Consider the following 57,671-nt stretch of genomic DNA (forward strand, 5'->3'; position numbering starts at 1 on the left):
CCGGTCGGCCAGCGCCAGGGCGGCCGCTGTCTCGTCGACGTTGAACACCCCGACGAGGTGCCGCGCCGGGGTGGGCACCCGGCTGCGCAACCGGACGGGCGCCCCGCCGGCGGCCAACTCGTCCGCCATCGCCAGCAGGTCCTCGGACGGGTCGGCGTCGGCCAGCGTCACGTCCGCGAAGCCCGCGTCGAACAGCGCGGCGGCCAGCGGCACCGCGCGGTCGGCCGGTCCGACCACCGTCACCGTGCTCGCCCGGACGGCGGCCAGCGCCGAACCCGCATCGGCCGAGAAGTGCCGCAGGTATTCCAGCTGCTGCCCGAAGGCCGCCTCCCACTCGGGCGGGACCGCGCCGTCGGCCGGTTCCCGGCGGACCACCCGCCGCTGTTCCAGCGTGTCCAGCAGGTGCCGCACGTACGCCGCCTGGGCGCTGTTGAGCCGCGCCACCAGGTCGTCGACCACCACGCCGGCGTCCAGCAGCGGCGCGAGGCGCTCCACCCACCCTGCGACCGCCCGGCCGCGCAGGGTGAAGGAGCTGTCGGTGGTGCGGATCCAGATGCCGTCCTCCACCGGCACGTAGTACGCGTCGGCCCGCAGGCGCAGTAGTGACCGGCTCAACGGATCGCCTCCAGGGGTGCGGATGCCTCGTCCTGCGTGATGCGGCCCGCCGCGCGGGCCGCGACCGGGTTGATGCTCGACTCCAGGTACAGGCCGCGCCGGTACGCGCCGAAGGCCACCATGAGCAGCGCCGTCCAGCCCGCGTCGCGCAGGCCGAGCGGCTCGTCCAGTTCGCCGCTGGCGAAGCCCAGCACCGGGTGCCCGGTGGCGCCGGACGCGGCGGCGGCCGAAACCATCCGCAGCGCCATGAGCCCGGCGACGTGGTGCTGCACCCGGTAGGCCAGCGGGTCGCCCGCCTCCCGGTGGGGCGAGGCCGCGCCGACGAGCAGGACGATCGCGGGTGCCTGGGCCAGGTTCATGTACCGGCCGAACATGCTGTGCAGCACGCGCGCGCCGAAGTCGCCGTCGGCCAGCGTTCGCAGCGACCGCCGTTCGTGGTCGACCAGGTGGGCGCCGGCCGGCAGGCCGGTCACGTTGCGGGCGAGCAGCACGCACCGCACCTGGTCGAGCGCGGCTCCGCCGCCGGGCAGGTCGCTGTCCAGCGGCGCGCAGGCTTGGTCGAGCCACCGCGCCAGGTCCGCGCCGGCCAGCGGCGTGGGCCGTAGCTGCTCGGCCAGGGCCGTGCGTGCCCAGGAGGCGGCGACCGGCACCGCCTGCGTCCCCTGCGCCGGCAGCGGGTGGACCGCGCCGCCGGTGAGGGCGTCGGGCAGCGCGAGTGGCGGCAGGTGCACCGGGCCGGTACGCCCGCCCCGCTCCTGGCATGCCGCGTGCATGCGGGCCGCGCCGGTGGTCCGGGGCGGACGCTTGGCGGCGCCGGTCCACCGGGCGGGCCGGGGGGTGGGGGCGGAGAGCGCGACCGGTGCGGGCATCGCGGGCACCGGCTGGTGGGGGTCGACGTCGATCACCGCGACGACCGCCTCGTCCGTCGGGTCGAGGCCGAGGTGGGCCAGAACGTCCCGCTCGTCGGTGCTGAACGTCACCCGGCAGGACCAGCCCCACCGCCGGGCGACCGACTCGAACTGGCCGATGACGGCGCCGGAGTCCAGGGCACCGATCCGGAACGAGAAGTCGCTGTACTTGTATTAGTTCTTCCACAATGGTTTGGTCAGGACCATCTGCATGGCGTTCGGGTGGCGGTACCTGCTTTATCGGGCATGGCCCACAGCGCGTGCCGGGTGGCGTCGTAGTGGTACGTCCCGGCGGGCAGCTGCGGTGACGGGCCGGTCAGGACGTAGCACTCGGCGGGGAAGGTCACGCCGCCGGACGGCACGGGCCGGCGGAGCTGGAAGTGCGGGTCCCGGTGCACCGCCCTTGGCTCCTCCGGGCTGCTCTTGGCGATGCCCCAGGGGTGCCAGCGCACCCCGGTCAGCCCGTAGCAGGCTTGCAGGTAGCCGCCGATCCAGGTGGTCGGGGAGCCGGAGGCCAGCGCCTTCGCCTCCTCGGGCCCGCCGGTGCCCAGCGCGTACGGCAGCGGCGCGAGCGAGACTCTCGGCAGGTCCGGATACCAGCGGAACGGGCTCGGGATGGCCGCCCAGTCGATGCTCCAGCCGGCCGGGTAGACCTCGTCGAACGTGCCGCGCAGCCGCCGGGTGAACCGTTCGACCTCGGCGGGCCCGAACGGCGCAGGCGCACTCATCGCGCCGCCTCGGACTCCGGCTGCACCGACCGGATGATCTCCACCGCGTCGAGGCCGAACTCCTCCTCGAAGCTGCGGGCGACGAGGTGGAACAGGGTGTACCGGTCGGCCAGGGTGAACCCGAGGCGGTAGAGGTGCCAATGGGTGTATCCCTGGGCCAGCCGCGAGGCCAAAAACCGTCGGTCCTCGCGGATCATGCCCTGGAAGTAGGGGTTGTCGGCGATCGCGCGGTGGATGCCGGCGACCGCCGGCGTCGGCGCGTCGGCCAGCCAGGGCACCTCCGGCCGGCGGTAGAGGCCGTCCGGCGACGGGGCGAGCTTGACCAACTCTCCGTTGCGCGGGTTGGCGTACAGGAACAGCCGGCCCTCGTCGAAACCCTGCTGGATGCGCGGCAGGTACGAGCGCAGGACGTGGGTCCACTCCCCGGCGAACTCCGGCAGGCCGGACAGGTCTCCCTCCGGCTCCTGCAGGGCCTCCACCAGTTCCCGGGCCCGGGCCCGCAGGCGGTCGCGGTTCATCTCGTAGCGCCGGTTCTGCTTGGCCCGCACCGCCTCCGGGTCGCGGATGAGCAGCAGGTATCCCTCGTAGGTGGCGAGGTAGGAGAGGTACCCGGCGCGGAAGCCGAGTTCACCGAGCCGCCCCGGCAGGCGCGGCCCGAGCAGCGCGCCGGTGCAGACCAGGAGGTCGAACGCGTGCGCCATCCGCAGCGCTCGGTCGCCCCGGGTGAGGCGCAACGACCGGACCGCCAGCGGCGTCGTCTCCGCCCAGAAGGACTCCAGCATGTCCAGGCCGCCCGGCCCGCCCAGCCAGTCGTGCTCGTAGTTGTACGGCCGGTCGACGAACATCTCGTTGGGGGCCGCCGCGCCGACGGCCTGGGTGGCGATGTGGGCCTTGAGCCGCTCCACCACCGAACGGGTGGAGCACCAGATGCGCAACCGCAGGTACGGGGTGCCCCGGTGGTTCTCGCGCAGGTAGAACCACCGCTCGGTCTCGCCGAGCTCCATCGAGTGGTCCAGCAGCGGCGCGGCCACGTCCAGCAGGATGTCCTCCTGCACCGACCAGGGAACGTTGACCGTGAGCTGGAAGCTGTTGTTAGACATGGCTACTCCTGCTTGTCGACATGGTGGCGTCCGCCGTGTCCGGCATGGCGGTGCCGGCCAGATCCAGTGCGGCGCGGTGGCCCAGGTACGCGACGAAGCACTCGCCCTGGGGCCGTACGTTCATCCGGTTGTTGGTGGTGTGCAGGTACTGGCAGACGAGCGCGGCGAGCGCGACGAACGGAGGGGCCTCCGGCGCCACCTCGCCGGGCCACACCTGTCGGGCCGCCACCAACGGCCGGAGGGCGGCGAGGGCGTCACCGAGCAGGCGCTCCCACGCCTGGCCGAGCCCGCCGCCGACCGGATCGCCACGGTCGACCGACCGCAGCAGTCTCCGGTAGGTGTCCGCCTGGTGCCGGTACTGTCCGTCCCAGGCGGCGAAGAGGCGGTCGGGGTCGGGCACGTACGGCGCCCAGCGTTCGCGGTAGTGACGCAGGAACACGGTGCGTGCCGCCGCGTCGAGGCCGAGCGCGCGGGCGGAGAGCAGGAGCAGTTGCAGGGAGATGCCCAGCCGTGCGCGGTCGACGGGAACGGTGCGGATCACCTCGGCGGTCAGCCGGGAGCTGCCGTCGAACACCTGCTCCGCGATGGCGACGCCGCGCGGGCCGCCGTATTTGGCCAACTCCGGTTCGTAGTCGATCCACCGCAGCGAGTTCGGTGGCTCCGGCTCGGTCACCTGCCCGATCTCGTCGGTGCCGTGCTCCAGGCGGCTCAGGTGTCGCAGCGAGTCGCGCACCCTCTCCGGCTCCAGCCCCGCGGGCCCGGGATGTTCCCGCAGGTAGGCGGTGACCGTGCGTTCGACGTCGGCGCGGACCGCGTCCGCATCCGCCTCGGCGACGCGCAGCCGCACCCGTACGTGCGGGCCACGTTCCCAGTGCCGCAGGAAGAACGCCTGCCGGGCAAGCCCGCGTGCGCGCAGCCCGTCGATCATCGGCAGCAGCAGGCCGGCGAGCAGCGGGTCGGGATCGTCGTGGTAGAACACGTGGCAGGACAGCCAGCGCGTGGCGTCGTCAGTCATCGTCGCCTCCCACGGTCTCCAGCAGGTACTCGCGCACCCGCGCGTCCGGCCCGCCCCGGCCGACCTCGGCGCCCGGCAGCGGAAGGCACTCCTGCAGCGTCAGGTCGTCGTCGACGCGGCTCAGCGTGCGCTGCCAGGCCCGCACGCTCGTCACGCTGGTGAAGTCCACGAGCGCGGGCTTGCGGGCCGCGGAGGACGGGAACTGCACGAGCGAGCGCGCGTTGCGCCGGCGCTGTTCCGCCTCGAGCGGGACGAGCGGATCCGACAGCGTGAACTGACGGGAGAAGACCAGGTCCGGCAGGCCAAGGTCGTGCTGCCAGCGGCGGATCTCCCGGTAGCCGGCGAGGCCGTCCTGCCCGGCGACGGCGGGCAGGCTCGCGGGCGGCAGCTTCCAGGTCCGTCGGGCCACCACGACGCTGCCGACACGCACCCGGGGGTACGCCCGCACGCCACGGTCCGCTCCGGTCGACGGCTGCCGCTGGTCGACGCGATCCCACCAGCCGAGGTTGGCCAGCGATCCGGTCGAGAAGAAGGAGAGGAAGCGGTAGAACTGCGGGGCGAGCTCGTTGAGCAGGAAGTTGAGTGGGACCAGCCGCAGCGGCGGGCCGTCCCGGCCCACGGTGAGTTCCAGCCGTCCCCCGTGGACCCGCGCCCAGCAGTCCTCCAACGAGATGCCCGCGCCCGGCCAGCCGCCCGGGGTGCCGCAGGGGTAGCGCAGGTAGCGCGGCAGCAGGGCCGGGTGGATGTTCGCGTTGATGCCGAGCACGGCGGACAGGTCGACGGACCGGATCGGCGCGGTGTCGGGCTCGGCCAACTCGCGGCGTACCGTCTCGGTGAAGCGTGCCGCCGCCGCGTCGGCCGCCTCGAAGGAGTAACAGAACCGGGAGATGGTGCGGCCGTAGCCGATCGCCGAGGAGTTCAGCACCAGGCGCTCCGCGCCGTCCTCGCCGGCGTAGCGCTGCACCTGCCAGCTCACCCGCGCCCAGCGCGACACCCAGTCGGGCTGGTCGGCCAGTGCCCGTAGGCGCGCCGGGTCGAGGACGACCTCGGCGTCGCCCGGCGTGCCGGGGTCGACCATGCCGAGGACCTGGTCCTGGAGCTGGCGCAGGGCCACCGGGATCGGCGCGTGCAGGTCGACCAGGCGGGCGATCAGCGCGTTGCGCGCCCTGGGCACGGACAGGGCCGAGTAGAGCGTGAGCAGGCGGTGCGGCCCGGGGCCGAACATCGCCTCGACGACCTGCGCCACGGTGGCCCGGGTGTGGGCGTGGTCGTCGAACCACGGTACGACCCGGTGCAGCGCGGCGAGGGTGTCGAGGTGCGACTCCCACCGAGCTCGGGGCTCGGCCAACGGCCGGGGGTCGACCGCGTCCTCGTACATCAGGGTGCGGGCGAACTCCAGGGGCGGCAGGTCCACCCCGCACAGCCCGGCCAGCGCCGCGATCCGGGCGCGCAGCTCGGCCAGCAGGTCGCCGCGCTGCCGCGGGTCCGCCCCGGCGAAGGCGGTCTCCGCGTCGAGCAGGGCGCGGACCGCGTCGCGCAGCTGTTCGGGGCAGTCCCCGGGGAGCAGACGGAGCAGGGCGCGCAGCGGGTCGCCGTCCTGTTCGCCGAGGCCGAGGTCGGCGGCGAGGACGCCGGCCTGCTGGAGGCCGACGACGTCCGCCTCGCCGCCGCCAGTCGAGGCGCACCGGCGAATCAGCTCGGCCCGGGTCACCGGGTCGTCCGCGGGCAGCCGGAGCACCTCGGCGAGGGTTTCGGTGCGGGGCAGGCGGACGATGCGCTCGGTGAGCGCGGACTCGGCGGTGCCGTCGCGGCCACGGACGAGGAACGACACGGTGTCGGCGGACGCGGACACGACTGGTGCCCGCCGGAGCGTGGCGTGCTCGCGGAGCGCGGGATGGTCGGCGAGCGTACGTTCCACCCAGTTGACCAGCTGGCGGGGCAGGCGGCACACGGAGCGGACCTGGTCCGGCTCCGGCTCCGGCGCAACGTCCGACTGGAGCAGTACCGGCCGGGTGTGGGTGAGCTGACCGAAGGGCGACGGCTTGAGGATGCTGCGGGTGACGAGGTTGACGAGGGTCGCCTCGGTGGTCCGGGCCCGCTTGTCGCGCCCGGCACCGGTCGCGACGTCGTCGGCGAACCGGTCGATGTTGTGCAGCAGGCTGTCGGCCGTGAGCTGGGCGCCGGCGCGCAGGGGTGCCTGCCGGGCCAGGTCGGCCAGCGCCTGCTGCTCGGTCGACCAGCTGGTGTCGTACTCGGTCGGCAACAGCGCGGACAGCGACTCCCGCCGGGCGGCGAGGGCGGCCAGCGCCGGTGCGCCGGGCACGGCGTGCTCGACGAGCACCGCGAGGTCGTCGGCCTCGACGGGTGCGCCGCGGTGCAGGCGTCGGCGGGTGCGCAGCACCTCCGCCCGGAGTTTCCGGTCGGGCAGCTCCGGCACCAGCGAGGTGGCCGCCTCGGCCACCCGGGGCGCGTGACGCGACCAGTCCCGGTCCAGTACGGCCAGTTCGGTCAGCAGGTCCGCGAGTTTCGGTGAGCGGAGATCTTCCAGGGCGGACGCCGGCAGGGCGGACACCCGGACGACGCCGTATCCGGCGAGCCTGGTCTCGGATGAAGGCGACACTCAGCTCTCCCCGTCGTGTTGCGCGGCGCGCCGCTCGTGGAAGGTGGTCCGCCGCGTGGTGATGCGGGCGTCGAAGTCGTCGACGAGCGTGGCGAAGAGCCGCGGGCTGTCCTTGGGCACCAGGTGCCCGGCTGCCGGCAGCACCGCCACGTCCGCTGCGGCGGCCACCGGCTGTACCGCGATCCGCTCGGCCTCCAGCAGCGCCCCGTTGGCGAGCAGGACCGGGACGTCGAGGTGCCCCAGGTGGTCCCTGTCGGGCAGGCGGAGCCGGCCGCTGGACAGCTCTTCGAGGGTGAGGGTGAGCAGGTGAGGCCACTGGGGACCGTGCAGCTTCTCGAAGTGGCGGCCGGTGTCCGGGCTGCGCTCGGCCAACCGGATGAAGCCGGAGAGCCACCGTCGCAGCGTGGCGTCCTGGGCGGTGAAGGAATAGCCGGACACGACCACTCCCCGGATCCGGTCGCCCAGTTCGGCTGCTGCTCGCAGCGCGACGGCGGAGCCGAGGTACGAGACACCGACCAGCAGGGACGGCTCGCTGCCCAGTGCGGCTGCGGCCACGACCCGCTCGACGGCGGTGTGGCTGAGCTTCTCCGGCACGGGGTCGTCGGCTCCGTGGCCGGGCAGTTCCACGGCGGTGACGGACCGGTCGGCCCACAGCGGCAGGCAGGGGCCGTAGTGGAGGTCAGCGGTCCCCAGCAGGCCGGGTACCAGGATGAGCGGAGAAGCCATCCTGTCGTCGCCCCCTTCTTCGACAGGCATGCGGGCACGCGGCACGCGCCCGGGTGCTGCGCGTGTCATCTGATCGTGGACAAATTTTTATGATGAAAGTGAATTGCTGAAAGGGTAATTGGCAATGAGCGGATCGCCCCCCGCGGAAAACGGGGCGGCCAAGCCGTGACCTGGCTGCGGGAGTCTTCCGCGGGGAGCAACCACGCGTTGTGCCAGTTCGGTCTAGACCAGGCGCCGAAGCGTCAGGAGCTACAGCTGCAGGTGCAGATGCAGGTGGTGCAGGAAGACGACGACGTCATCGTCTCGGTGAGGTCGGCGGTGTCCAGGACGGTCTCGTCCAGGTAGTCACCGATCTCGAACGTGTCGATGTCCAGGCCGGTGAGGCCGTCGACGCCGACAGTGGTCGCGTTCGCGTCCATGCGTTCCTCCTTTCGTTGCTCGATGCGCTTTCTGTGAATTGCCCTCCACCCGCACAGTGCGGTATCCGGATGAGTGGGAGGCATTGACATAAGACCATATTGCCCAAGGTCATGCAAGAAAGGAGAAGGTAGGGATTTCACTGTTGCGACGTCGTCAGCGTGCGTGGTAGCTTGAGCCGTAGCCACACGGTAGATGCAACTATGTCGATCATCATGCACGGGGGAACGTAGGCTATGGTGAGTGATGCTGTCCTCCAGTTGTCAGACCTCGTTTATCCTTTTGAACGGCAAGAGCTGGGGTCACCTTCACCGATCTATGACTGGCTGCGGGAGCATCACCCCCTGGCCCGCGTCCGCACCGCCTACGGGACCGATGCCTGGCTGGTCAGTGGGCATAAGGAAGTCAGGGCCGTGCTGGTCGACGAGCGCTTCAGCGCCGGGACGCCGACCACCGCCGGCATCGAGGCAGCCGAGCCGGAGGACGATCCGGCAAAGGCGTTGTTCAATCTCGACCCGCCCGATCACACCAGGCTGAGGCGCGTTTCCGCTCCCTTCTTCACGGTTTCCCAAGTAAAGTCACTCAGGCCGAGGTTGGAACGAATCGCCGACGGGCTTGTCGATGCGATGGTGGATTCTGGTGCCCCTGCCGACCTCGTTCAGGCTTATGTCCATCCACTCGTCTCCGGCACACTCTGGGAAGTCTTGGAGGTGTCGGAGGATCTGCTTCCGGCGTTTCGTGCGTGGGCCGACGAGCTTCGGGAGATCAGAGAACCATCGTGGGATCCGGACCCGGCCACAAATCCCGTCCTCATCAACCGGATCAAGTTGCGGCGTACGATGCAGGCACTTATCGCGGAACGGCGGAGAAATCCGGGCGACGACATAGTCAGCAAATTCCTGGCGGCCCGGGAGCGCGGCGAAATAGTTGACGAACCAGAGCTGATAGTTCAACTGACCGGAATGGTTCTAGGTGGAATCGAACCCACGTTCAACATGATGGGTCTCGCGCTACTCACCACACTTTCAGAACCCGGTCTGTTGCGCCGGATGCGGGACGACCCCGACACCATCGGGGCGGCGGTGGAGGAGATGCTGCGCTACCACGCGCCGACCGACATCGGTTTCGTGCGGGTCGCGAAAACCGACGTCGAGATATTCGACGCCCACATCAAGAAGGGCGACGTGCTGATCGTCGCCCTGGCCTCGGCGAACCGGGACGCCACCGTCATACCCGACGCCCACCGGCTGGACGTCACCCGCACGGAGAACCCGCACGTGGCGTTCGGGTACGGCCGGCACCACTGCCTCGGCGCGCACCTGGCCCGCCTGGAGATCGGAACGGCCCTGGCCGTGCTCGCCCGCCGACTGCCGGGCCTGCGCCTGGCCGTGCCGTTCGAGTCGGTGCCCCGCAGGCTTGCGCTGGCCCAGTTCGGCCCCGAGGAGTTGACCGTCACATGGTGAGCGGCGCGGCGATGGCGGCGGAGCCCGGACGGGACGGCGCGACCACCGCCGTCAAGTACCAGGTGGCCGAGGCGTACGACCGGGTGGCCGACGCGTTCGCGGACGACCCGTTGACCACGCCGGTGGCCCGCCGGCTGATCGACTTCGTGGGCCTGACCGCCGGGCAGCGCGTCCTCGACATCGGCTGCGGCCGTGGCGCGGTGCTGTTGCAGGCAGCCGCCGTCGTGGGCCCCACCGGCCGGGCGGTCGGTGTCGACCTCGCCCCCAGGATGGTGGAGCACACGGCCCGGGACGTCGCCGCGCGGGGACTGGCCCACGTCGAGGTGCGGCTGGCGGACGGCGAACACCTGGACGAGTCGCCCCGCAGCTACGACGTGGTGCTCGCCAGCATGGTCATGCACGCCATGGACGACCCGGCCGGAGCGCTGCGGGCCTACCGGACGCTGCTGCGTCCCGGCGGGCGGGTCGGCATCGCCGAGTTCGCTGGCGCGGACGAGAGATGGGCCGCCGCGATGTCGGTACTCGCCCAGTTCATCGATCCGCAGGCGTTGCCCCGGCAGACCGCGATGCCAGCGGGTGCCGTGCTGCTGTCGTCGACGCAGGGGGTCCTCGACGCGCTCGGTGAGGCCGGGTTCGGCGAGGCGGAGGTGGTCGAGGTCACCCAGGAGGTGCCGTTCGACAGCCCACGGCAGTGGTGGGAGTGGACCGAACGGCACGGCGTCGCCTCGTTCGTCGCGCTCATCCCCGACGCGCGACGCGTGGCGGCGGAGGACGCGGTCTCCCGCGAACTGGACGCCCTGCGGGACGCCGACGGCCGGCTGGTCTACCGGCTGCCGATCCGCCTGGCCCGGGCCACCGCCCCGATCGCAGGCACGACCACATGAGCCGGTCAGGGATGGTCATCGGCGCGACCGGCCAGCTCGGCGTCGCCGTCGTGGCCCGCCTCGTCGCGGCGGGGTACGACGTGACGGCGGTGAGCCGCGGCACCCGCCCCGCGCCCTGGCCCGACTCCGACCGGGTGCGCGTCGTGCACGCCGACCGGGACGACGACGCGAGCCTGCGCCGCGCGGTGGGGGGCGGCTGTGACCTCGTGGTGGACTGCGTCGGCGCGACGCCCGACCACGCGCGGCAGTGGCGCGATCTCGCGGGTGAGGTGGGGTCGGTGGCGGTCGTCTCGACGGCCGCCGTCTACGCCGACGCCGTGGGCCGCACCCTGGAGACGGCGGCGGCCGGGCGGGCCCCCGATTTCGACGGGCCACGTAGGGAGACCGACCGCACCGTCGAGCCGGGTACCGGTTCGTACGCCGCCGTGCGGCGGGCGTTCGAACTCGCCATGATCGATATCGACGACCTGGATGTGACGGTGCTCCGGCCCGGCGCGCTGTACGGCGTCGGCGGCGTGTTCCTGCGCGAGTGGTACCTCGTGCGGCGGGTGCTCGACGGGCGGTCCCGGGTGATCCTCGCGCACCGGGGAACCAACCGCTGGCACGGCACGGCGACGGAGAACCTCGCTGCCCTGGCGGTGCACTGCGCTGCCCTGCCCGGCCGTCGGGTGCTCAACGCCGCCGACGCGCAGGCCCCGACCGTCCTGGACATCACCCGCCTGGTCGGTGAGCGCCTCGGCCACCACTTCGAGGTGGTGCCGCTGGACGGCGGCCCGGCCGCCGGGGTGGGCAACAGCCCCTGGTCGTCGTCGCGCTCGGGGCTCGTCCTCGACCTCTCCGCCGCCAGCGCTCTCGGCTTCACCCCACCGGTCGACCACCGGACCGCGATCGCGGACGCCGCCGCGTCGCTGTACGAGCGGGCCAAGGCGGGCGCCCCGGAACTGCGACCACTGCTGGACGGCGACCCGTTCGGGCACCACGACTACGCCGCCGAGGACGCGTGGCTCGCCGGCCACCCGACCGGCCAGCCGGAGTCGGCCCGATGAGGGTGCTCGTGTACGCGTACGGCACGCGCGGCGACGTGCAGCCCTACCTGGCGCTGGCCTACGCCCTCCACCGGGAGGGACACCAGGCCGTGCTGGCCGCTCCCGCCCGGTTCCGGTCCCTCGCCGAGCAGTACGGGGTGGGCTTCGCCCCACGCGACGACGAGTGGCTGGGCATCCTCAACGACCCGGACGTGCGCCGGATCCTGGAGCGCGGTGGTTTCCGGGGCGGTCTGGACAGCTCCCGCCGCAAGCAGGTGCAGCAGCGGCTGCGCACCGAGTTCTCCCGCCTGTTGCCGAAGATCCTCGACGACACCTGGGCGGCGGCCGGCGGCGGCGCCGACCTCGTCGTGCACTCCCAGGAGTTCGTGGACCAGGGGCAGCAGGTCGCTGAGGCGCTCGGGGTGCCGGCCGTGCTCGCGCTGCTGCACCCGTACGTCGTCCCGTCGTGGCAGTACCCGAGCGCGCTGTTCCGGTTCGACGCGAAACTGCCCGGCGTAGTCAAGCGGCTGAGCTACGTTCCGCTGCGGTTCCTGCGCCTGGAAACCGCCACCGTGCAGCGCTGGCGCAGCGAGCGGCTCGGCCTCCCCCCGCGGCGCGGACAGTACGACATGCTGCGCCAGCCCGACGGGAGCCGAACGACCGTGCTGCACGGGTTCAGCCGCCACCTGGTCGCGCCCGCGAGCGACTGGCCGAGCGGCGTGCACACGACCGGCTTCTGGCTGCTGCCCAGCGAGGGCCGGTGGAGTCCCCCGGACCCGCTGGTGCGGTTCCTCGACTCGGGGCCGCCGCCGGTGTTCGTCGGTTTCGGCAGCCTCAGCGGCGACGACCCGCGCCGGATGGGCGAGATCGTCGTGGCGGCCGTCCGGAACCTCGGTGTCCGGGCCGTGGTCAGCGGCGGGTGGGACAGCATCCGGATCGACGTGCCCCCCGACGACGTCTTCGTCCTCGACCAGGCGCCGTTCGACTGGCTGTTGCCCCGGCTGCGGCTCGCGGTGCACGCCGGCTCGGCCGGCGTCGCGAACGAGGCCCTCGCGGCCGGCATCCCGCACGTGTCCTGCCCGATGCACCGCGAGCAGGAGCTGTGGGGCGACCAGCTGCACCGGCTCGGGCTCGCGCCGCCGCCGATCCGGCAGCGCGACCTGACTGCGGACAACCTCACCGCGGCGATGCGTACGGCGCTGCGCGACGTCGACATGGCCGAGCGGGCCCGCCAGGTCCGCGAACAGGTCCGGGCCGAGGACGGGGCGCGTGCCGCGGTGCGGATTCTCGAACACGTCCACGCGGAACGGTCCGTTCGCCGGTGAGCGGTGACCTGCGCGTCGGAGTCCGTCCGACCCGTCAGTGGGCCTCCCGGCCGCCGCTGCCCCGGGCCCGGGGCATTCCGAAGGAGAGCGCGAATGAGTAATGGCCTGGTGGTCCTGGTCAACCCGAACCTGGTGCACCCGCCGATCGCGCCGTACGCGCTGGATGTGCTCACCACCTCGCTGGAGGCGGCGGGTTTCGAGGTGGCGGTGCTGGACCTCACGTTCCACCGGGACGACGTCGCGTCGGTGCTGCGCGGGTACCTCACCGAGCACCGGCCGCTCCTCGTCGGCGTCACGATCCGCAACACCGACACGGTGTACGCCCTGGAACGGCGGCCACCGTTCCTCGTCGGGCACCGGGAGATCATCGAGGAGATCCGGCGGCTGACGGACGCACCGCTGGTGGTGGGCGGGGTCGGCTTCTCCACGATGCCGCACGCGCTCGTCGACTACTTCAACGTCGAGTACGGCGTGCGGGGCCCCGGCGAGGTCGTCATCTGCGAACTGGCCGCGGCGCTGCGCGCCGGCCGGCCCCCGTCAAGCGTGCCGGGCCTGCTGGTCAACGAGGGCGGCGGCCGGGTGGTCCGGACGCCGGCGCCGGCCGGGACCCCCGACGGCGGCAGCATGGTCTGGCAGGTGAACCGGGTGTCGCCGTACGTGCGCCGCTCCGGCGTGCCCCTGCGGGTGGACAACCTCGCCTACTACCGCAGCGGCGGCCTGGGCAGCATCCTGACCAAGAACGGCTGCCCCTACCGGTGCGCGCACTGCGTGGAACCGAACGCCAAGGGCACTAGCTTCGCGGGCCGGGACACTGCCGCCGTGGTCGACGAGATGGAGATGCTGCTCGCCCAGGGCATCCACGATCTGCACACCACGGACAGCGAGTTCAACCTCAACATCGCCGGCAGCAAGAACCTGCTCCGCGAGATCGTCCGCCGCAAGGACGCCGACCACGGCAGCCCGTTGCACCAACTGCGGTTGTGGGTCTACTGCCAGCCCGCGCCCTTCGACGAGGAGTTCGCCGAACTGCTGGCCGCGGCGGGCTGCGCTGGGATCAACGTCGGGGCCGACCACGTGCGCCACGACCTGCTCGACAGCTGGAAGGTCACCGCCGGGGGGCGGCGCTACTACCGGCACGAGGACACCGAGCGGCTGGTGAAGCTCTGCCACAAGAACGACATGTTGACGATGGTGGAGGCCCTGTTCGGGATGCCGGGCGAGACGCCGCGCACCATGCGGGAGTGCGTGGACGAGTTCCTCGGGCTCGACGCGACCGTGACCGGGTTCAGCCTCGGCCTCCGGCTGTTTCCGTACATCCCGCTCGGAGCTTCGGTCGCCGCCCAGTCGGCGGGCGTGCGCACCGTGCCGGGGGTGCGCGCGAACACCGGCTCGGGGCCCATCCTCCTCAAGCCCCTGGCCGAGTGCCGGGACGCGGTGGAGTACGAACGGCAGTTCGTGTTCGACCCGGCGGGCGAGTTCCGGCTGCTGTGCTACCTGTCGCCCGACCTGCCGGGGGGCGACGGGCCGCAGGCGGGCTGGGAGGAGGCCCTCGAACTGCTCTGGAGCATGGTGCCGGCGGCGGAGCTGCACCGAGTCATGCTGCCCACCATCGCTGGGATCAGCGAACACGACAACAACTACGCCGACAACCCGTTCCTGCTCGACCTCGTCCGGCAGGGCTACACGGGTGCCTTCTGGGCGCACTGGCGCGACCGCGCGGAGATCATGCGGGCCGGCGGGGCCGGGGTCCTGGTGAGCGCCGGTGGGGAAGGGGTCGGTGACGATGCCTGGTGAGGCCGTCCCCGGCACCTCGGTAGCGGTCGTCACCGGAGCGGGGCGGGGGATCGGGCGGGCGATCGCGCTCGGACTCGCCGGCCGGGGCGTGTCCGTCGGTCTCCTGGGGCGCGACCTCGCGCGGCTGGAGGCCGTCGCCCAGGCGTGCGCGGCGCACGGGTCCGCCGCCGCCGTCGCCGTGGCGGACGTCCGCGACGCGCGGGCCGTCCGCGATGCCGTGGCCGCCGTCGAGGGGCAACTCGGCCCGATCGACCTGCTGGTGAACAACGCGGGTGCCATCGACCGCGCCGAGGCGCACCTGTGGGAGGCCGATCCGGACGACTGGTGGTGGGTCTTCGACGTCAACTTTCGGGGCTCGGTCAACCTGTGCCAGGCCGTGCTTCCGGCGATGGTGGCCCGCCGCCACGGCCGGATCGTCAACCTCAACTCCATGGCGGCAATCCGGCAGGACCACCGCTACACCGCCTACCGCGCCGCCAAGGCGGCACTGCTGGCCCTCACCGGAACGCTCTGCGGTCCACTCGCCGAGCAGGGAGTGACGGTGCTGGAGCTGAGCCCGGGCGCGGTCGAGACGGACATGACCCGCGGCATGGCGATGTTCGCCGGGCGAACCGACTGGACCAGCGTCGACCTCGTCGTCGACGCGATCGTCCGTGCGTCCAGGGGCGAGCTGGACGGGCTGTCGGGCATGTTCCTGCACGTCCCGGTCGACGATCTGACCGAACTGGCCCACCACGCCGACGACCTGCGCCGCACCGGCGCGCGGACCCTGCGGCTGAGCCCGGCCGGACCGTCGGATCCGCTCGCGCCGCTGCTGGGACGACGACCTTCCGGAGTACGGAGATGACGGTGCCGGCCTTCCTACGCGCTGACCTGTCCGCTAGCCCGCAGGCCCGGCCGGCGGAACCGGCCCCCGTCCGGCTGGCGCACAACGAGCTGCCCTTCCCACCCCTGCCGTCCGTGGTGGCCGCACTACGGCAGGCGCTGACGGACGCCCACCGGTACCCGGACCCGGCCGCCACCCGGCTCGGCCGCCGCCTCGGCGAGCTGCTCGGGGTCCCGGAGTCCGACGTGGTGGTCGGCCCCGGGTCCGCGGTGCTCCTCCAGCACCTGGTGCAGGCGACCTGCACGCCCGCCGATGCCGTCCTGTTCGGCTGGCCGTCGTTCGAGGCGTACCCGTTCGTCGCCGACGTGCTGGGCGTCGGCCGGCGGGCTGTGGCGCTCGACGCCACCGGCGGTCACGACCTGGACCGGATGCTCGACGCCGTCACACCGGCGACCCGGCTTCTGATCATCTGCAATCCGAACAACCCGACCGGCGCCGTGGTGGCGCGGCAGCGGATCGCGGAGCTGGTGGACGCCGTGCCCGACCACGTGCTCGTGGTCCTCGACGAGGCGTACCGGGAGTTCAGCCCGGCGGTGGACGGGGTGGCCGTGTTGCGCGCCGCCCGTCGCGCCAACGTGGCCGTACTGCGGACGTTCTCCAAGGCGTACGGACTGGCGGGCCTGCGGGTCGGGTACTGCATCGCCCCGGGCCCCGTCGCCGCCGCGCTGCGGAAGGTCACCCTGCCCTTCACCGTCACCGCAGCGGCCCAGCTCGCCGCCCTGGCGAGCCTGGACGCCGGTGACGAACTCGCCGGGCGGGTCCGCGAGGTGGTGACGGAGCGCGAACGCGTACGCGCGGCCCTGGAGTCGATGGGCCGGCCCTGCCCACCGTCGCACGGGAACTTCCTGTGGCTGCCCTCGGTGCCGGACGCGGACGCCTTCGCGGCCCACTGCGCCTCGGCCGGGGTCCACGTCCGGGCGGTGCCCGGCGAGGGGGTGCGGGTGACCGTCGGCGGCGTCGGGGACAACGAGGCGTTCCTGCGCGCCGCGGCGTCGTTCCCCGGCGGGTGGCACCGGTCGGGCGCGGCGTCCGACCGTACGGCGTGGAGGGAAGACTGATGCTCGGGGTGAGCGGCACCGCCCGCTGGATAACGCACGCGCGCGCCGCGGAGACCCTGCGGGCCGACCGCCTCTTCGCCGACCCGCTCGCGATCGCGCTGCTCGAGCGGATGGAACCGGAGGTCCTGACGCAGCTCCGGGAGAACCCGACACCACGTTTCGACGTGCTCGCCGTGCGGACCAGGTTCTTCGACGAGTATCTGCGCCGCGCGTCCCCTCAGCCGGGCCGACGGCAGGTGGTCATCCTGGCCGCCGGCTTCGACACCCGCGCCTTCCGGCTGGACTGGCCGCCCGACACGACGGTGTACGAGGTGGACCTTCCCGAGGTGGTCGCCCTGAAGGAGCCGTTCCTTGCCGAGCACGCCCCCCCGGAGCGGCCGTGTCACCGGGTGGCGATCCCCGCCGACCTCACCCGCGACTGGGCCGACCGGTTGTGCGGGGCCGGGTTCGACCCTGGGCGCCCCACCGTCTGGCTGGTGGAGGGGCTGCTGTACTACCTGACCGACGCCGAGGCGGAGACGCTGATCCGGCAGATCCACGCGTTGTCCGCAGCCGACAGCACGCTGGCGCTGGAGCACGTGAACCCGGACACCTACCGCGCGCCGTGGCTGAAGGACTGGCTGCGCGAGATGGGGGAGGGCGGCCGGCCGTGGCAGTCGGGGGTCGCCGACCCGGAGGAGTGGCTGTGCGCGCTCGGCTGGGACGCGCGGGTGCGCGAGCCGAGCGACCTCGCCATCGCGCGCCGGCGCTGGGTTCCGCGCACCCCGCCACGCACCGTGCCGGGAGTGATGCGGACCTGGCTGGTCGTCGCCGGCCGGCGTCCGGCTCCCGCCGCGCGGGAAACCGCCACCACCACCCGGAAGGAGTCGCGGTGAAGTTGCACTGCCCCCCGTCCCAGAACCGGTTCGTGGAGCTCGCCGACCGGCTGGCTGCCACGTTCCGTGAGCGCGCCCGACAGTACGACCAGAGCGGGGCGTTCCCGTTCGAGAACTTCGCCGACCTCCGCGAGAGCGGGTACCTCGGGCTGACGGTTCCCGAGGAGCTGGGTGGCCTGGGCGGGGACCTCACCGACATGGTGTTGGCGCAGGAGCGGCTCGCCGCCGGCTGCGGATCCACCGCGCTCACCGTGAACATGCACCTGTCGATGGTCGGTCAGCTGGCCCGGTCGTGGCGGACGACCGGGGAGGAGCGCGCCGAGAAGATGCTCCGGCAGGCGGCCAACGGGTCGGTCGTGCTGGCCGGCGCCACCGCCGAGCCGGGGCACGCGCTGGTGCGGTCCACCGGCAGCCGGGCCCGGCGCGTCGACGGCGGCTACGTCGTCACCGGCCACAAGACCTTCGGCACGGGGTGCGCCGTCATGACGCACATGACCTCGATGGCCGTCTACGAGGAGCATCCGGACGGCCCGCATGTGCTGATCTTCCGCCTCCCGGTGGACACCCCCGGTATCAAGATCAAATCGGGTACGTGGAACACCTCCGGGCTCCGGGCCACCCGCAGCGAGAACATCGAGCTTTGCGAGGTGACCGTGCCGGACGAGGCGGTCTCCCTCAGCTTCCCCGTCGGCCGGCTCGACGGCACCCTCCTGCAGACGCTCTGGGGCTGGGCGATGCCCTCCTTCGCGGCGGTGTACCTGGGCATCGCCGTCGGCGCGTACGAGCAGTGCGTGCGGGACCTGGCCCGGCGCGGCTGGCAGGACCGGGCCTTCGCGCAGGCGACGGTCGCCGAGTGCGAGGCGCTGATCGAGAGCGCCCGCGCCCTCGTGGCGCGCACGGCGGCCGAGGTGATGGGCAACAGCCTGTGGACGTCGATGAGCGTGCAGCAGGGCATGAGCCGGGTCGTGCTGGCCAAGACGGTGGGGACCAACAACGCGGTCGCCGTCGTCGACCGGGTGATCCAGTTGGTCGGCTCGCCTGCGTTGCAGGCCGGCTCGGTGTACGACCGGGCGCAGCGCGACGTGCGCGCGGGCACCATGCACCCGTACAGCAACAGCGATGCGTGCGACCTGGTCGCGGCCACCGTCTTCGGCCGTGCGGTCGCGCCCGAGAACCCTCCGGCGCGGGACCTGCTGGCGACGGCGGACACCCGGCGTCCGGCAGGCGCGAACTCACGGTGAGGAAGGACGGCGACGATGGACAGGGATGACGCGCTGCGTCTCGTGGACGATTTCGTGGGGGCGTACAACGATGGCGACCTGAGCCGCCTGGACCGCTGCATGGCGGCCGGCTATCGCCACCCCAACCCGGCGGCGGCGCAGGGCCGCGACGGGATGAAGCAGGCGGTGGCGCGCTGGCGCTCGGCGGTGGACGACCTGCGGCTGTCGGTCGAGGACGTGATCGTCGAGGGCGACAAGATCGTCGTCAGGATGACGTTCTCCGGCCGCCAGGTCGGCGCGATCCTCGACATCCCGCCCTCGGGTCGGGAGTTCTCGATCGGGCTGATCGACATCTTCGTCGTGGAGAACGGCCTGCTCGCCGGGCACTGGGACGAGATGGACCGGCTCGGGCTCTACCGCCAACTCGGCGCGCCGGTGCCGGCCGCGACCTGAGGAACGAGCGCGCCGCCGGGGAGGCGAGCGAAACCTGATCTGCGGGCGCCGGGCTCAGGCCCCGGAACGCGCCAGCAACAAGGGCTCTGGCCTGGTGGTTTCCACCGGGCCGGGGCCCTTCTTCTGTCTCCGCGGCCCGGCCAGGCATCGATGGTCGTCGGAGTCCCGATCCTCGTGACCGATCCCTCGTGGCCGAGTCCCGGGCGGGCCTATCGCTTCCGCGACCATTCGTGTCCATGCAGGACGGCTGACAGAAACAGTTGTCGACGGTACGCTGTGGACGCCCGAAATCCGGGCCAGCTATCTACCGGAATCGTCCTGCCGACTTTTGCTGTCTGCGCGGCGGAGCGATGCTGGCGACGCTTGCCGAAACCCGATGTCTGTTATTCCTGCGTCACCGTGGGTGCTTGTTCCTGCGTCACCGTGGGTGTTGCTTTCGTTGGGCTGAGTAATCGTCTACGCATTGTTGTCAGCAGATCACGTTGAATGAGAGGGCACTGATGCATCGGCCCAAAATGTCTAGATGGCGTCTGTTTTCTGCCGTCGTCCTCGGCGTCCTGCCCGTCCTTGCCGGCGTTCCGTCCACGGCGGCCAGCCCGGGGGCGGCCGGATTGTTGCCGCGGCCGTCGACGACGTTCCAGCACGAGTTGCTGGGAAAGGCTGTTCCGGACGAGTGCTTCAACGGCATCGGGATGCCCTACCCGGCTGGCCCGCCGTGTGCGCAGGGTCAGGCCAAGGTCAACCAGGCATACGTGTGGTCGCTCGCCCAGGCGAACAATCGACTCTGGTTCGGCACCGGAGCAAATGTCAACTGCATCGTGACGGGATCGACTCTCTCTCTGCCCGAGCCGCGACTGAACGATGACTATGCGTGTGAGTTCGCGAACAGTCAGATCGTGGTACAGAATCCGACCATGCCGACGAACGTGGGCGATCACCGTCATCCCCGGGTGTACGTCTACGACCTGTCCTCCAAAGTGCAGACGGAGAAGACGGACGTCATCGTGCACGCGTCGGCCGCCGACGCCTCTCGGCTGAAGAAGACGCTTGGGCTGCGGGCCGGCGGAACGCACCAGGGAGTCGTCCTGCTCGCCGGGCCGGCTCTCGGGCAGACGGTCAACATGTTCGCATTCGACACGGTCACCGGCGATTACCTCGGCTCGGCGAACTTCACCAAGTACGGCAATATCCGCCATTTCCTGGTGGCCGGCGACGTCCTCTATGCGGGCGTCGGGGTCGGTGCCAACGGCCGGGACGGCGGGTACATGCTGCGGTGGGCCGGGGACCGCACGAATCCGTTCAACTTCGTCGAGGTCGGCCAACTGCCGGCCCAGATCGCCGACCTGACGGAGCACGACGGTCGGGTCTTCGTCAGCACCTGGTCGGCGGCGAACGGCGGCTCCTCCGCCGGACGCTCGGCGGCCGGCGGAACCGGCGCGGGCTGGGGCCGTCCCCGTGTCACGCCGACCGACGAGGCCAACCCCGGCATCGCCGGCGTCTGGATGAGCCCGCCGCTGACCGACGGTGCGCCGGGTCTGACGGAGGAGGACACCGCGCTGTGGAAGCAGGTCTGGAGCGCGGCGTCCTACGAGCCGGATCCGGTCATCGCCGGCACGTACGGCCTTGGCGCGCTCGCCTCCTACCAGGGCTACCTCTACTGGGGGACGATGCACGTCCCGATGAAGTCGACGAGCGTGTTGGCCGACTTGTACCCGCCGGCCGACGAGACCGCGGCGCGGGCGATGCTGGAGAAGTCCCAGCGCGCCGTGAGCATCTTCCGGGGCAAGCGGTTCGACACCCCCCAGAAGCGGGTGGAACTGCTCTACGGGGAGGCGAGACTGCCGGCGTACGACCCGGCGGCGAACGACGGCGCGGGCGCCTGGAAGTGGACCTCCACCGGCTACCGTCCGCGCCACGGTCACATCGGGTTCGGCAACATCTACACCAACTACACCTGGACCATGGCCGTCGCCGGCGGGCGGTTGTTCGTCGGCACGATGGACTGGAGCTACCTCGCCAAGGACCTGCTGCCCGAGGCCGCGAGGCAGATGGGCTTCGCCAACGCGGCGCGGGGGCTGAGCGATGACCTGGACCCGATCGAGATCGACCCGGAGCTCTTCGGTGGCGATCTGTACATGTTCGAGTCGAACCTGCGGCCCGCCACCGCGGTTGACACGAAGGGGCTGGGCAACTACCTCAACTACGGCTTCCGGACCATGGTCGCGGACGGTTCGACCCTGTACCTCGGGATGGCCAATCCGATGAACCTGCGCACCGACCCGACCGACGACGTGCCGGAGGGCGGCTGGGAGCTGATCAAGCTGACGCCCGTCGGGGGCTGAGCGAACTCGTGGGGCTGCTCCGGCGGGTCGGGCAGCCCCACGAGTACCCTCGTCGTCTCCTCCTGGGCCGCCGCCGGCCAGCCGGTGCTCTTTCCGCCGCGGGTGCCCGAAGTGACGGTGTCAGAAGAGGGTCAGGGGCTCGACCGGCACCGGCTCCGGCAGCGGCTCGATCCCGGGCACGCGTGCCCGTACCTCGTCGTGGAAGCGGCGGGCGAGCGCGGGCGCGTCGGCGTTGTCCGGGGTGTGGACGAACATGGTGGGCGAGCGGCCCTCGCGCAGCCAGCCGGCGACGACGTCGACCCAGTGCCGCCAGCCCTCGACGGTCCGCGCGGGGTCGTCGCGGCCCAGGTACCGGACGATCGGCCGGTCGGTCAGCGCGCGGGTCCGCAGCGGCACGCGCGGCTTCCTGGTCCATGCCTCCCGTTCCGCGTCGCTGGTCGGCGGGCTGGCGAAGAACGCGGTGGTGTCGAACGGGATCCACTCGGCGGCGGCGACGGCGAGCGCCTTCTCCAGGAGCCGAGCCTCCCCGGCGTCGGCGAAGAACGCGGGGTGGCGGACCTCCACGGCGTACCGGTGGGAGGCGGGGAGCCGGCGCAGGAAGCGGGCCAGCGTGGGGACGTCGGCGGGGGCGAACGATCCCGGCAACTGGATCCAGAGGGCGTGGGCCCGGAGCCCGAGCGGCTCGATCGCGTCCAGGAAGGCCCCGAGCGCCCCGTCGACGTCGGCGAGGCGTCGTTCGTGCGTGATGAGCTTCGGCAGCTTGAGCACGAACCGGAAGTCGCGGCCCGTCTGCCGCGCCCACGACGCCACGGTGTCCCGGGTGGGGGTCGCGTAGAACGTCGTGTTCCCCTCGACCGCGTCGCACCAGCCCGCGTAGTGCCGCAGGCGCTCGTCGGCGGGCAGCGGGTGCGCGAGGAAGCGCCCCTGCCACGACCGGTGCGCCCACATCGCGCATCCCACATGCAGCCGCATGAACCGATCCTCCCGCCACCGACGAACCAACGGCGCACCGCCCCGGTCACGCTATCCGGGCGTGGCGGCCCGGGCTGACGCGCGGGGCGCGAGGTGTTCGCGGTTCCGGGAGGGGCGGCAACTGGCCCAGGCCGCGCTCGTGGTGGCGGGACGGAAACCCGATCGTCAACCAAGGGTTGACGATTGAATGCGCGTCAACCTATGGTTGACGCATGACGACACCTGTTCAGCTGCCCAGTTCGGTCCGGCTCGACGACCTCATCACGGCGATCAAGAAGGCCCGCCCCGACGCGCTCGATCAGCTCGCCGACGCGGTCGTCGTCGCCGACCACCTCGGCGACGTCGCCGACCACCTGATCGGCCACTTCGTCGACCAGGCCCGCCGCTCCGGCGCGTCCTGGACGGAAATCGGCCGCAGCATGGGGGTCAGCAAACAGGCCGCCCAGAAGCGCTCCGCCGCCAAGGCGGAGACCGCCGCCACGCTCGACCCGAGCGCCGGGTTCGGCCGGTTCACCCCCCGCGCCCGCACCGTGGTGCTGGCCTCGCAGGAGGAGGCGCGGGCGGCCGGCAATGCCGAGATCACCCCGGGGCACCTCGCGCTCGGGCTGCTCGCCGAACCGGAGGGGCTGGGGGCCGCGTCGATCGTGGCTCGGGGCATCCCCCTGGAGCGGGTGCGGGAGGCCGTCACCGGGACCCTGCCGGCGAAGGTCGACCAGGTTCCGGACCTGATTCCCTTCGACGCGCGAGCCAAGAAGGTCCTGGAGTTGACGTTCCGGGAGGCGTTGCGGATGGGGCACGACCACGTCGGTACGGAGCACATCCTGCTCGCCCTGCTCGAGGAGGAGGGCGGTGACGGCGTGCTCGGCGGGCTCGGCCTGGAGAAGGGTGCCGTGGAGTCCGCAGTGGAGGCTGCGCTGGCCGGGATCGTCCGGAACGGGGCCTGAGCCGCGCCGGGGCACGCGCCCCGGGGGTGCGTGCCCCGGCGTACGGGCGTCGATCAGTCGGCGGCGGGGAAGCCGTAGCGGGCCGCATGTTCCGGGTCGGTCGGGTCGACCTGCCGGATGCCGGCGTCGGCGAGCCGCTTGTTCACCTCGTCGAGCCGTTCGCGGACCAGCCGGGCCTCCTCCTCGGTGACCCGACCCCGGTGCGGCCTGCCGGCGTGCTCGATGGTGCCGTAGTCGACCTTCTCGGCGCCCCGGCGGGCCTTCGGCGGGCGGACCCGCTCGGCGGTCTTCAGCAACTGGGCCATCGGCACGTCGGTGGCCATCGCGTCGAACTCGCTGGCGGTCAGCACCACCCTGCGGGGCTCGCCGCTGCCGTGCCGGTCGTGGATCTCGACCACCGCGACGTCCAGCGCCGCGTCGTCGATGCTCTCCACCTCTGTCGCGGTGGCGTCCAGCTGCACGGGCCCGGCGACCAGATCGGGGTGCTCCAGCACCACGACGCGGACCACCTCGTCGTCCGGCCGCAGAACGGTGCCGCTGAAGTCGGAGACGTGGATCGTCTTCTTGCCCATGCGCGGAGCTTCTCCTGTCGATGACCGGTTGTCGGACCAGAAGAAATTACCCGACAGGTGTGCGAAAAGTCGGGCTGGACCGGGCGGGTGTGTCGCCGCCCTGGCGGCTGGCCGTCGCCGATGGCGGCCGACCGTCGTGCCCGGCGGGCGTGAGCCGGGCCGCCCAGGCGCTGCCTACGATCACGGGGTGAACCCCCCGGCCGACACCCCGCCGCCCCGGACCGAGAGCGAGGCGCTCGCCGTACAGGACCGGCTGCGACCGCTCGCGGACCTGACCGGGCCGGGACCCGCCGAGCCCGCGACGGTGGCCGGCCTCGACGTCGCGTACGCCGAGAGCGGTGACCGGCTCGCAGCGGCCGTCACGGTGCTGGAAGCCCGGACGCTGGCCGTGGTGGACCAGGCGGTCAGCGTGGGCCGGCCCGCGTTCCCCTACGTTCCCGGGCTGTTCGCCTTCCGGGAACTGCCCGCCCTGCTGGCGGCGCTGGACCGGCTGACCGTCCGCCCGGAGCTGCTGGTCTGCGACGGGCACGGGCTGGCCCATCCGCGCCGGTTCGGGCTCGCCTGCCACCTGGGCGTGGTGACCGGCCTGCCGGCGATCGGGGTCGGCAAGACACCGCTGGTCGGCCGGTGGGAGCCGCCGGCCGTGGCGCGTGGCGCCTGGTCCCCGCTGCACGACGGCGGGGAGGTGGTGGGCCGGGTGCTGCGGACCCGGGACGGGGTGAAACCGGTCTTCGTCAGCGTCGGTCACCGGATGGGGCTGGAGAACGCGTCCGACCGGGTGCTCGCGCTGACCCCGCGCCACCGGCTGCCGGAGACCACCCGCACCGCCGACCGGCTCTGCCGCGATGCGCTCGCGGGCCGGGTGGGCAGGTGAGCCAACAATGGCGCCGCATGGGTCGACGCGGCGCCGGGGCCCGCAAGATCACACCGGGTCCGTTCGGGTACGCAGCGCCTCGAAGTAGGGCTTCATCGCCGGGTAGTAGTCGTCGAAGCTCGGCGTGGGCAGGCCGTTCCGTGCCGCCGCCAGCATGTCCAGGTAGTACTCCCAACCCGGCCCCAGTTCGCCGACCCCGTCGGCGGTGTCGAGGTGGTGCACGAGCCGGAGCTCGGTCCGACCGTCGGTGTGCGACAGCAACAGCTCGATCCGCCAGTCGCCGGACTCGTCGGTCGCCGACACAGCCAGCCGTCGGGGTGGGTCGCACGCATCGATCCGCATGTCGAACCACGGTGCCTGGTCCTCGTGGGCCATCTGCACCTTGATCACGCGGCCGGGGGCTGCGTCGCCTTCCCATGGCCCGAACCATCGGGCGGTGCGGTCGGATTCGGTCACGCTGGCCCACACGTCCTCGACAGGTGCCCGGAACGTGCGGCTGACGACGAGATCGTTGCCGTCGGGGGTCGGAAAGAGCCGGCCGGTGGGTGGTCTCGTCATGCTGTCTTCTCCTGTCGGTGATCCGTCCTGCCCCGCTGGCGGCGCTCGCGACGGGTGCGATGGACCTCGGTTTCGAGTGCGTCGAGACGACGCTCCCAGCTGGTGGCAGTGAACTGGTCGAGCCACTCGATCAGCCCGGCGAACCGCGACGCGTCGAGCTCGTAGAGGCGGCGGCGGCCGACGAGCGTGTCGCGCACCAGCCCGCTCTCCCGGAGCACCCGCAGGTGCCGGCTGACGGCGGGCCGGCTGATTGCGAACCGCTCGGCGATCTGCCCCGCGGCGAGCCGCTTGTCGCGCAGCATCACCAGGATGTCGCGCCGCACCGGGTCGGCGATCGCCGCTGCCACGTCGTCCACCGGATAAGCGTAACCACCATGTTACGCGTCCGGCAAGACGAGAATCGCCGCCCTCCGGCGGCGCAGACGGCTCGGCTGGGCGGCCGGAGGGCGGCTCGGCTAGGTCGCGGAGCTGGGCTCGGTGAGAAGGGGGACCCTCTCTACCGCAGGCGTTGACAAGGGCCCTTTTTCCGCGGCCGAGCCGGGTCCGGGGGCCGGTAGTAACCTGACCCGCGGACCCGGCAGGGAGAGACGGCAGGTGATCATGGCGCTACGTCGGCACGCGACACGGCTCGCGGCGGTCTGCGTGATGCTGGGCGGCCTGGTGGCCGCCGGGGCGTCGCCGGCCCTGGCCGAGGGCGATTCGGTGCGGGTGGGCTCCACCGACAGCTTCCGGCCGGGCGGCTCACCGGGGGCGGTCAACGTCGAGGTGCGCAAGCGCACCGGGGGCTGCGTGGTGCTGCGCACCGGGCTGGGCCTGAGCCTCGCCGGCCTCGCCGCCAGCCAGGTCACCGTGCAGGTGAACCTGGGGGGCCACTGGTCGCCGGTGCCGGTCTCCGGCGGCGGGGGAGCGGTAGCCACGGGCCGGGCCGCCCCGACGGACCCGACCCTGTGCAAGGGCAAGAGCGTCACGATGCGCTACCGGCTGACCTTCGCGGCGGGGACCCCGGGCGGCCGGTTGACGGTGGTCGGCGAGGCGGTCGACGGGCGCGGCCGGGCCATCGGCCGGGACGCCGTCGCGGCCCGGGTGGTCGGGGCGCCGAGCCCGAGCCCGTCGCCCAGCCCGACCCGCAGCCCGTCGCCGTCGCCGTCGCCGAGTCCGAGCGCGAGCCCGACGGCCGAGCCCACGACCGACGCGACGACCGCCGAGGAACCGACCCTGGCCGCCGTCGCCGGCCCCGCCGGCGGGGCCGGCACCGTGGACGCGGCCGAGGAGGGCTCTGGCGGGCTGTCCTGGATCATGCTCTTCGGTGTCGGCCTGGTCGTGGTGGGCGTCGGCCTGATCGTGCTGCTGGTGCGCCGGTCGCGGGCCGACCGCGAGCCGGCCGACGACCTGGTTGTTTCTTCCACCGTCCCGCTGCCGCGCAACCCCGGCGGCACCACGTACCGGTCCGGGACCCCCGCCCCGTCCCAGGCGGCCGGCGGCGCGCCAATCCAGGCGCCGCCCACCCCCGGGGTGTACGGCCGACCGTCCGGGCCTCCGTCCGGGGCGGTGTACGGCTCCCACCCCGACGCGCCGGCCACCCACGGCGGCGGTGCGACGTACCCGGCCGGTGGCGGCGCGCCGGGCCAGGGCGGCGGACCGGCCGTCCCGGGGCCGGCGCCGATCTCGGGCGCGGGCGGGCATCCCGGACCACCCGCCGGCCCGGGTGAGCCGCCCGCGCCCGCCGGCGGGGGTGACGCGACGACGATCGTGCCGCGCCTGCCCGGCTGAGGCCGGCCACGTCCCGCCGCTCCGATACGCTCAGGGCGTTGACGACCTGCGGCCAAGGAGCGAAGCGCGTGTCTGATCTGTCCCGGATCGTGAAGGCGTACGACGTCCGTGGGACGGTGCCGGACCAGTGGGACGAACGGGTCGCCGAGGCCCTGGGCGTCGCCTTCGGTCAGGTGCTCGACGCCGCCGGTGAGCCCGGCGACGCGGTCGTGATAGCGCACGACATGCGGGCCAGCGGGCCGGGCCTGGCGGAGGCGTTCGCCGCCGGTGCGCAGGCCGAGGGCCGCTCGGTGATCGAGCTGGGGCTCGCCTCCACCGACATGCTCTACTACGCCTCCGGCACCCTCGGGCTGCCCGGGGCGATGTTCACCGCCAGCCACAACCCGGCGCAGTACAACGGCATCAAGATGTGCCGGTCCGGCGCCCGCCCGATCGGCCAGGACAGCGGCCTGGCCGAGATCCGGGACCGGGCGCAGGCGCTGCTCGACTCCGGTGCCGCCCGCCCGGCCGGCGCGCCGACGCGGCCGACCGAGCGGCGCGACCTGCGCCCGGAGTACGCCGCCCACCTGCGCAAGCTGGTCGACCTGTCCGGCATCCGGCCGCTGAAGGTCGTGGTCGACGCCGGGAACGGGATGGGCGGCTGGACGGTGCCCAGCGTGCTCGGCGACGCCGTGCTGCCCGCGCTGCCGCTGGAGATCGTGCCGCTGTACTTCGAACTCGACGGCACCTTCCCCAACCACGAGGCCAACCCCCTGGACCCGGCGAACCTGGTCGACCTCCAGCGGGCCGTCCGCGAGCACGGTGCCGACCTGGGGCTGGCGTTCGACGGCGACGCCGACCGCTGCTTCGTGGTCGACGAGCGCGGCGAGCCGGTCTCCCCTTCGGCGATCACCGCCCTGGTGGCGGTCCGCGAGCTGGCCAAGCACCCCGGCTCCACCGTGATCCACAACCCGATCACCTCCCGTGCGGTGCCGGAGATCATCCGCGAGCACGGCGGCGAGCCGGTGGTCACCCGGGTCGGCCACTCCTTCATCAAGGCCGAGATGGCCCGCACCAACGCGGTCTTCGGCGGCGAGCACTCCGCCCACTACTACTTCCGGGACTTCTGGTTCGCCGACACCGGCATGCTGGCCGCCATGCACGCCCTCGCGGCGCTCGGCGGGCAGGGGCTGCCGCTGTCCGAGCTGGCCCGCGAGTACGAGCGCTACGTCGCCTCGGGCGAGATCAACTCCACGGTGGCCGACCAGGCGGCGAGCATCGCGCAGGTGCGGGCCGCGTATCCGCAGGCGGCGGTCGACGAGTTGGACGGGCTGACCCTGAGCTTTCCCGACGGCGCCTGGTTCAACCTGCGTGCCAGCAACACGGAGCCGCTGCTGCGGCTCAACGTCGAGGCGCCGACCGAGGAGCGGATGATCTCCCTCCGCGACGAGGTGCTCGACCGGGTTCGCCGATAAGATCCCCTGCGCCGGCCGGCACCGCCGTCCGCCGCCTACGCACCCGTGGAAGGAGCCGCACCATGGCCCTGGACCCGCAGTTGCTCGAGATCCTCGCCTGTCCGGACACACATCACGCCCCGCTCGACTACGACGCCGGCGCGCAGACGCTGACCTGCACCGAGTGCGGGCGGATCTTCGAGGTGCGCGACGACGTGCCGGTGCTGCTGCTCGACGAGGCGCGCGGCGGACCCGCGCAGCGATCGTGATGGAGGGGACGGCCGGGGTCAGCGGGCACCGGCACGCCGACGAGTCCCTGCTCGACGACCCGGACGCCCTCGCCGCGCACGACCCGGGCGGCATGCTGCGGTTCATGGCCTCGGCCGGGGCACAGGTGCGGGAGTCCGCCGCCCTGGCGGCCGAGGCCAATCTGACCGTGCTCGCCGACGAGGGCCGCCCTCGGGCAGTCGTCATCGCTGGCATCGGCACCGCCGGGCGTACCGGGGACGTGCTTGCCACGGTCGCCGGGCCGCGCTGCCCGGTCCCGGTCATCCCGCACCGCAGCGCCGGTGTGCCCGGCTGGGTGGGCGCGGCCGACGTGGTGATCGCGGTCAGCGCCTCCGGCCGCAGCCCCGAGGCGCTCGGCGCGGCCGAGGCCGCCCACCGTCGGGGGGCCCGGCTGGTCGCCGTCGGCGCGCCCGACTCGCAGTTGCAGTCGGTGGCCGAGCGGGCCCGGGCGCCGTTCATCCCGGTGCCCCGTCGCGCCCCGGCCCGGGCCAGCCTATGGGCGCTCACCGTGCCGGTTCTGCTCGCCGCCCGTACGCTCGGGCTCGTGAAGGTCAACGAGGCGGATCTCGCGGAGACGGCGGCGCGGCTCGACGTGGACGCCGACCGCTGCCGTCCCACGGCCGAGTCGTTCGTCAACCCGGCGAAGTCGCTGGCCCTGGGGCTGGCCGGCTCGGTGCCGATCGTCTGGGGTTCGTCGCCGCTGGCCACCGTCGCGGCCCGCCGCTTCGGCGACACGCTGTCGGCAAACGCCCGCTACCCCGTGGTCAGCGGGGCGCTCGGCGAGGCCGGCCGGGGTCGTGTCGGCCTGCTCGACGGCGTGTTCGGTGGGCTGGCCGAGGGGGAGCGGGACATCTTCGCCGACCCGGGCGAGCCCAACGAGGACGGCACCCGCCTGCGGCTGGTGCTGCTGCGTGACGGCGGGCTCAACGCCGAGGACGACACCGACGAGCCGCTGGCGGTCGAGGAGCGCCGGGCCGATGCCGTGCAGACCCTCGCCGAGCGGCGCGGGGTCCGCTGCGACGTGGTGACCGCCGAGGGGGGGTCCGCGCTGGAGCGGCTAGCCTCGCTGGTGGCTGTGCCGGACTTCGCCTCCGTCTATCTCGCCCTGGCGCACGGGCTGGACCCGATGGCGGTTCCGGCCATCACCGAGATGAAGGAGCTGGCGAACCAGTGAGCACGTGTGGCACCGGACAGGGAACGGCGTGAGCGCGAGGAGTGAGCTGGGGTTGCGAGCCCCGCAGTCGCGATCTGAGGTGGCGGCGTGAGCGCGAGGAGTGAGCTGGGGTTGCGAGCCCCGCAGTCGCGATCTGAGGCAGGGCGATGAGCGCCAACGGTGGTACGAAGGCGATCGTCGCGGCCCTGCTGGCCAACGTCGGCATCGCGGTCACGAAGTTCATCGCGTTCCTGTTGACGGGCTCCTCGTCGATGCTCGCCGAGTCGATCCACTCGGTGGCCGACTCCGGCAACCAGGGCCTGCTGCTGCTCGGCGGGCGGCGCGCCAGGCGCGAGGCCACCCCGCAGCACCCCTTCGGGTACGGCCGGGAGCGCTACGTCTACGCGTTCATCGTGGCCATTGTGCTGTTCAGCGTCGGCGGCCTGTTCGCGCTCTACGAGGCGTGGCACAAGGCTGCCGATCCGCACCCGATCGAGAGCTGGCACTGGGTGCCGGTCGTCGTGCTGGTGGCGGCGATCGCGATGGAGAGCTTCTCGTTCCGCACCGCGATCGTGGAGTCCAACCTCGTCCGGGGCAACCAGTCCTGGCTGCGGTTCATCCGCCGGGCCAAGGCTCCCGAGCTGCCGGTGGTGCTGCTGGAGGACCTCGGCGCGCTGGTCGGTCTGGTCCTCGCCCTCTTCGGCGTCGGGATGACGCTGATCACCGGCAACGGCATGTGGGACGCGGCCGGCACGGCGATGATCGGGGTCCTGCTGGTGGCCATCGCGATCATTCTGGCGATCGAGACCAAGAGCCTGTTGCTCGGTGAGGGTGCCGAGGCGACCGACGTGGCGACCATCGAGCGGGCCGTCACCGACGGCCCGGAGGTGGAGCGGATCATCCATATGAAGACGCTCTACCTGGGCCCGGAGGAGCTGCTGGTGGCCGCGAAGATCGCGGTGCGGGCGTGCGAGAGCGCCGAGGAACTGGCCCGGGGGATCGACGCCGTCGAGGCACGGATCCGCGCGGCCGTCCCGGTCGCCCGGGTGATCTACCTGGAGCCGGACATCTGGTCCGACGCGGCGGAGCGGGCCGGCATCGGGACCGCCGGGCACACCGCCGTCGTCCACCCGGAGGCGGCGGTGACCAGCGCGGACGAGTCGCACGCCGGAAACTGACCGTGGAGCCGCTGCACGGCCCGATCCGGGACTACGCCTGGGGCTCCCGCTCGGCGATCGCCGGGTTGCAGGGGCGGCCGGTGCCCAGCGCGGGCCCGGAGGCCGAGCTGTGGCTGGGCGCCCACCCGGGTGCCCCGGCGACCGTGCGGCGTGACGGCGAGCCGGTGAGCCTGCTCGACGTGCTGGCCGCCGAGCCGGGGCGTTGGCTTGGCGAGCGGTCGGTGCGCCGGTTCGGCCCCCGGCTGCCGTTCCTGCTGAAGGTGCTCGCCGCCGACGCTCCGCTGAGTTTGCAGGCGCATCCTGACGCGGAGCAGGCCCTCGCCGGGTACGCCGCCGACGCGGCGCGCCCGGCGGGGGAGCGCAACTACGCCGACCCGTACCACAAGCCGGAGCTGCTGGTCGCGCTCACGCCGTTCGCGGCGCTGTGCGGCTTCCGCGACCCGGCGACGTCGGCGCGGGCGCTGGCCGCCTTCGGTGTGCCGGTGTTGGAGCCGGTGGTGGCGGCGCTGCACGAGGGAACGGCGGGGCTGCGGGAGGCCGTCCGGCTGCTGCTGAGCTGGCCGGCGGCCCAGCGGGCGGGGCTGGTGGGGGCCGTGTTGGCGGCGGAGGCCGCCGGGCCGGACGCGGCGCTGGCGCGGGCGCTGGCCGCGCACTATCCCGGCGATCCGGGAGTGCTGGTGGCGTTGCTGCTGCACCACGTCCGGCTTGCGCCGGGGGAGGCGATCTGGATGCCGGCCGGCAATCTGCACGCCTACCTGCGCGGCACCGGCGTGGAGATCATGGCGGCCAGCGACAACGTGCTGCGCGGCGGCCTGACCCCGAAGCGGGTGGACGTCGACGAGTTGCTGCGGGTGCTGCGCTTCGAGGTGCTGGGCGACCCGGTGGTGACGCCCAAGCGGGTGTCGCCGGGGGTGGTGCGCTGGCCGGTGCCGGTGGACGATTTCGCGCTGCACCGGGCGGTCCTCGCCGGGACGCCGGTGCGGCTCGCGGTGCCGGGGCCCCGGGTGGTGCTCTGCCGCGCCGGGAAATTCTCGGCCGACGACGGGACGGGCGCGGTCACTCTCGCCCCTGGGCAGGCGGCGATCGGCCCCGCCGACGCCGGGCCGCTCGTTCTCGACGGCGAGGGCGAGGCGTACGTGGCCACCAGCGGGCTGCGCTGAGCGGATCCGGTCGGAAGGCCGCCGTGGCGGCGTCCCGGTGCTCCGGCTTCCCATGCCGCGAGCTGAGCCGATCATCGGCGATTCATCGAGAATCGTTAATTCTTTGTGAGGTTTCCGGACTCGGCGAATGGTGTCGGGACGGTGGACCCGGCGCGCGGAGGTGGGCGGCTGGAGGTTCGGCCTGCCGGCGCAAATCGGGAATTTCCGGAATGGCTTGACCCTGCGCTGGCTGAGTGTAACTCTGTAAGTGCGCAGCGTCACCGCGACGAAGGTTCGGCGGCGCGCGGGGAACCAAACCGGGGGGATGCACGGGGCGGCCGGGCCGTGGGCGGACAGTCCGCCCACGACCGACCGCCCCGTGCGCTGTCCGTCTCTGCGCGTAAGGTGGGGGGTCGCGCAGCACTTCGTTCGTTCGACAGGAGCTTCCATGACCAGCACCCTCCCGGCGGCCCCCAGTGGCACGCCGTCCGAGGTCCGGCCGAGCACCCTCGCCGAAGGCGACTACAAGGTGGCGGATCTGTCGCTCGCCGAGTTCGGGCGCAAGGAGATCCAGCTCGCCGAGCACGAGATGCCCGGTCTGATGGCGATCCGCCGCGAGTTCGCGCAGGCGCAGCCCCTCGCCGGAGCGCGGGTCACCGGCTCGCTGCACATGACGATCCAGACCGCCGTGCTGATCGAAACCCTGGTCGCGCTCGGCGCGCAGGTCCGCTGGGCCTCGTGCAACATCTTCTCCACCCAGGACCACGCCGCCGCCGCGGTCGTCGTCGGCCCGGACGGCACCCCCGACGCGCCGGCCGGCGTCCCGGTCTACGCCTGGAAGGGCGAGAGCCTCCAGGAGTACTGGTGGTGCACCGAGCGGGTGCTGGACTGGCCCGACGGCCAGGGCCCCAACATGATCCTCGACGACGGCGGCGACGCCACCCTGCTCGTCCACAAGGGCGTCGAGTTCGAGAAGTCCGGCGTCGTGCCGCCGGTCGAGTCGGCCGACTCCGAGGAGTACGCGGTCATCCTGGAGGTGCTGCACCGCTCCCTCGCCTCCGACGGCCAGCGCTGGACCCGGATCGCCGCCGGCATCAAGGGCGTGACCGAGGAGACCACCACCGGCGTGCACCGGCTCTACGAGATGCACCGCGCCGGCACGCTGCTCTTCCCGGCCATCAACGTCAACGACTCGGTGACCAAGAGCAAGTTCGACAACAAGTACGGCTGCCGCCACTCGCTGATCGACGGCATCAACCGAGCCACCGACGTGCTGATCGGCGGCAAGATGGCCGTCGTGCTCGGCTACGGCGACGTGGGCAAGGGCTGCGCCGAGTCGCTGCGCGGCCAGGGCGCCCGGGTCGTGGTGACCGAGGTCGACCCGATCTGCGCCCTCCAGGCCGCGATGGACGGCTACCAGGTCTCCACCCTGGACGACGTGGTCGAGCAGGCCGACATCTTCATCACCGCCACCGGCTGCTTCGACGTCATCACCAACGAGCACATGGCCCGGATGAAGCACCAGGCCATCGTGGGCAACATCGGTCACTTCGACAACGAGATCGACATGGCCGGCCTGGCCAAGCGCTCCGACGTCGAGCGGGTCAACATCAAGCCGCAGGTCGACCTGTGGCGCTTCGCCGACGGGCACGCGATCATCGTGCTCTCCGAGGGTCGTCTGCTGAACCTCGGCAACGCCACCGGCCACCCGAGCTTCGTGATGTCGAACTCGTTCGCCAACCAGACGATCGCCCAGATCGAGCTGTTCACCAAGACCGACGAGTACCCGATCGGCGTCTACGTGCTGCCCAAGCACCTCGACGAGAAGGTGGCCCGGCTGCACCTGGACGCGCTCGGCGCGAAGCTGAGCACCCTGACCGAGGAGCAGGCCGCCTACCTGGGGATCCCCCAGGAGGGCCCGTTCAAGCCGGAGCACTACCGGTACTGAGCCGGCACGAAAGGGACCGGGTCGGCCGCGTGGCGGCGGGCCCGGTCCCTTTGCGTACGCCGGTGGCGAGCCGGTCGGGTGGCCCGGATCGGCCGGGCGAGGTGGCGAAGAACAACTTGACGGGGCCCGGGGGGCGGGAGGAAGGTATGGCTGCCCTAAGTTAACCGAGGCAATCCGATCGACTACGGAGCATGGATGTTCGCCACCTACCTGATCGGCCTGCGGGAGGGCCTGGAAGCGACCCTCGTTGTCAGCATTCTGGTCGCCTTCCTGGTGAAGTCGCAGCGCCGGGACCGGCTGCCGCAGGTGTGGGGCGGCGTCGGGCTCGCGGTGGCGCTGTCGGTGCTCGTCGGGTGGCTGATCGAGTACACCTCGACCTCGCTGCTGGCCCGCTCCGAGGACCGGGAACTGTTCGAGGCGGTCACCTCCGTGGCGGCCGTCGCCTTCGTCACCTGGATGATCTTCTGGATGCGCCGGGCGGCCCGGACAATCGCCGGTGAGCTGCGCGGCCGGCTCACCGAGGCGCTCGCGGTCGGCTCCCTCGCGGTAGCCGGGATGGCCTTCCTCGCGGTGATCCGGGAGGGGCTGGAGACTGCCCTCATCTTCTACTCCGCCGCCCAGGGCGCGGCCGGCGACAGCGGGCCGCTGCTGGCCCTGCTCGCCGGCATCGCCAGCGCCGTGGCGATCGGCGTGGGCCTCTACTTCAGCGCCCTGAGGATCAACCTGTCGACGTTCTTCACCTGGACCGGCGCCCTGCTGATCCTGGTCGCCGCCGGCATTCTCAAGTACGGCGTGCACGACTTCCAGGAGGCCGGCGTCCTGCCCGGCCTGAACAACCTGGCCTTCGACATCAGCGCGACCCTCGACCCGAGCACCTGGTACGCCGCCCTGCTCGCCGGGATGTTCAACGTCACCCCCGCCCCGAGCGTGCTGGAGATGGTCGCCTGGGTCGCGTACGCGGTGCCGGTGCTGGTGCTGTTCCTGCGCCGTCCCGCGCCCCGTGCCGGGGCGAGCGCGCCCACCCCGCCGGCGGGTGTCGCCGGCATCACCGAATCCACCGGTCCGGCGCCCACGTCGCCGCGCGCCTGACCATCTCGAGGAGAAAAGCCCGATGCGTACCAGCCGCTTCCTGGTGCTCGCCGCCGCCGGCGTGCTTGCCACCACCGGCCTCGCCGCCTGCGGCGGGGCGGACAAGGACGCCGACCAGGCCGACAGCGGCCCGATCGCCGTCAAGGCGACCGACACCGCCTGCGAGGTCGGCCGGACGGAACTGGCCGCCGGCCAGACCGTCTTCGAGGTGACGAACTCCGGCGCCAAGGTGACCGAGTTCTACGTCTACGCCGCCGGGGACCGGGTGATGGGCGAGGTCGAGAACATCGCCCCCGGCCTCAAGCGCGAGTTGCGCGTGGAGCTGCCCGCCGGAACGTATGAGACGGCCTGCAAGCCCGGGATGAGCGGCAAGGGCATCCGGGGGGCCCTGAAGGTCAGCGGCACCCCCGCGACCGTAGCCCCCGACGCCGCGCTGGCCGAGGCCACCGCGAGCTACCAGCGGTACGTCACCAGCCAGACCGCCGCGCTGCTGACGAAGACCGAGGAGTTCGTCGCCGCCGTCAAGGCCGGGGACGTGGCGAAGGCCAAGGCGTTGTACCCGGTGGCCCGCACCTACTGGGAGCGGATCGAGCCGGTCGCGGAGAGCTTCGGCGACCTCGACCCGAAGATCGACGGCCGCGAGGAGGTCGTCGAGGAGGGCATGGAGTTCACCGGCTTCCACCGGATCGAGAAGGACCTCTGGACCACCGGCGACATCAGCGCCGACGGGCCGATCGCCGACCAGCTGCTCACCGACGTCAAGGCGATCGTCGCCAAGGCCAACGCCGAGAAGCTCACCCCGCTCCAACTCGCCAACGGCGCGAAGGCGCTGCTCGACGAGGTCGCCAGCGGCAAGATCACCGGCGAGGAGGAGCGGTACTCGCACACCGACCTGTGGGACTTCAACGCCAACCTGGAGGGCTCGAAGGCCGCGATCGCGGCGCTGCGCCCGGCCCTGGAGCAGCGCGCTCCCGAACTGGTCGCCCAGCTCGACTCCGAGTTCACCAACGTCGAAACGGTGCTCGACAAGCACCGTGACGGCGACGGCTGGAAGCTGCACACCGCGCTGAGCAAGGCCGAGCTGAAGGAGCTGTCGGACGGCATCAACGCGCTGGCCGAGCCGGTCAGCAAGGTCGCCGCGGTCGTCGCCCGGTGACCTGCGGTCCTGGTGAGCACACCGACGAGCAGAGAGGCTGGCGGCATGAGCGAGCGCGGTGAGCGAATCATCGGGCGCGGCGCGAGCGGGCTGTCCCGGCGGCGGGCGATCACGCTTGCCGGCGCGGGGGTCGCTGGGGTGGCGGGCGTCGCCGCCGGGGCCGGCGTGCTGGCCCGCGGCAGGGCGGAACACGCCTCGGCGAATCAGGGCGCGGCGGCCGGTGCGGTGCCGTTCCACGGCGAGCACCAGGCCGGCATCACCACCCCGGCCCAGGACCGGCTGCACTTCGTCGCCTTCGACGTGATCACCAAGGACCGGGCCCGCCTGGTCGAGCTGCTCGGCGATTGGACGGCCGCCGCCGCCCGGATGACCGCCGGTAAGGACGCCGGGGTGACCGGCGCGGTCGGCGGCGTGCCGGAGGCCCCGCCGGACGACACCGGCGAGGCCCTCGGGTTGCCCCCGTCCCAGCTCACCCTCACCATCGGCTTCGGGCCGGCGCTGTTCCGCGACGCCCAGGGCCGGGACCGGTTCGGCATCGCCGACCGCCGCCCGGCCGCGCTGGCCGACCTGCCGCACTTCGCCGGGGACGCGCTGCGGCCGGAGATCTCCGGCGGTGACCTCTGCGTCCAGGCCTGCGCCAACGACCCCCAGGTGGCGGTGCACGCCATCCGCAACCTGGCCCGCATCGGCATGGGCGTGGTCAGCGTCCGCTGGTCGCAGCTCGGTTTCGGCCGTACCTCGTCGACCTCGACTGGGCAGGCCACCCCGCGCAACCTGTTCGGCTTCAAGGACGGCACGGCCAACCTCAAGGCCGAGGACGACGGGCTGCTGCGCGAACACCTCTGGGTCCAGCCCGGCGACGGCCCGGACTGGATGACCGGCGGGTCGTACCTGGTCACCCGGAAGATCCGGATGCTCGTCGAGACCTGGGACCGCAGCTCGCTGGTCGAGCAGGAGCAGATCGTCGGCCGGGCCAAGGGCAGCGGCGCGCCGCTGGGCCGGGCCGACGAGTTCGACGAGCCCGACTTCGCCGCGAAGGGCGACGACGGCCAACCGGTGATCGCCGAGAGTGCGCACGTGCGGCTGGCCCATCCGGACGCCAACGACGGCGCGCGGCTGCTGCGCCGGGGATACAACTTTGTGGACGGCTCCGACGGGCTGGGCCGGCTCGACGCCGGGCTGTTCTTCATCGCCTACCAGCGGGACCCGCGCAAGCAGTTCGTGCCCATCCAGACCCGGCTGGCCCGCAACGACGCGATGAACGAGTACCTGCGGCACGTCTCCAGCGCCGTCTTCGCCTGCCCGCCGGGGGTGCGCGACGGCGGCGACCACTGGGGCCGGGCGCTGTTCGGCTGAGCTGGCGACCCGCCGGCGGCCCGCGGACGATGCCGATCCCACCGACTCGGGGGAGGATGGAAGTATAGATCCCATGAGAGCCCGGGTACTGGTGGTCGACGACGACCCCGCGCTCGCCGAGATGCTCGGCATCGTCCTGCGCAGCGAGGGCTTTCTGCCCTCGTTCGTCGCCGACGGGGAACGGGCCCTGGCCGCGTTCCGGGAGAATCGGCCCGACATAGTCCTGCTCGACCTGATGCTGCCCGGGATGAGCGGTATCGACGTGGCCCGGGCGATCCGGGGCGAGTCCGGCGTGCCGATCGTGATGCTCACGGCGAAGAGCGACACCGTGGACGTGGTACTCGGTCTGGAGTCCGGCGCGGACGACTACGTGGTCAAGCCGTTCAAGCCCAAGGAACTGGTGGCCCGGATGCGGGCCCGGTTGCGCCGGGGCGAGGACGTGGCCCCGGAGCTGCTGACCGTCGGCCCGCCCGGCAACCAGATCAGCATCGACGTGCCCGCGCACACCGTGAGCCGCAACGGCGAGGAGGTGAAGCTGACGCCGCTGGAGTTCGACCTGCTGGTCGCGCTCGCCCGCAAGCCGCGCCAGGTCTTCACCCGCGAGGTGCTGCTGGAGCAGGTCTGGGGGTACCGGCACGCCGCGGACACCCGCCTGGTCAACGTGCACGTGCAGCGGCTGCGGGCCAAGATCGAGCCGGACCCGGAGCGTCCCGAGATCATCCTGACGGTGCGGGGCGTGGGCTACAAGGCGGGCACGGGGTAGCCTTGGCCGCACTGTGACCACCTCCCCGCCCTCCGATTCCGCACCCACGGTCACCCGCCGGTCACCCGCCGCGTGGGAGCTGTGGCGTGCGCTGTCCGGCCGGGTGGCCCGGCTGGTGGCCGGCCTGCACCAGACGTGGCGTCGCTCACTCCAGGTCCGGGTGGTGACCATCACACTGGTCGCCTCCAGCCTGCTCGTCGGCGGTTTCGCCTACCTCATCGCTGACAAGATCACCAACATCCTGCTGGAGAACGCCGAAACAGACGTCCGGCTGCGGCTCAGCAGTGGCAGCGACTACGCGGCCAAACAGTTCAGCCTGTTCAGCCAGGCGCAGGAGGCCCAACTCCAGGACACCATCGACGGCACGGTCAACTACCTGGCCGGCGGCGACCCGCAGCAGACCAGCGGGGTGGTGGTGGCGATCACGGCCGACAACTACACCGGGATCATCGAGCCGCGCTCCTCACCCGACGTGGACGTCCGGCCGCTGATCAGCCGAGAGCTGCGGGCCACGGTCGCCGACGGCAACATCGCCAGCCAGATCCGCACCGGCCGGCTCACCGGAGACACCACGAAATACCTGGTGTACGGCTCCCCGGTACCGACCCGGTTCGGCCAGGTGGAGCTGTACTACCTCGTCCCGCTGACCCGGCAGGACGCCACGGCGACCGACGCCCGGGCCACCGTGGTGGCCACCGGGGCGGCCCTGGTGCTGCTGCTCGGCCTGCTCGCCGCCCTGGTCACCCGGCTGGTGGTGACGCCCGTGCGGGTGGCCGCCCGGACGGCCCAGCGGCTCTCCGCCGGCCTGCTCGATCAGCGGATGGCCGTCAACGGGGAGGACGACCTGGCGCTGCTGGCCGCCTCGTTCAACCAGATGGCGACCAACTTGCAACGACAGATCCTCCGGCTGGAGGAAATGTCCCGCCTGCAACGCCGGTTCACCTCCGACGTCTCGCACGAGCTGCGTACCCCGCTGACCACCGTCCGGATGGCCGCCGACCTGATCTTCGCCGAGCGGGAGGAGTTCGAGCCGGCCGTGGCCCGCAGCGCCGAGCTGCTCCAGGCCGAGCTGGACCGGTTCGAGGAGCTGCTCACCGACCTGCTGGAGATCAGCCGGTTCGACGCGGGGTTCGCCATGCTGGACGCCGAACCGACCGACCTGGTCCCGGTGGTGCACCGGGTGACCGACCGGCTGGCCGGGCTGGCCGAGCGGGTCGGTGTCACCATCGACCTGGACATGCCGGACACCCCGGTGATCGCCGAGGTGGACCCGCGCCGCGTCGAGCGGGTGCTGCGCAACCTGGTCGGCAACGCCGTCGAGCACGGCGAGGGCAAGCCCGTCCTGATCACCCTCGGGCAGGACCGGGCGGCCGTCGCCGTGACCGTCCGGGACCACGGGGTGGGTCTCAAACCGGGCGAGGAGAAGCTGGTCTTCAACCGATTCTGGCGGGCCGACCCGTCCCGGGCGCGGCAGACCGGTGGCACCGGCCTCGGCCTGTCCATCAGCCTGGAGGACGCCCGGCTGCACGGCGGTTGGCTGGAGGCGTGGGGCGCGCCCGGGCAGGGCGCGCAGTTCCGGCTCACCCTGCCCGCCCGGTCCGGCGACCGGCTGACCACGTCGCCGCTACGGTTGGTCCCCGCCGACGCCATCCTGCCCTTCGGCGGCCCCCGGGCCGGCGGGCTGCTCGACATCGGCCCCGGCACCGGGGGAGCCCTGGCCGTCGGGCCGGCGACGGGGGCCGACGACCGGGCGGAGGTGGGGTCGTGAGGCGGCAGGGCCGGTTCGCCGGGCTGCTCGCCGGGGCGCTCCTGCTCACCGGGGCGGCCGGTTGTGGCATCCCCGAGAGGTCCGACGTCAAGGTGGACGGGCAGGTCGCCGCCGCCAAGTCCGGCTCGTCGAGCTTCCGCCGTGACGAGCCGCCGAACCGGCTCGCCAGCGGTACCGACCGCGCGGCCTTCGTCACCAACTTCCTTTCGGCCGCCGCCGGCGAGGCGGACCGTGCCTACTACCGGGTCAAGCAGTTCGTCGCCCCCGAGGGGCGCAGTCGGATTCAGGAGAAGCAGCAGCCCAGCGAGGTGACCCTCACCGTCGTGCGGCTGCGCGAGGCGCCGGTGATCACCGACAGCACGGACGGCACCCGGGTCACGCTGCGGGTGCAGCAGATTGGCCTGCTGCGCGCCGACGGCACCCTCATGCCGCCGGTGGCCACCGAGACCGAGTACCGGTTCGAGCTGCGCGCCGCCGCCCAGGAGGACAAGCCGGACACCGGCTGGTACGTCGCCGACCCGCCGCCGAACGTGCTGCTGCTCAGCGATCAGGCGCTGCGGCAGTACTACCAGACCCACATCGTCTACTTCTGGAACACCAGTCGCACCCAGCTCGTGCCCGACCAGCGTTACCTGCCGCTGGCCGTGCCCGACGAGCGGCGGGTCACCGAGGTGGTGAAGTGGCTGACCGCCGGGCCGTCGGAGTGGCTGGGGCCCGGGACGAGCCGGCTGCCCGACGGCACCCGGCTGATCAACAACGCGACCGGGGCGGACGGGCGGTGGGAGGTCAACCTCGACATGCCCGTGGACGCGGACGACCGGCGGGTGGAGGACTTCGTCGACCAGCTCGCCTGGTCGCTGCCGGAGCTGGACGGCCAGCTCGAACTGCGGATCCACAACCAGACCCGGGTGACGGTGCCCGACCTCAGACAGCGCCGACGGGCCCGCCTGGCCTACCCGCTCAGCGCCAACCCGCAGCGGTTCTGCGTCTACGACGGCGCGGTCCACCCGCTCGACTTCGGCGGCGGTGAGGCGTTCGGTGTCGCGCCGGTCACCGAGGCGGTCAACAAGGGCGTCGTCTCGGCCGGGTTCAGCCGCTCCCACGACGGGATCCGCGCCGCGCTGGTGACCGCCGGGGCGGACAAGCGGCAGCGGCTGGTGGTCGGTGTCGGCGCGGCGCCGGTGTCGATCGTCCAGCGCGGCACCCGCACGTTCGCCGCGATGGGCCGGCCGGTGTGGCTGCGCTCGCCGGCCCCGGACCGGCCGCAGGGCCTGGTGGTGGCCGACGGCACGCTCTACCGCTTCGACTCCGGCGCCCAGTTGCGGGCCGTCCCGCTGACCGCCGAAGGCAAGGTGACGGCGGTGGCGGCGTCGCTGGACGGGCACCGCATCGCGGTGATCGTCGGCGGCGCGCTGTACGTCGCGGCGGTCAACCTCAACGGCGGCGTGGTCACCGTGGGCCCGGCGCGTCGGCTGGTCACCTCGCTGACCGACCTCTCCGCGGTCGACTGGGCGGGGGAGAACACCCTGCACCTGGCGGGCTCCGCCGGGCGGCCGGCGATCTACGACATCAGCGTGGACGGCGCCCTGGAGACGCCGCTGCGCCGGGACGTCGGCGCCCGGGTCACGCACCTGTCGTCGTACCCGCTGAACGCGGTGGCGCCGTTTCCCAACGGGAACCTGATGTACGAGGCGAACGGGGTGGCGTACCGCAACAGCCCGTTCGACACGATCAAGCGGGACGAGGTGCGGGACGTGACGCCTCCGCTGGCCGGGGTGCAGGCCGGCAACCCGACCGCCCCCTTCTTCCTCTACTGAGGTGCGCGCGGTCGCCGGCCTCTGGGCGGATCTGGCCGACCTGGTGCTGCCCGTGGAGTGCGCCGGTTGCCGGGAGCGCCGGGCGGCCCGGTACGGGTTCTGCCCCGGCTGCGTGACGGCCCTGGCGGCGCTGCGGCCCCGACCGGTGCGCCCCACCGCGGCCCCGCCGGGACTGCCCCCGTGCGTCGCCCTCGGCCCGTACGGCGGCGCGCTGCGGGAGGCGCTGCTGGCGTACAAGGAACGGGGCCGGCACGGGCTGGCCCGGCCGCTGGGCGGGCTGCTCGCCGAGGTGGTGGCTGGTGCGGTCGGCGCGGCACGGCCGGTGCTGCTGGTTCCGGTGCCGGACACCGCGATGGCGGCCCGCGCCAGGTACGGCGACCACCTCGACCGGCTGGCCCGGCACGCGGCGGCCCGACTGAGCCGGGCCGGCTGGCCCGTGCAGGTGCTCCGGCCGTTGCGGGCGCTGCCCCGACCGGACTCGGCCACCCTGGACAGCGCGGGCCGGGCCCGTGCGGCGCAGTCGGCCTTCCGGGCCCGGCCGAGGACCGCCCCGCCCAGGGCCCGCGCCGGGGCGCCGGTGCCGGTGGTCGTGCTGCTCGACGACATCGTCACCACCGGCGTCACCCTGGCCGCCGCAGCCCGGGTGCTGAGCGCGACCGGCCTGTCGCCCATGGTCGCGGCGGTCCTCGCCGCGACGGAGAAACGCCACCGTTCGTGACTCAACGTGTTTCTGATTCACCCGACCGTGTGGGGCCTGTGAAAATTCTGAGGCTTTGCGCGATGGGGGGTGACGGCCGGGCGAACAGGGGTTAGCGTTTTCGTGTCGGGGGTAGGAAGGCATTCCACTCGCCCCCGGCGGTGAGAGGAGGCGTAACCGCACTGACCCGGTCGACGCCGAACGAGGGTTCCCCTGAAGGCGAGCCGGCCGGGATTTCCGGATCGAAGACCGTCCGAACAAGGGAGGTCACGTGGACATCGTGGTCAAGGGCCGGAACGTCGAGGTCCCGGATCATTACCGGGTGCACGTAGCCGAGAAGCTCGCAAAGATCGAACGTTACGATCACAAGCTTATCCGCGTCGATGTCGAGTTGTTCCACGAGCGTAATCCGCGCCAGTCCGACCATTGCCAGCGGGTCGAGATAACGTGCGTTTCCCGTGGTCCGGTGATTCGGGCCGAGGCCTGCACCGACGATTTCTACAGCGCACTCGACGCCGCGATCGCCAAACTGGACAACCGGCTGCGCCGGGCTGCGGACCGCCGCCGGGTCCATCGGGGCCGGCACGCGCCGATCTCCGTCGCGGCGGCCACCGCCGACCTGCCGGTCGCCGGCCTCGATGCGCCCGTCCCGGCCCTCGACGGCGTCCGATCGGCCACGGCAACCGCCGTAGCCGAGCGGTTCGAGGAGGAGCCTGACGACCAGCCCTGGCACATCGCCCGGGCGAAGGTCCACCCCGCCGAGCCGATGACGGTCGACGACGCGCTGTTCCAGATGGAACTGGTCGGGCACGACTTCTACCTGTTCCACGACAAGGAGTCCGGCCGCCCCAGCGTCGTCTACCGGCGACACGCCTACGACTACGGCATCATCTCCCTCGACATCTGACCCCGACGGTGGCCCCGCTGGCCCGGTGGGTCAGCGGGGCGCGTCGGTGGCGAGCAGGCCGTACAGGACCGAGTCGATCCGGGTGCCCCCGGGGCCGGGCAGCCGGCCGCGCAGCAGGCCCTCCCGGGAGAAGCCGGCGCGCTCCAGCACCCGCTGCGAGGCCGCGTTCTCCGGCCGGGTGCCCGCCCAGACCCGGGCGAGCCCCACCCCGTCGAACGCCCAGCCGGCGACCAGGCGCACCGCCCGGGTGGCCAGGCCCCGGCCCCGCCCCGCCGGCAGCAGGCTGTAGCCGATCATCGCCTGCCCAGTGGCCGGCTCGTCGTGGTGCAGCATGCACCCGCCGGCCAGCTCGCCGCCGCGCGCGTCCACGATCGCCAGATCGGCCGAGACCCCGGTTAGCCAGCGGCTGCCCGCCAGCCGGCAACGCCGCTCGACGTCGCCGAGCGACGGCGGCTGCGGGGGCACCCGGTTCGCGACGACCTCGGGCAGGCGGTGCAGCCGGAACAACGCCGCCGCATCGTCCGGCCCGACCGGGCGCACGGTCACCACGCCGTCGGTGAGCCGGCCGCCGGGCAGGTCGGGCAGGAGCCGGGGCGTCGGGCCGGGCGGGTCGTCGGCCAGGCGTACCCAGCAGACCAGGTCCTGCCGGTCGCCGTCGCGTGCCAGGTTCGCCGCCCGGCGTACCCCCTCGTGCCGGAACCCGGCGGCGAGCGCGACCCGCTGGCTCGCCGTGTTCTCCGCGTGGGTGAGCAGCTCCAGGCGGGCCGTACCGTGCGCGAAGGCCGTCGCCGCCAGCGCCCGGGTCGCGGCGGTGGCCACCCCGCGGCCCCGCGCCCACGGCGCGACCCAGTAGCCCAGCTCCGCCTGCTCCCGCACCGGCACCACGTTGCCCAGGCCGGTGCCGCCGAGCAGCCGGTCGGTGGCCGGATCCGCGATCGCGTACGCGGCCCCGCCGGCAGCCCACGCCGCGGGGGCGCCCTCGGCCACCCACCACCGGGCGTCGGCCTCGGTGTACGGGCTGGGCATGCCGGAGATGAACCGCTGGGTGAGCGGGTCGGCGCAGGCCGCCGCGACGTCGGGCACGTCCGCGGCGCGGAACGGCCGCAGCCGTACCCCCTCGGCCCCGACGGCGTCGGGCAGGCGGGGCCCGCTCACGCCTCGCCCCCCGCCGAAGCGGACGTGGCCCCGGTCAGGTCCCCGGGCAGCAGCGACGCGACCCAGGCGTCGGCCCGGCCGCCGGCGCGGGTGGGCAGGAAGTCCCGCGCGGTGCCCTCCAGGGTGAACCCGGCCTTCTCGGCGGCCCGGCGGGAGGCGGTGTTGCCGACGAAAGCGCGCCACTCGACGCGGGCGAGGCCGAGAGTGGTGAACCCCCAGGCGGCCAGGGCGGCGGTCGCGGCCGGCATGTATCCCCTGCCCCGCGCGTGCGGCGCGGTCATGAAGCCGACCATGCCCCGCACCGGGTCGGCGGCGGCGATCCGCAGGTCGACCGAGGCGACGTACCGGTCGTCGCCGTCGGCGACCGTGAAGTACGCGCCGGTGCCGCGCGCCCAGCTCGCGTCGGCGACGTCGCGCTTGAACCCCTCGGCGTGCGCTCGCTCGTACGGGGCCGGCACCGTGGTCCACTCGATCGTCCGCGGGTCCCGGCAGGTCTCGGTGATGGCGTCGAGGTCGCGCTCCTCGATCGGCCGCAGCCGCAGCTCCCGCGCCCCGACGGTGGCGAACAGGGTGGGCTGCGGTCGGCCGAAGACGGCGGCCCGGCGGGCGTCGAGGGTGTCCGGTCCGGCGGGCCCGGGCGCGCCCGGCGCGGGCAGGTCCTCGGGGAACAGGGAGCCGATCCAGCCCTCTCGCCGCCCGCCGGGCGACGGGTGGGCCAGCCGCAGTTCGCCCTCCACCCGGAAGCCGGCGCGCAGCGCGGCCAGCCGGGAGGCGTGGTTGCCGATCTCGGCCTGCCAGATCAGCCGGCGCAGCCGGAGCGCGTCGAACGCCCAGCGGGCCACCGCCCGGGTGGCCCTGGCGGCGACGCCCCGGCCCCGGGCCCACGGCGCCACCCAGTAGCCGATCTCGCCGGAGTCCGTGGTCTGGTCCAGCGACACCAGCCCGCACGAGGCGAGCAACTCGCCGGTGACGGCGTCGCAGACGGCGAACGGCGCGCGGGACCCGGCCCGCCAGTCCCCGGCGCTGACCTCGGTGACGTAGGCGCGGGCGTGTTCGGGCAGGTACGGGCGCGGTACGGTGGTCCAGCGCTGGATGTCCGGATCCTGGCAGGCCCGGTGCACGGCGTCCGCGTCGGCCGCCCGCCAGGGTCGCAGCAGCAGGCCGTCCTCGGTGAGCTCCACGGGTTCCACCCGAGCCATCGTGCCGGATCTTTCGCGCTGGGCGTAACCGGATATCCCGCCGCCCGGCCGTCGGTCGGAGCGTTATGTCGGTTTCTCGCCGATCAGACCGCCGCCACCAGTGACCATCGGGCCGACGGAGCGCCTACGATGGTTCGAGACTGTCTAGGGGAGCGTTGATCCGTGTCGATTCTGGAAAAGGTCCTTCGCGCGGGCGAGGGCCGCATGGTGCGCCGGCTGAAGGCCATCGCCGCCGCCGTCAACTCGATCGAGGACGACTACGTCAACCTCACCGACGACGAGCTGAGGAGTCTCACGGACCAGTACCGGGAGCGGCTCGCCGACGGTGAGACCCTCGACGACCTGCTGCCGGAGGCGTTCGCCGCAGTGCGCGAGGCGGCTGCCCGGGTGCTCGGGCAGCGACCGTACGACGTCCAGGTGATGGGCGGCGCGGCGCTGCACTTCGGCAACATCGCCGAGATGAAGACCGGCGAGGGTAAGACCCTGACCTCGGTCATGGCGGTCTACCTCAACGCGCTGTCCGGCAAGGGCGTGCACGTGGTCACGGTCAACGACTACCTGGCCCAGCGTGACGCCGCCTGGATGGGGCGGGTGCACGAGTTCATGGGCCTGACCGTCGGCGTGGTGCTGCCCAACCGGCCGGCGAGCGAGCACCGCGCCGCGTACGAGTGCGATATCACCTACGGCACCAACAACGAGTTCGGCTTCGACTACCTGCGCGACAACATGGCCTGGTCGAAGGACGAGCTGGTCCAGCGCGGCCACAACTTCGCCGTGGTCGACGAGGTCGACTCGATCCTGATCGACGAAGCCCGGACGCCGCTGATCATCTCCGGCCCGGCCGAGCACTCGGCCAGGTGGTACGGCGAGTTCGCTGGAGTGGTGGCCCGCCTCCAGCCCGGCAAGGACGGCGAGGGCGACTACGAGATCGACTACGCCAAGCGCACCATCGCGGTGACCGAGCGCGGCGTGGCCAAGGTAGAGGACCGGCTGGGCATCGACAACCTCTACGAGTCGGTGAACACCCCCCTCGTGGGCTACCTCAACAACGCGATCAAGGCCAAGGAGCTCTACAAGCGCGACAAGGACTACATCGTCAGCGACGGCGAGGTCCTGATCGTCGACGAGTTCACCGGCCGCATCCTGCATGGGCGGCGCTACAACGAGGGCATGCACCAGGCGATCGAGGCCAAGGAGGGGGTGGAGATCAAGCAGGAGAACCAGACCCTGGCCACCATCACCCTCCAGAACTACTTCCGCCTCTACGAGAAGCTGTCCGGCATGACCGGCACGGCCCAGACCGAGGCGGGCGAGTTCAACAAGGTCTACAAGGTCGGCGTGGTGACCATCCCGACCCACCGGCCGATGGTCCGGGAAGACCGGGCCGACGTTATCTACAAGACCGAGAAGGCCAAGTTCAACGCGGTCGTCGAGGACATCGCCGAGCGGCACCAGGCCGGCCAGCCGGTGCTGGTGGGCACCGTCTCGGTGGAGAACTCCGAAATCATCTCCCAGCTGCTGCGCCGCCGGGGCATCCCGCACGCCGTGCTGAACGCCAAGTTCCACGCCCGGGAGGCGGAGATCGTCGCCCAGGCCGGGCGCAAGGGCGCGGTCACCGTGGCCACCAACATGGCCGGCCGGGGCACCGACATCCTGCTCGGCGGCAACGCCGAGTTCCTCGCCGCCAACGAGCTGCGCCAGCGCGGCCTCGACCCGGCGGAGAACGAGGAGGAGTACGCCAAGGCGATGGAGGAGGTCCTGCCCAAGTGGAAGCAGGCCTGCGACGCCGAGGCGGAGGAGGTCGCCGCCGCCGGCGGGCTCTACGTGCTGGGCACGGAGCGGCACGAGTCCCGGCGGATCGACAACCAGCTGCGCGGCCGGGCCGGCCGGCAGGGTGACCCGGGCGAGTCCCGCTTCTACCTGTCGTTGCAGGACGAGCTGATGAAGCGCTTCCGGGCCGGCGCGGTCGAGGCGGTGATGGAGCGCTTCAACATCCCGGAGGACGTGCCCATCGAGTCGAAGATGGTCACCCGCCAGATCAAGAACGCCCAGGCCCAGATCGAGGGCCAGAACGCCGAGATCCGCAAGAACGTCCTGAAGTACGACGAGGTGCTCAACAAGCAGCGCCAGGTCATCTACGCCGAGCGCCTGCGGGTGCTCAACGGCGAGGACCTCTCCGACCAGGTCCGCAACATGATCGACGATGTCGTCGGCGCGTACGTCGTCGGTGCGACCAGTGACGGGTACGCCGAGGACTGGGACCTGGAGCAGCTCTGGGCCAGCCTCAAGCAGCTCTACCCGGTGGGCGTGACCCTGGAGGAGCTGGAGGAGGAGGTCGGCTCCCGGGCCGGCCTGGACCAGGACTTCCTGGTCGCCCGCCTCAAGGAGGACGCGCACGCCGCGTACGACCGGCGCGAGGAGCAGCTCGGTGCCGAGGGCACCCGCCAGCTCGAACGGATGGTGCTGCTCCAGGTCATCGACCGCAAGTGGCGCGAGCACCTCTACGAGATGGACTACCTCCAGGAGGGCATCAGCCTGCGGGCGTACGCCCAGCGCGACCCGGTGGTGGAGTACCAGCGCGAGGGCTTCGACATGTTCGCCACCATGATGGACGGCATCAAGGAGGAGACGGTCGGCTTCCTCTACAACCTGGAGGTCCAGGTCCAGGAGGCCGAGCCCGAGGCCGAGGAGGTGCAGCTGCTGGAGAAGCCGGTGGAGATCAAGGCCAAGGGCCTGGGTCGCGCCCCCCAGCAGCAGGGTCTGCAGTACTCCGCGCCGACCATCGACGGCGAGGCAGGTGCCGGCGCGGTCGCCGTGGAGCGGCCCGAGGAGCAGGCCCCGCCGGTGCGTGCTCCGCGGGCGGAGCGGCGTGCCCGGCCGGCCGCCCCGCCGGCCCCGGAGCCCCAGCGCGCCCCGGCCGCCTTTGGCGGGAGCGGGCAGGCCGTGGCGGCCAGCTCGGCCCGCCGCACGGCCCCGGGCCAGGCGGAGTCGGGCAACCCGTCCCGCAACGCGCCCTGCCCGTGCGGCTCCGGCCGTAAGTACAAGCGCTGCCACGGTGCCGCCAACGGCGGCAACTGACCCACCGCGACACCGACGGGCCCCGGCGAGTAGGCGGTTTCTGGGGGTCCTCGCAACACCTGATGGCTTAGTTGGCTGTCAGTAGACTACGCAGACGCTCGGCTGGGTTGTCCCAGCCGAGCGTTTGTCGTGGGCGGCCGTTGAGTTCTTGGGCGACGTGCTCAAGGTCTTCGGGCCCGAACACGGACAGGTCGGTGCCCTTGGGGAAGTACTGGCGTAGCAGGCCGTTGGTGTTCTCGTTCGATCCGCGTTGCCAGGGTGAGTGCGGGTCGCAGAAGTAGACGGGCACCCCGGTGGCGATCGTGAACTGCTTGTGGGCGGCCATTTCCGTTCCCTGGTCCCAGGTCAGGGATCCGCGCAGGTGGGCCGGCAGGGTGCCGATGAGGTCCACGAGGACGTCGCGGACTTCCTCGGCGGTGTGTCCGCCGGGCAGGTGTCCGAGCATCACGTATCGGGTGGCGCGTTCGACGAGTGTCACGATGGCGGACTGGTTGCCCGCCCCCATGATCAGGTCGCCTTCCCAGTGACCGGGCACGGCGCGGTCGGTGACCTCGGCCGGGCGATCACTGATCATGATCATGTTGTCGACGAACCGTGGGGTGCGCTGGTCAGGATGACGGTGCGGCTTGCGTCGGGTCCGGCCCGTCCGTAGTGCCGCGGCGACCTCACGCTTGAGCGCGCCACGGGCTTGGACATACAACGCCTGGTAGATCGTCTCCGCGCTCACACGCATCTCCTGGTCCTCGGGATGCTCCCTGACCAGAGCGTTGCAGATCTGCTGCGGTGACCACCGTTTGCGCAGCCCGTCGCCGACAAAGTCACGCAACGGACCGTCCTGCAGGAGCTTGCGGTCCTTCGGCCGGGGCCGGGACGCGACCCAGGCCCGGTGCGCGGCGTAGGCACGGTAGACGCCGTCGGTGCCGGAGTGGTTGTCGATCTCGCGCTTGACTGTCGAGGCGGGCCGCCCGAGCGCTCGCCCGAGCGCCCGCAGCGACTGGCCACCGCGCCGCATGTCCGCGATCGTCTCCCGCTGCACCAAGGTCAGGAACCGTGAGTGCAGCTCCTTGTCCAGCGCCGTCAACGACGGCGGCACCTGAGTAACCACCCCGGTGTTGTAGTCCACCCGGCGCCCATCCCGATACGTCCGCGAGCTACCTGACTTGCGCACTCCCCAGTCCCAGTCCTTGGCGGTGCGCTCGTTGACCCCGACCTGCCACGCGGCACGGCGTCGGGCAACCCCCTGCTTACGCAGGCGCTCGTACTCATCCCGACGCGGGTGACGCCGTGAGATGGGCTTCGAACGCAGCCCTGCCCGACGAGCCCACCCATACGCGGTGTTCCGGCTGACACCAGCCTCACGCGCAGCAGCGGCCACGCTACCGACGCGATCAAAGATCTCGACAAACTTTGCCTTGAGCTCAGCGGAAACCGACACGGTCCTCGCAACTCCCAGAAGATCTGGGTGTTGCGAGGACCGCTAGATCCCGAGGTACGCCGGGGCCCGTTTGCGTCCGCCCGCCCCTGCCCGCCCCGCCCCCACCGGCTTGCGGTCAGAGGACCTGGAGGGCGGTGCAGAGCCAGCGCCCGCGGCGGTGCTCCAGGCGCAGCGCCATCGCCCAGGTGCGGCCGGTGGCGGAGACCACGACGGCCGCGGCCTCCACCGCCGCCGGGCGGGGTTCGCAGACCCGCAGCCGGCGAAAGCCGCACGGTCGGGCGGGTCGAGCGGCGACGCACCGGGCCGGTGCGCGCGGCGGCCCTGGTCAGCTCCTGTACCACGTCGGCGGCCTGGGTCGGCTCGCTCATCGGGCGGATCTGCCCGAGCGGCCGGTAGCCGTTGATGATCTCCAGGCAGGTGGTGACGAACCGTTGGGCGGCCCGGGTTGCCTCCGGGGTGGCGGTCACCAGCGCGGCGGGCGGCGGGGCCGTCGGGGTGGCCCGCCCGGGGCCGCCGGGGGTGGGGCGCGGGTCGTGCGGTCGGCCGCCGGGGCGGGACGGGCCGCGCCGGTGCGCCTCGAACAGGTCGAGGGCCAGTTGGGCGGCGACCGGGTGGGGCCAGCCTTCGGCCGGCTCCTCGACGAACGGCGGGTCGAACGGCGGCGCGGGGCGAACCCGGACCGGGGGACGGATGGGACCGGGACGGCGGGACTCGATCACCAGCTACCCCCAAACCCTTCGTTTGCTTTCGTTTGCCTTCGACAGCCTCGATTCTCGGCCACGTAGCGGTCACGGTCAATGGCGTGGTTGTGGCTGTGTTACTCCGGGTCGCGGTCGGTCAGCGGGTTGCCCCGGACCCACTCCGCCGTCTCGGCGTACTTGCGCTGGATGTACTCCTCCAACCGGGCCCGCTCGACGCGCCACTGCCCCCGGCCACCGATCTTGATGGCGGGCAGCTCGCCGCTGCGCACCATGTGGTAGACCTGCGAGTCCGACACGTTGAGCTCGGCCGCCACGTCGGAGAGCAGCAGGAACCTCGGCTCCACGGAATCTCCCGGAGTTGGGATCGTTTGCTTCAGTTTGCCATCCGGTGCCGACAACGCCGCCCCGTGCGGGGCGCTTCGGTCGACACGCCGCCCCAGACGGGCCCGCGCGGCAGCTTCCCGCCGCACGGGTGTGGGGTGTATGACGGTCACGGCGTACGGCATGATCGGCGCCCGGGCCCGCGCACGCCGGCCCGGAGGCGGAGCGGGGGAGACCACCGGTGAACGACGAGCTTGTCCGGGTGTACGTTCCGGCGATCGTGCCCATGCTGGCCCGCCTGCCCGAGCAGGGGCTGCCGGAGACGGACGCGCACGCCGTCACCCCCGCCCTGCGCGAGTGGTACGCCGAGGGCGACGAGGAGGAACTGGAGTACGTCGCCTTCACCCGGGCCGCCCAGGACGCCCTGATCCTGCTGCGGGACGACCCGGCCGCGCCCCGCCGGCGGGTGGTGGTCTCGGTCGACGTGCCGGCCGCCGCGCTGCGCCGCACCGACGACGTGCTCGGCTCCAGCGCCGTCCGGCTGGTGCGCCCGGTGCCGGTGTCGGCCGTCGCCGCGCTGCACGTGGACGGCGACGATGCGGTCACCGACGTGGCGGCAGCCGCCGCCGTGGCCGCCGAGGCCCTGGCCGGCGACCCGGACGCCCAGTTCACCGTCGACGGCGCGGAGGACCACGAACTGGAGTGGTACGACGTCACCGAGCTGGAGCAACTGCTCCGCGCCGCCTCCTGACCGACGTCTTGCGCTCGCGCCCCTGAGATCCCACGCCGGGCGTCAGCGATTGGCCGCGTCCCGGCTCTCGCCCCGTTCGGGCCGTCAGCGGTCGGCCTTCGCCTCCGGCTGCGCCGCCTCCTCCGGCCCGGCCTCCTCGTCCTCGTCGCCGGCCGAGGGGTCCAGGGTGCGGCCGAAGGCGACCAGCGCGGTGAGCGCGCCGACGAAGAACACCCAGATGCCGTTGTCGATCCGGGAGGTGCCCAGTGAGGTCTGGGCGACCGAGTCCGCCTCGCTCAGCGCGCTGGCCAGGTCGAGCAGGGACCGGCCGCCGACCCGGATGATGATCTCGGCGAGCAGCAGGAGCAGGCCGGGGCCGGCCCCGGCCAGCAGGTAGCCGGGCCAGCGGATGGCGCTCTCTCCCGGAGTGCGCCGTTGCGCGCGGCGACGCGCCCAGGTCAGGTACCCGAAGGCGAGCAGGCCGGCCACCAGGCCGGCGAGCAGGGACTCCGTCCGGGACACCCACTTGGCGGCGGTGACCAGCGACTCCTGGGTGTCGCCCGCCCCGAACAGATCGAACAGCGGGTCCCGGGCCCGGCTGAACGCCACCACGAAGACCAGCACCCCCAGCGTGGCGGTGACCACCGCCCCGCCAACCCGGGCGTTGCCGGCACCGGCCACCGCACCGCCGATGATCGCCGCCGCGGCGGCGGTGCCGGCGATGACGTTGGTGGTCGCGTTGTCGAAGTAGGTCAGGTTGATCACGACGGCGGCGGCGAGCCCGACCAGCAGACCGGTGCCCGTCGCGACGACGAAGCGCAGGGTGGCCCGGTCCATGCCGCGCCGGGCCAGCAGGTTCGTCACCGCCAGGGCGACCGCCGCACCGGCGACCAGCGCGGCCGAGATCACCCCGGGCAGCGCGAACGCGGAGAGACTGATCGCGGTGATCCCCGCCTGGGCGGAGGTGATCGCCGCCCGGGTGGACCAGAGCATTGCGGCCAGCCAGCCGACCGTCAGCAGCGCGAGCACGACCGCACCGGGGGCGCGGGTGACCGTACCTCCGTCGGCCGCGAGGGGGTCGCTCGCCGGCTCCTGCCCGGCGGGCGACAGGGGTCCGGCCGCCGGCTCCGGCCCGGGGGCCGGATCGGCCTCCACCGGCTGGTCCGGCTCCGTGGCCATGGAGCTGCCGGGCTGGTTGCTCATCGTCTTCCCTTCGACGGGCGCCCGGCCCACGCCGGCGCTGCCGGGACGCGGCGGGCTGGTCACCGGCCATCCAGGGTACGCGCCGCCGGACCCGCCGCCCGCCCCGCCGGCCGAGACCGGCGTGGGGGCGGGCGCGGGCGGGGCGGAGCACGACGAGTCCAGAAACGCCTCGTGGGAGAATCGGCGCAGGTCCCGCCGCCGCGACCGGTACACCGCGCGGTGCCCCGGCGTCCGGTCACCCGGCCGGCCGCCCGCGGGTCCGGTTTCGCCACCGCTGTCGCCAGGAGCGCTGATGGACGCCGTGTTCTTCGTACCCGAGCCGCGTAACGAGCCGGTCCGCACCTACGAGCCGGGCAGCGTCGACCGGGAGCGGCTCCAGCGGAGGCTGGCCGAGCTGGCCGCCGAGCGGATCGACCTGCCGATGACCATCGCCGGCGAGCAGCGGATGGCCGGCGGCGACCCGATCGACGTCGTCCAGCCGCACCGGCACGCCCACGTGCTCGGCGTCACCGGCCACGCCACCCACGACGACGCCCGCGCCGCCGTGCGGGCCGCGAAGGAGGCCGCCCCGATGTGGCGGTCGCTGCCGTTCGCCGAGCGTGCGGCGATCTTCCTGCGCGCCGCCGAGCTGCTCGCCGGCCCCTGGCGGGACACCCTCAACGCGGCCACCATGCTCGGCCAGTCGAAGACCGCCGTCCAGGCCGAGATCGACTCGGCGTGCGAGCTGATCGACTTCCTCCGGTTCAACGTGCACTTCGCCCGGGGCCTGCTGGAGGAGCAGCCGCTCTCCTCCCCCGGGGTGTGGAACCGGTTCGACCACCGCCCCCTGGAGGGCTTCGTCTACGCGGTCACCCCGTTCAACTTCACCGCGATCGCCGGCAACCTCCCCTCCGCGCCGGCCCTGCTCGGCAACACGGTGGTCTGGAAGCCGGGCCCCACCCAGCAGTTCGCCGCGCACTTCACCATGCGGCTGTTCGAGGCGGCCGGCCTGCCGCCCGGCGTGATCAACATGGTCACCGGGCGGGGCGAGGAGGTCTCCGACGTGGTGCTCGCCGACCCGGACCTGGCCGGCATCCACTTCACCGGCTCCACCAAGGTCTTCCAGCACCTGTGGCGGACCGTCGGCGAGAACATCCACCGCTACCGGGGCTACCCCCGGCTGGTCGGCGAGACCGGCGGCAAGGACTTCGTCGTCGCGCACGCCAGCGCCGACGTCGACGCGCTGCACACCGCCCTGATCCGGGGGGCGTACGAGTATCAGGGTCAGAAGTGCTCGGCGGCGTCCCGGGCGTACGTGCCCCGGTCGTTGTGGTCCGGCGGGCTGCGTGACCGGCTGGCCGCCACCGCCGACTCGCTGACCTACGGCGACGTCACCGACTTCACCAACTTCGGCGGGGCGGTGATCGACGCGAAGGCGTTCGACCGGCACACCGCCGCGCTGGAGCTGATCTCCGGCGACCCCTCCTGCACCGTGCTGGCCGGCGGCACCGCCGACGACTCGGTCGGGTGGTTCGTCCGGCCGACCCTGTTCGAGTGCACCGACGCCACGCACGAGACGTTCACCACCGAGTACTTCGGGCCGATCCTCGGCGTGCACGTCTTCGACGACGCCCGCTTCGACGACGTGGTGGCCCAGGCCGAGTCGGTCGCCCCGTACGCGCTGACCGGTTCGATCTTCGCCACCGACCGCCGGGTGGTCGACGCGGTGGCCGAACGGATGCGCTACGCGGCCGGCAACTTCTACATCAACGACAAGCCGACCGGCGCGGTGGTCGGGCAGCAGCCCTTCGGCGGCGCCCGCGCCAGCGGCACCAACGACAAGGCCGGTTCCTGGCACAACCTGGTTCGCTGGATGTCCCCCCGGACGATCAAGGAGACCTTCGTCCCCCCGACGGACCACACCTACCCCCACATGGGCTGAGTGCAAGGAAGGGCCCCCTGTTATCGCTTTCGGTATAGCAGGGGGCCCTTCCTTGCGCCCGGGCGTCTGCCCCGGGCACGCCCGGGCGTCTGCCGGGAGCGCGCGCCCGCAGAGCGGACGGAGTGCCGCGCGAGCGTGAGCGGACGCGCCCGGCGCGGCTAGCTGCGCGGTCGGTCACCAGCCCTTAACGGACTGTCGTCCGCCGACAGTGCACATTGGAAGCCATCCGGGTGGCGAAAATGGCAAATCCTGGACGGCGGGTCGGTAAAGTGGCAGCGTAATGGGCATGGCGGATTCCGGAGTGAACCCCACGGCGGCGGCCCTGCTCGGGCTGCTCCACGAGGGTCCCATGACAGGCGGTCAGCTGATGGCCGCCGCCGAGCGCAAGCTCGCCCCGTACTGGTCGATGACCCGCAGCCAGGTCTACCGGGAGCTCCCGGTGCTGGCCGAACGCGGTCTGGTGCGGCTGGGCAAGCCCGGCCCGCGCTCCAGCCAGCCGTACGCGATCACCGCGGCCGGCAAGCGGACGTTCTCCCGGTGGCTGGCCGAGGACCCGGGGCGCGACACCATTCGCAATCCGGTCGCCCTACGGATCGCCTTCGGCAGCCTGCACTCGGCCAACCAGCTACGCAACCTGCAGGCATCTGCCAACGAATATCACACCGAGGCCCTCGCCCGGGTGCGGGAACAGGTGAAGAACGCCAAGAAAGAGGGCGACAACTTCGACGCCAGCGCGCTGGAGTTCGCCGTCGCCTACCACAAGGCTGCCCTGTCCTGGTTGAAGAGCGCCCCGGTCGGCTGATCTTCCCGTGCGGCCCGCCACCCCGCCACCGGGCCGCACGGGAAGGGCCCGAACGGCCGCTCCCTGCCCTCGCCGGTGACAGTTTCGGCTCGTGACCGCGGGGCTGGCAAGCCCACTCGGCTCCCCCGCAGTACGCTTGTCAGTCGTGACCGCTGCCGATTACGCCGAACAGCTCAAGGAACTCGACGCCATCCTGCGCAACATCGAGGCCGTGCTCGACCTCGATCGGCTGCACGAGGACAAGGCCCGGCTCGAGGAGCAGGCCTCCGCGCCGGACCTGTGGGACGACCAGGCCAAGGCGCAGCAGGTGACCTCCCAGCTGTCGTACGTCAACGGCGAGATCGACAAGCTGGGCAGCCTGCGCTCCCGGCTCGACGACGCCCGGGTGCTGCTGGAGCTGGCCGAGGCCGAGGACGACCCTGGCGTGCTCGCCGAGGTGGAGACCGAAATCGGGGCGCTCACCAAGAGCATCCAGGACATGGAGGTCCGCACTCTGCTCTCCGGCGAGTACGACTCGCGGGAGGCGCTGGTGGCGATCCGGGCCGGCGCGGGCGGCGTGGACGCGGCCGACTTCGCCGAGATGCTGCTGCGGATGTACCTGCGCTGGGCCGAGCGGCACGGCTACCCGACCGAGGTCTACGAGACCTCGTACGCCGAGGAGGCGGGCCTGAAGTCCGCGACCTTCGCGGTCAAGGTGCCCTACGCGTACGGCACCCTCAGCGTGGAGTCCGGCACCCACCGCCTCGTGCGGATCAGCCCGTTCGACAACCAGGGTCGCCGGCAGACCAGCTTCGCCGGCGTCGAGGTCCTGCCGGTCACCGAGCAGACCGATCACATCGACATCCCCGAGAACGAGGTGCGGGTCGACGTCTACCGGTCCTCCGGCCCGGGCGGGCAGAGCGTCAACACCACCGACTCGGCCGTGCGGCTCACCCACATTCCGACCGGCATCGTGGTGACCTGTCAGAACGAGAAGTCCCAGCTACAGAACAAGGCGTCCGCGCTGCGGGTGCTCCAGGCGCGGCTGCTGGAGCGCAAACGGCAGGAGGAGCAGGCCAAGCTGAACGGGCTGAAGACCGACGCCGCCGGCTCGTGGGGCGACCAGATGCGCTCGTACGTGCTGCACCCGTATCAGATGGTGAAGGATCTCCGAACCGAGCAGGAGACGGGCAATCCGAGCGCGGTCTTCGACGGAGAACTGGACAGCTTCATCGAGGCCGGTATCCGGTGGCGCAAGCAGCGCCAGCTCGCCGGCGACGCTGCGTGATCATCTGTGGGCGGAGCGCGTCG

The 57,671-nt window shown here is 72.5% G+C and carries 51 protein-coding genes and 1 pseudogene; 33 read left to right on the forward strand and 19 right to left on the reverse strand.

Features of this window, described 5'->3' with window-relative positions; all coding sequences use genetic code 11:
- The 8 genes from MCAG_RS33800 to MCAG_RS31175 form a co-directional block, all read right to left on the reverse strand.
- Positions 1-615: hypothetical protein (locus tag MCAG_RS33800; RefSeq protein ID WP_036374458.1), on the reverse strand; the 615-nt coding region annotated here is incomplete at its 3' end.
- Positions 612-1,595, reverse strand: a complete 984-nt coding sequence (locus MCAG_RS20440; protein WP_036374461.1) for a nitroreductase family protein — start codon at positions 1,593-1,595, stop codon at positions 612-614. The genes MCAG_RS33800 and MCAG_RS20440, both read right to left, overlap by 4 nt.
- 125 nt (positions 1,596-1,720) lie before the next feature.
- Positions 1,721-2,251 carry a hypothetical protein gene (locus tag MCAG_RS20445; protein ID WP_036374464.1) on the reverse strand — a complete coding sequence of 177 codons (531 nt, stop codon included), beginning with the start codon at positions 2,249-2,251 and terminating at the stop codon, positions 1,721-1,723.
- Positions 2,248-3,351, reverse strand: coding sequence for a lantibiotic dehydratase C-terminal domain-containing protein (locus MCAG_RS20450; RefSeq protein WP_007074886.1), 1,104 nt, complete (start codon positions 3,349-3,351; stop codon positions 2,248-2,250). The genes MCAG_RS20445 and MCAG_RS20450 overlap by 4 nt, the downstream gene beginning before the upstream one ends.
- Complete coding sequence (locus tag MCAG_RS20455) at positions 3,344-4,366, reverse strand: lantibiotic dehydratase C-terminal domain-containing protein (protein WP_007074887.1); 1,023 nt, start codon at positions 4,364-4,366, stop codon at positions 3,344-3,346. The genes MCAG_RS20450 and MCAG_RS20455 overlap by 8 nt, the downstream gene beginning before the upstream one ends.
- On the reverse strand, positions 4,359-6,986 hold the full coding sequence (locus MCAG_RS20460) for a lantibiotic dehydratase (RefSeq protein WP_007074888.1): 2,628 nt from the start codon (positions 6,984-6,986) through the stop codon (positions 4,359-4,361). The genes MCAG_RS20455 and MCAG_RS20460 overlap by 8 nt, the downstream gene beginning before the upstream one ends.
- Positions 6,987-7,712 (reverse strand): alpha/beta fold hydrolase, encoded by a 726-nt coding sequence (locus MCAG_RS29810; protein WP_050778025.1) that lies wholly within the window; start codon positions 7,710-7,712, stop codon positions 6,987-6,989.
- Positions 7,713-7,954: 242 nt separating this feature from the next.
- Positions 7,955-8,131, reverse strand: coding sequence for a thiocillin/thiostrepton family thiazolyl peptide (locus tag MCAG_RS31175; protein ID WP_157548159.1), 177 nt, complete (start codon positions 8,129-8,131; stop codon positions 7,955-7,957).
- Between the two features lie 234 nt (positions 8,132-8,365).
- Between MCAG_RS31175 and MCAG_RS20470 the strand changes: the two genes are divergently transcribed.
- The 11 genes from MCAG_RS20470 to MCAG_RS20520 all read left to right on the forward strand — a co-directional run bounded on the left by MCAG_RS20470 (position 8,366) and on the right by MCAG_RS20520 (position 21,454).
- Positions 8,366-9,592: a cytochrome P450 gene (locus tag MCAG_RS20470; protein ID WP_007074891.1), complete on the forward strand. Its 1,227-nt coding sequence runs from the start codon at positions 8,366-8,368 to the stop codon at positions 9,590-9,592.
- Positions 9,586-10,476: a class I SAM-dependent methyltransferase gene (locus MCAG_RS29815; protein WP_007074892.1), complete on the forward strand. Its 891-nt coding sequence runs from the start codon at positions 9,586-9,588 to the stop codon at positions 10,474-10,476. Before MCAG_RS20470 ends, MCAG_RS29815 begins: the two co-directional genes overlap by 7 nt.
- On the forward strand, positions 10,473-11,522 hold the full coding sequence (locus MCAG_RS20480; protein WP_083802323.1) for an NAD-dependent epimerase/dehydratase family protein: 1,050 nt from the start codon (positions 10,473-10,475) through the stop codon (positions 11,520-11,522). Before MCAG_RS29815 ends, MCAG_RS20480 begins: the two co-directional genes overlap by 4 nt.
- The gene (locus MCAG_RS20485; protein ID WP_036377665.1) at positions 11,519-12,826 is read left to right on the forward strand and encodes a glycosyltransferase; all 1,308 of its coding nucleotides are present in this window, start codon (positions 11,519-11,521) and stop codon (positions 12,824-12,826) included. Before MCAG_RS20480 ends, MCAG_RS20485 begins: the two co-directional genes overlap by 4 nt.
- Before the next feature lie 93 nt (positions 12,827-12,919).
- The gene (tsrT, locus tag MCAG_RS20490) at positions 12,920-14,620 is read left to right on the forward strand and encodes a tryptophan 2-C-methyltransferase (RefSeq protein ID WP_036374472.1); all 1,701 of its coding nucleotides are present in this window, start codon (positions 12,920-12,922) and stop codon (positions 14,618-14,620) included.
- On the forward strand, positions 14,610-15,467 hold the full coding sequence (locus tag MCAG_RS20495; RefSeq protein WP_036377667.1) for an SDR family oxidoreductase: 858 nt from the start codon (positions 14,610-14,612) through the stop codon (positions 15,465-15,467). The genes tsrT and MCAG_RS20495 overlap by 11 nt, the downstream gene beginning before the upstream one ends.
- Complete coding sequence (locus MCAG_RS20500) at positions 15,464-16,564, forward strand: histidinol-phosphate transaminase (protein WP_050778026.1); 1,101 nt, start codon at positions 15,464-15,466, stop codon at positions 16,562-16,564. The genes MCAG_RS20495 and MCAG_RS20500 overlap by 4 nt, the downstream gene beginning before the upstream one ends.
- Positions 16,564-17,439, forward strand: coding sequence for an SAM-dependent methyltransferase (locus MCAG_RS20505; protein ID WP_007074898.1), 876 nt, complete (start codon positions 16,564-16,566; stop codon positions 17,437-17,439). The genes MCAG_RS20500 and MCAG_RS20505 overlap by 1 nt, the downstream gene beginning before the upstream one ends.
- Positions 17,436-18,680, forward strand: coding sequence for an acyl-CoA dehydrogenase family protein (locus MCAG_RS20510; RefSeq protein ID WP_007074899.1), 1,245 nt, complete (start codon positions 17,436-17,438; stop codon positions 18,678-18,680). Before MCAG_RS20505 ends, MCAG_RS20510 begins: the two co-directional genes overlap by 4 nt.
- A gap of 15 nt (positions 18,681-18,695) precedes the next feature.
- Positions 18,696-19,112 (forward strand): ester cyclase, encoded by a 417-nt coding sequence (locus MCAG_RS20515; protein WP_007074900.1) that lies wholly within the window; start codon positions 18,696-18,698, stop codon positions 19,110-19,112.
- A 914-nt stretch (positions 19,113-20,026) separates the two neighbouring features.
- A complete protein-coding gene (locus MCAG_RS20520) occupies positions 20,027-21,454 on the forward strand; it encodes a hypothetical protein (protein ID WP_232290236.1) in 1,428 nt (475 codons plus the stop codon).
- A gap of 120 nt (positions 21,455-21,574) precedes the next feature.
- Here the strand turns inward: MCAG_RS20520 and MCAG_RS20525 are convergent, their stop codons facing one another.
- Positions 21,575-22,402, reverse strand: a complete 828-nt coding sequence (locus MCAG_RS20525; protein ID WP_198141761.1) for a DUF72 domain-containing protein — start codon at positions 22,400-22,402, stop codon at positions 21,575-21,577.
- Positions 22,403-22,638: 236 nt separating this feature from the next.
- Here MCAG_RS20525 and MCAG_RS20530 point away from each other — a divergent pair, with 236 nt between their 5' ends.
- On the forward strand, positions 22,639-23,370 hold the full coding sequence (locus tag MCAG_RS20530) for a Clp protease N-terminal domain-containing protein (protein ID WP_007074903.1): 732 nt from the start codon (positions 22,639-22,641) through the stop codon (positions 23,368-23,370).
- A 53-nt stretch (positions 23,371-23,423) separates the two neighbouring features.
- On the opposite strand, the gene MCAG_RS20535 is transcribed toward MCAG_RS20530, so the two are convergent.
- The gene (locus MCAG_RS20535) at positions 23,424-23,942 is read right to left on the reverse strand and encodes a hypothetical protein (RefSeq protein WP_007074904.1); all 519 of its coding nucleotides are present in this window, start codon (positions 23,940-23,942) and stop codon (positions 23,424-23,426) included.
- 187 nt (positions 23,943-24,129) lie between these two features.
- On the opposite strand from MCAG_RS20535, the gene MCAG_RS20540 reads away from it, so the two are divergent.
- Positions 24,130-24,816 (forward strand): endonuclease V, encoded by a 687-nt coding sequence (locus tag MCAG_RS20540; RefSeq protein WP_007074905.1) that lies wholly within the window; start codon positions 24,130-24,132, stop codon positions 24,814-24,816.
- Between the two features lie 48 nt (positions 24,817-24,864).
- Here the strand turns inward: MCAG_RS20540 and MCAG_RS20545 are convergent, their stop codons facing one another.
- On the reverse strand, positions 24,865-25,374 hold the full coding sequence (locus MCAG_RS20545; RefSeq protein ID WP_007074906.1) for an SRPBCC family protein: 510 nt from the start codon (positions 25,372-25,374) through the stop codon (positions 24,865-24,867).
- Positions 25,371-25,730, reverse strand: coding sequence for a metalloregulator ArsR/SmtB family transcription factor (locus tag MCAG_RS20550; protein ID WP_007074907.1), 360 nt, complete (start codon positions 25,728-25,730; stop codon positions 25,371-25,373). The genes MCAG_RS20545 and MCAG_RS20550 overlap by 4 nt, the downstream gene beginning before the upstream one ends.
- A 244-nt stretch (positions 25,731-25,974) precedes the next feature.
- On the opposite strand from MCAG_RS20550, the gene MCAG_RS35945 reads away from it, so the two are divergent.
- The 14 genes from MCAG_RS35945 (at position 25,975) to MCAG_RS20620 (ending at position 42,950) form a co-directional block, all read left to right on the forward strand.
- Positions 25,975-27,144, forward strand: coding sequence for a hypothetical protein (locus MCAG_RS35945; RefSeq protein ID WP_036377681.1), 1,170 nt, complete (start codon positions 25,975-25,977; stop codon positions 27,142-27,144).
- 68 nt (positions 27,145-27,212) lie between these two features.
- Complete coding sequence (locus tag MCAG_RS20560) at positions 27,213-28,598, forward strand: phosphomannomutase/phosphoglucomutase (RefSeq protein WP_007074909.1); 1,386 nt, start codon at positions 27,213-27,215, stop codon at positions 28,596-28,598.
- A gap of 62 nt (positions 28,599-28,660) precedes the next feature.
- The gene (locus MCAG_RS20565) at positions 28,661-28,846 is read left to right on the forward strand and encodes a Trm112 family protein (protein ID WP_007074910.1); all 186 of its coding nucleotides are present in this window, start codon (positions 28,661-28,663) and stop codon (positions 28,844-28,846) included.
- Complete coding sequence (locus MCAG_RS20570; RefSeq protein ID WP_007074911.1) at positions 28,843-30,039, forward strand: SIS domain-containing protein; 1,197 nt, start codon at positions 28,843-28,845, stop codon at positions 30,037-30,039. The genes MCAG_RS20565 and MCAG_RS20570 overlap by 4 nt, the downstream gene beginning before the upstream one ends.
- Positions 30,040-30,185: 146 nt before the next feature.
- Complete coding sequence (locus MCAG_RS20575) at positions 30,186-31,196, forward strand: cation diffusion facilitator family transporter (protein ID WP_007074912.1); 1,011 nt, start codon at positions 30,186-30,188, stop codon at positions 31,194-31,196.
- Positions 31,197-31,198: 2 nt separating this feature from the next.
- Complete coding sequence (manA, locus tag MCAG_RS20580; RefSeq protein ID WP_036374477.1) at positions 31,199-32,356, forward strand: mannose-6-phosphate isomerase, class I; 1,158 nt, start codon at positions 31,199-31,201, stop codon at positions 32,354-32,356.
- A gap of 427 nt (positions 32,357-32,783) precedes the next feature.
- Positions 32,784-34,283, forward strand: coding sequence for an adenosylhomocysteinase (ahcY, locus tag MCAG_RS20585; protein ID WP_007074914.1), 1,500 nt, complete (start codon positions 32,784-32,786; stop codon positions 34,281-34,283).
- 195 nt (positions 34,284-34,478) lie between these two features.
- A complete protein-coding gene (gene efeU / locus MCAG_RS20590; RefSeq protein WP_007074915.1) occupies positions 34,479-35,372 on the forward strand; it encodes an iron uptake transporter permease EfeU in 894 nt (297 codons plus the stop codon).
- Between the two features lie 22 nt (positions 35,373-35,394).
- Positions 35,395-36,528: an iron uptake system protein EfeO gene (gene efeO, locus MCAG_RS20595; RefSeq protein WP_007074916.1), complete on the forward strand. Its 1,134-nt coding sequence runs from the start codon at positions 35,395-35,397 to the stop codon at positions 36,526-36,528.
- A 45-nt stretch (positions 36,529-36,573) separates the two neighbouring features.
- Positions 36,574-37,884 carry an iron uptake transporter deferrochelatase/peroxidase subunit gene (gene efeB / locus MCAG_RS20600; protein WP_036374480.1) on the forward strand — a complete coding sequence of 437 codons (1,311 nt, stop codon included), beginning with the start codon at positions 36,574-36,576 and terminating at the stop codon, positions 37,882-37,884.
- Between the two features lie 73 nt (positions 37,885-37,957).
- The gene (mtrA, locus tag MCAG_RS20605; protein ID WP_007074918.1) at positions 37,958-38,647 is read left to right on the forward strand and encodes an MtrAB system response regulator MtrA; all 690 of its coding nucleotides are present in this window, start codon (positions 37,958-37,960) and stop codon (positions 38,645-38,647) included.
- A 103-nt stretch (positions 38,648-38,750) separates the two neighbouring features.
- Complete coding sequence (gene mtrB / locus MCAG_RS20610) at positions 38,751-40,415, forward strand: MtrAB system histidine kinase MtrB (RefSeq protein ID WP_007074919.1); 1,665 nt, start codon at positions 38,751-38,753, stop codon at positions 40,413-40,415.
- Entirely contained in the window at positions 40,412-42,232 is a 1,821-nt protein-coding gene (locus MCAG_RS20615) for an LpqB family beta-propeller domain-containing protein (RefSeq protein ID WP_036374486.1), read from the forward strand. Before mtrB ends, MCAG_RS20615 begins: the two co-directional genes overlap by 4 nt.
- A 1-nt stretch (position 42,233) precedes the next feature.
- Entirely contained in the window at positions 42,234-42,950 is a 717-nt protein-coding gene (locus MCAG_RS20620; RefSeq protein WP_007074921.1) for a ComF family protein, read from the forward strand.
- A 91-nt stretch (positions 42,951-43,041) separates the two neighbouring features.
- Here MCAG_RS20620 and MCAG_RS35065 read toward each other — a convergent pair whose 3' ends face one another.
- Entirely contained in the window at positions 43,042-43,329 is a 288-nt protein-coding gene (locus MCAG_RS35065) for a hypothetical protein (protein WP_232290438.1), read from the reverse strand.
- Between MCAG_RS35065 and hpf the strand changes: the two genes are divergently transcribed.
- Entirely contained in the window at positions 43,210-43,836 is a 627-nt protein-coding gene (gene hpf, locus MCAG_RS20625) for a ribosome hibernation-promoting factor, HPF/YfiA family (protein ID WP_232290404.1), read from the forward strand. The genes MCAG_RS35065 and hpf overlap by 120 nt on opposite strands.
- A 30-nt stretch (positions 43,837-43,866) precedes the next feature.
- On the opposite strand, the gene MCAG_RS20630 is transcribed toward hpf, so the two are convergent.
- Positions 43,867-44,991: a GNAT family N-acetyltransferase gene (locus tag MCAG_RS20630; protein WP_007074923.1), complete on the reverse strand. Its 1,125-nt coding sequence runs from the start codon at positions 44,989-44,991 to the stop codon at positions 43,867-43,869.
- Positions 44,988-46,190, reverse strand: a complete 1,203-nt coding sequence (locus tag MCAG_RS20635; RefSeq protein WP_007074924.1) for a GNAT family N-acetyltransferase — start codon at positions 46,188-46,190, stop codon at positions 44,988-44,990. The genes MCAG_RS20630 and MCAG_RS20635 overlap by 4 nt, the downstream gene beginning before the upstream one ends.
- A 162-nt stretch (positions 46,191-46,352) precedes the next feature.
- Here MCAG_RS20635 and secA point away from each other — a divergent pair, with 162 nt between their 5' ends.
- Positions 46,353-49,268, forward strand: coding sequence for a preprotein translocase subunit SecA (secA, locus tag MCAG_RS20640; protein ID WP_007074925.1), 2,916 nt, complete (start codon positions 46,353-46,355; stop codon positions 49,266-49,268).
- Positions 49,269-49,335: 67 nt separating this feature from the next.
- Here the strand turns inward: secA and MCAG_RS20645 are convergent, their stop codons facing one another.
- From MCAG_RS20645 to MCAG_RS20655, 3 genes and pseudogenes are all read right to left on the reverse strand, one after another.
- A complete protein-coding gene (locus MCAG_RS20645) occupies positions 49,336-50,559 on the reverse strand; it encodes an IS30 family transposase (protein ID WP_369751375.1) in 1,224 nt (407 codons plus the stop codon).
- Between the two features lie 259 nt (positions 50,560-50,818).
- A pseudogene (locus tag MCAG_RS20650) lies at positions 50,819-51,422 on the reverse strand (Rv3235 family protein).
- Positions 51,423-51,520: 98 nt separating this feature from the next.
- Positions 51,521-51,748 carry a helix-turn-helix domain-containing protein gene (locus MCAG_RS20655; protein WP_007074927.1) on the reverse strand — a complete coding sequence of 76 codons (228 nt, stop codon included), beginning with the start codon at positions 51,746-51,748 and terminating at the stop codon, positions 51,521-51,523.
- 218 nt (positions 51,749-51,966) lie between these two features.
- Here MCAG_RS20655 and MCAG_RS20660 point away from each other — a divergent pair, with 218 nt between their 5' ends.
- Positions 51,967-52,476, forward strand: coding sequence for a hypothetical protein (locus tag MCAG_RS20660; RefSeq protein ID WP_007074928.1), 510 nt, complete (start codon positions 51,967-51,969; stop codon positions 52,474-52,476).
- A gap of 84 nt (positions 52,477-52,560) precedes the next feature.
- Here MCAG_RS20660 and MCAG_RS20665 read toward each other — a convergent pair whose 3' ends face one another.
- Positions 52,561-53,658, reverse strand: a complete 1,098-nt coding sequence (locus MCAG_RS20665; protein WP_007074929.1) for a hypothetical protein — start codon at positions 53,656-53,658, stop codon at positions 52,561-52,563.
- A 292-nt stretch (positions 53,659-53,950) separates the two neighbouring features.
- On the opposite strand from MCAG_RS20665, the gene pruA reads away from it, so the two are divergent.
- The 3 genes from pruA to prfB all read left to right on the forward strand — a co-directional run bounded on the left by pruA (position 53,951) and on the right by prfB (position 57,648).
- Positions 53,951-55,579, forward strand: coding sequence for an L-glutamate gamma-semialdehyde dehydrogenase (pruA, locus tag MCAG_RS20670; protein ID WP_007074930.1), 1,629 nt, complete (start codon positions 53,951-53,953; stop codon positions 55,577-55,579).
- Between the two features lie 286 nt (positions 55,580-55,865).
- Positions 55,866-56,381: a PadR family transcriptional regulator gene (locus tag MCAG_RS20675; protein WP_036377691.1), complete on the forward strand. Its 516-nt coding sequence runs from the start codon at positions 55,866-55,868 to the stop codon at positions 56,379-56,381.
- A 145-nt stretch (positions 56,382-56,526) separates the two neighbouring features.
- Complete coding sequence (gene prfB / locus MCAG_RS20680) at positions 56,527-57,648, forward strand: peptide chain release factor 2 (protein ID WP_007074932.1); 1,122 nt, start codon at positions 56,527-56,529, stop codon at positions 57,646-57,648.
- The last annotated feature ends 23 nt before the right edge of the window (positions 57,649-57,671 follow it).

This window comes from Micromonospora sp. ATCC 39149 (assembly GCF_000158815.1).
In the GTDB taxonomy this organism is placed as follows: Bacteria; Actinomycetota; Actinomycetes; order Mycobacteriales; family Micromonosporaceae; genus Micromonospora.

Excerpts from the sequence above, each read along its gene's own strand:
- MCAG_RS20445 (WP_036374464.1), bottom strand. The coding sequence starts at position 2,251 with ATGAGTGCGCCTGCGCCGTTCGGGCCCGCCGAGGTCGAACGGTTCACC.
- MCAG_RS20450 (WP_007074886.1), bottom strand. The coding sequence starts at position 3,351 with ATGTCTAACAACAGCTTCCAGCTCACGGTCAACGTTCCCTGGTCGGTG.
- MCAG_RS20455 (WP_007074887.1), bottom strand. The coding sequence starts at position 4,366 with ATGACTGACGACGCCACGCGCTGGCTGTCCTGCCACGTGTTCTACCAC.
- MCAG_RS29810 (WP_050778025.1), bottom strand. The coding sequence starts at position 7,712 with ATGGCTTCTCCGCTCATCCTGGTACCCGGCCTGCTGGGGACCGCTGAC.
- MCAG_RS31175 (WP_157548159.1), bottom strand. The coding sequence starts at position 8,131 with ATGGACGCGAACGCGACCACTGTCGGCGTCGACGGCCTCACCGGCCTG.
- MCAG_RS20470 (WP_007074891.1), top strand. The coding sequence starts at position 8,366 with ATGGTGAGTGATGCTGTCCTCCAGTTGTCAGACCTCGTTTATCCTTTT.
- MCAG_RS29815 (WP_007074892.1), top strand. The coding sequence starts at position 9,586 with ATGGTGAGCGGCGCGGCGATGGCGGCGGAGCCCGGACGGGACGGCGCG.
- MCAG_RS20480 (WP_083802323.1), top strand. The coding sequence starts at position 10,473 with ATGAGCCGGTCAGGGATGGTCATCGGCGCGACCGGCCAGCTCGGCGTC.
- MCAG_RS20485 (WP_036377665.1), top strand. The coding sequence starts at position 11,519 with ATGAGGGTGCTCGTGTACGCGTACGGCACGCGCGGCGACGTGCAGCCC.
- tsrT (WP_036374472.1), top strand. The coding sequence starts at position 12,920 with ATGAGTAATGGCCTGGTGGTCCTGGTCAACCCGAACCTGGTGCACCCG.
- MCAG_RS20495 (WP_036377667.1), top strand. The coding sequence starts at position 14,610 with ATGCCTGGTGAGGCCGTCCCCGGCACCTCGGTAGCGGTCGTCACCGGA.
- MCAG_RS20500 (WP_050778026.1), top strand. The coding sequence starts at position 15,464 with ATGACGGTGCCGGCCTTCCTACGCGCTGACCTGTCCGCTAGCCCGCAG.
- MCAG_RS20505 (WP_007074898.1), top strand. The coding sequence starts at position 16,564 with ATGCTCGGGGTGAGCGGCACCGCCCGCTGGATAACGCACGCGCGCGCC.
- MCAG_RS20515 (WP_007074900.1), top strand. The coding sequence starts at position 18,696 with ATGGACAGGGATGACGCGCTGCGTCTCGTGGACGATTTCGTGGGGGCG.
- MCAG_RS20520 (WP_232290236.1), top strand. The coding sequence starts at position 20,027 with ATGCCGACGAACGTGGGCGATCACCGTCATCCCCGGGTGTACGTCTAC.
- MCAG_RS20525 (WP_198141761.1), bottom strand. The coding sequence starts at position 22,402 with ATGTGGGCGCACCGGTCGTGGCAGGGGCGCTTCCTCGCGCACCCGCTG.
- MCAG_RS20530 (WP_007074903.1), top strand. The coding sequence starts at position 22,639 with ATGACGACACCTGTTCAGCTGCCCAGTTCGGTCCGGCTCGACGACCTC.
- MCAG_RS20535 (WP_007074904.1), bottom strand. The coding sequence starts at position 23,942 with ATGGGCAAGAAGACGATCCACGTCTCCGACTTCAGCGGCACCGTTCTG.
- MCAG_RS20545 (WP_007074906.1), bottom strand. The coding sequence starts at position 25,374 with ATGACGAGACCACCCACCGGCCGGCTCTTTCCGACCCCCGACGGCAAC.
- MCAG_RS35945 (WP_036377681.1), top strand. The coding sequence starts at position 25,975 with ATGGCGCTACGTCGGCACGCGACACGGCTCGCGGCGGTCTGCGTGATG.
- MCAG_RS20565 (WP_007074910.1), top strand. The coding sequence starts at position 28,661 with ATGGCCCTGGACCCGCAGTTGCTCGAGATCCTCGCCTGTCCGGACACA.
- MCAG_RS20575 (WP_007074912.1), top strand. The coding sequence starts at position 30,186 with ATGAGCGCCAACGGTGGTACGAAGGCGATCGTCGCGGCCCTGCTGGCC.
- ahcY (WP_007074914.1), top strand. The coding sequence starts at position 32,784 with ATGACCAGCACCCTCCCGGCGGCCCCCAGTGGCACGCCGTCCGAGGTC.
- efeU (WP_007074915.1), top strand. The coding sequence starts at position 34,479 with ATGTTCGCCACCTACCTGATCGGCCTGCGGGAGGGCCTGGAAGCGACC.
- efeO (WP_007074916.1), top strand. The coding sequence starts at position 35,395 with ATGCGTACCAGCCGCTTCCTGGTGCTCGCCGCCGCCGGCGTGCTTGCC.
- efeB (WP_036374480.1), top strand. The coding sequence starts at position 36,574 with ATGAGCGAGCGCGGTGAGCGAATCATCGGGCGCGGCGCGAGCGGGCTG.
- mtrA (WP_007074918.1), top strand. The coding sequence starts at position 37,958 with ATGAGAGCCCGGGTACTGGTGGTCGACGACGACCCCGCGCTCGCCGAG.
- MCAG_RS20635 (WP_007074924.1), bottom strand. The coding sequence starts at position 46,190 with ATGGCTCGGGTGGAACCCGTGGAGCTCACCGAGGACGGCCTGCTGCTG.
- MCAG_RS20665 (WP_007074929.1), bottom strand. The coding sequence starts at position 53,658 with ATGAGCAACCAGCCCGGCAGCTCCATGGCCACGGAGCCGGACCAGCCG.
- pruA (WP_007074930.1), top strand. The coding sequence starts at position 53,951 with ATGGACGCCGTGTTCTTCGTACCCGAGCCGCGTAACGAGCCGGTCCGC.
- MCAG_RS20675 (WP_036377691.1), top strand. The coding sequence starts at position 55,866 with ATGGCGGATTCCGGAGTGAACCCCACGGCGGCGGCCCTGCTCGGGCTG.